This window comes from Aliidiomarina sedimenti (genome assembly GCF_003986955.1).
Taxonomy (GTDB): Bacteria; Pseudomonadota; Gammaproteobacteria; order Enterobacterales; family Alteromonadaceae; genus Aliidiomarina; species Aliidiomarina sedimenti.
In genome coordinates this window covers 285935-329874 of sequence record NZ_PIPN01000004.1, presented here as the reverse complement: position 1 = coordinate 329874, position 43940 = coordinate 285935, and the positions used below count along the sequence as shown (strand labels likewise).

The window sequence follows — 43940 nt, the reverse complement described above, 5'->3', positions numbered from 1 at the left end:
TTCCTGCTCATCTCGAGCCGGGAGCGCCATTTTAAGGATTTAAAACATCCCGTCAAGGCTTTTTTCAAACTTGCTTTGCTGGCAACTCGTTGCTGGCTAACCGTTTGAAGTGGGGCGCATTATAGAGGTCCCTGGTATGAGTGCAAGGGTTTTCTTGCAGATTTGTTGCGACTGCTCAAATCATCATCAGCTAAGCTGGTAAGAGATACTTTGCCGCGAGCCTAATTAGCCGTTACTATTAGTTTTACACGTCCTTTGAACACAGACTTTAGTTCCTTATAGGCTAGTGTAGGTATCAAAGGAACGTGCAACATGTTTGTAGTTGTACTTAATCAGTACTATTCGGTTTCATTTTCTATAGTTAGTTTATTTTTAAAGTAAGGATGTCTAAATGACACGTGCTACCCCAGCCTCGCAGATCTTAGTTGCAGCTATCATTGCCATTGTTGCCGGTTTACTAAGCGGCCTGATGACGAGCTTCGACAACACCACCACTATTTCATTAGTAGGTTTATTTTCCTTCCTTAGTGGCTTACTAACCCCGTGGATTGCTGCCGCTATCAGCGCGCCCAAGTCAAAACGGGCAGCAAAACCAAAAGCCAGCAAGCGGGAAACAGTAAAACCAGCTGTCAGTGGACATAACCCTGATGGTTCAGACCAAATGACCCTGTACGTTGGCAACCTGCCGTTTAAAACCAGTGAAGAAAGCGTTGAAGAAACCTTTGCTCGCTATGGTGAAGTATTTGCTGTGCGCCTGGTTAAAGACCGCCGTACCGGCAAACGCAAAGGATACGGCTTCGTTGAAATGGAACCGGTTGGTGCAGAACTCGCACTATCAAAACTGAATGATTCAGAATATGAAGGCCGCACCTTAAAAGTCCGCTTCGCTAACACTGAACGCAAAGAGTAAACTGACAGAGCCCGCTGAATAGAGCGGGCTCTTCTTTATATAGATCGCCTTTCACGTTAAAATTCGCATCTTTATTTATACCGCCCTCAGGCGAAGGATGTCGAATCTCATGCCACTGCCGCACGACTACCAGCAACAGCTCGACTATAAAGTTAATCAACTTAGTCAGCGATTAGCACCATTCAATGCTCCCGACCTGCAAGTGTTTGCCTCTGCGCCTGAACATTACCGGATGCGGGCCGAATTTCGGGTATGGCACGAGGGTGATGAACTCTATTTCATCATGTTTGATAAACAGACCAAAGAAAAGTACCGGGTTGACCAACTACCGGCGGCGAATCAGCTTATCAATTCGCTGATGCCTGCGATCCTCGACTTTGTTCGAGATCGCCCCACCCTGCGCAGTAAGCTATTTCAGGTCGATTTTCTGACCTCGACCACTAACGAAGCGGTGATTTCGTTACTCTACCACCGTCAACTGGATGAACAGTGGCAAGCCGACGCCGCGTCTTTACGTGAACACCTGCAGCAGTATGGCAAAGTCAGTTTGATTGGGCGGGCGCGCAAACAGAAGCTGGTGTTAGGTAATGAGGCGGTTCATGAGTCGCTTCAGGTGGCGGGAACAACCTACCTGTTTGAACAGGTCGAAAATAGTTTCACTCAGCCAAATGCCGGCATTAATGAGGCAATGCTCAGTTGGGCTCACGAGAAGAGCCAGGCGCTAAGTGGGGATCTGTTGGAACTCTACTGTGGCAATGGTAACTTTAGCATTCCCTTAGCCGGGCAGTTCAAGCGGGTGCTAGCGACTGAGATTAGTAAAACCTCGGTCTATTCGGCGCAAACCAATATTGCGTTGAATAAAACTGATAACGTCACTGTGGTTCGACTGGCTGCCGAAGAAGTGACTCAGGCGATCAATGGTGAGCGAGTGTTCCGCCGTTTAGAAGGTATTGAGCTGACTGAGTTTGACTGTAAGACGGTGCTGGTCGACCCACCACGGGCTGGACTGGACGCTGCCACCTTAGCAATGGTCGCTCGCTATCCGAATATCATCTACATTTCCTGCAATCCGGAAACGCTGGCGGATAACCTGACCTACCTCAGCGACACCCATGATATCGAGCACGCGGCGTTATTTGATCAGTTCCCTTTCACTGAACATACAGAAGCAGGGGTAGTGCTAAGACAACGGTAAAAGGCTAGGCAGTATGCTGAGTTGAACCTGAAACCGGGTTCAATTCGGACTCTGCAGCATTATCGGATGAGCTCGCTTCAGCTTCAGCCGCTACATCACAATTTTCCACTCGCCGCACACGGCACAGATGCAGGTTCATAACATGTGCACTTATCAACAGGCCCGCGCCGACTAACACCACCGGGATTTCCCAGCCGTGACCAGCCGCATGGCCAATATTGTGCTTGTTAAAATAAAGAACGACACCGGCCAGCAACGCGAGCAACGGCAATGGACTACGATGATGCTTAGTGCCGATGGCTATCGCCACGCCTCCGATCAAGGCACTTAATGACAACACGGCCCGCTCCAGGGTATCGGCGCCCAGAACTGACAAGCCCAACAAGGATAAAGTAGGCAGCAACACGGGCACCAGCAGACAATGCAGCGCGCATACAATTGCTAACCAAATACCTGTTTTATCAAGGGGCTTATGTCTCATTTAAACTCTCGGCAAGACGTGATGGTGTAATAGTATAACATTCTGCCCGGCAAATTCAATGACCATCAGGCTCGCTCTATGGGGAAAGCTAACACATCGCTGATCTGACTTGCGCCTAACTTAAGCATCAGTAGTCGATCCAGGCCCAGTGCAACACCCGCACAGTCAGGAAGTCCGGCTTGCAGCGCCGCCACTAAACGTTCGTCCTCAAGCGCACGAGGCTTGCCCTGCTTCATCCGTATAGAATTATCAGCGGCAAACCGCTGGGCCTGCTGCATGGCATCGGTAAGCTCATAAAACCCATTTGCTAACTCGACCCCATCTATGTACAGCTCGAAACGTCGCGCCACACGCGGGTCATCAGGGTGAATTCGGGCCAGGGCAGACTGAGAGGCCGGAAAATTATAAATAAAAGTAGGCTCGGTTTGGCCCAGAGTCGGCTCAATATAGTGAGTCATTGCCAGGTAAAGCAAGGTATCCGGGTCAGCTTCGTCCTTTACCCAGTCACCTAAATCACGTTTAACCAACCAGCAACGCAGGCTCTCAATGCCTTGAGCGGTAAGCGGATCACAGCCTGTAACCGTTAAAAAAGCATCCTGATAGGTAACTCGTTTACTCGCCTTGCAACCGAGTAGCGAACACATCAGCTGGTCGATTTCGTCCATTAACTGATACTCATCGAAACCAAGGCGGTACCATTCCAGCATGGTAAATTCAGGATTGTGCTGCGGCCCTACTTCATCGTTCCTGATAACCTTGGCTATCTGGTAAATACTTCCGCTGCCGGCTGCCAGCAAGCGCTTCATCGCGTACTCCGGGGACGTCTGTAAAAAATACTCTGATTGCGACAGGCCGTCCCCGCACAACTTAACCGTGACATTGGATAAGTGAGGGTCAGTGACGCCGCGTGCCGCTACGATAGGCGTATCGACCTCAAGTACATCGCGCTCGGCGAAGAACGAGCGGATATTTGCCAGCAGCTCGGCTCGTGCGCGCAACGCCTGGAGGCTTGCACTGGGTTGCCAGTTCATTGATTACTACCTCAAAGGTCTCACAGAACTAAAAAAGCGGTGTCGTTCAGCAACGACACCGCTTTTTGTTATTCGTTAGCGTGAATTACTTTTGCACACGGGAAACGTATTCACCATTGCGGGTATCTACTTTGACCACTTCACCCGTCTGCACAAACAATGGAACCCGCACTACCGCGCCAGTAACAAGTGTTGCTGGTTTACCGCCAGTCCCCTGAGTATCGCCTTTCAGACCCGGGTCCGTTTCAGTGATCTCAAGTTCAACAAAGTTAGGCGGAGTGACATTAATGGGTTTGCCGTCCCATAAGGTTAAGGTGCAGACGTCCTGTTCAACCAGCCACTTGGTGGCATCACTTACAGCCGCTTCGTCCGCGGCTATCTGTTCAAAGGTTTCGTTGTTCATAAAGTGCCAGAACTCGCCATCTGAATACAAATAGGCCAGTTCAATTTCCTGAACATCCGCCGCTTCTACGCTTTCGCCCGACTTGAATGTCTTCTCAACCACTTTGCCGCTGATTAGTTTACGGATTTTAACCCGGTTAAATGCCTGGCCTTTGCCTGGCTTAACCATTTCATTTTCCAGGATGCTACAAGGCTCGCCATCCTGCATAATCTTCAGGCCGCCTTTGAATTCATTGGTACTGTAACTTGCCATGGGTATCCTCTTTACTGGGAAGTCTGCAAATTTTGCCCCAATAATAAACCAAATAGAGCCGCATTTCAGGTAAAATAATCGCTCTCATCCAAACGACGACAACCCACAGTGGAACGATGCAACCAACTGCGCAGCAAGTAACACCCATTGAACTGGAGTCCAGCTGGCAACACCAGTTAGCCGATGCCTACACGGATCCGCAAACACTCGGCCAGGCACTGCAACTTGACGCTAACTGGGTTAAGCAACACGCACCTGCACGGCAATTGTTTAGCATGCGGGTACCTAAGCATTTCGTTTCATTAATGCAACGCGGCGATCCCAACGACCCACTGCTACGCCAGGTATGGCCACGCGAGGACGAATTTACTGTGGTCGACGGGTATAACGCCGACCCGTTAGGCGAAGAGAGTGCAACGGCAGCAAGTGGAATTCTGCATAAATACCAATCCAGGCTGCTGCTTATTTTGCGCGGCGGCTGCGCGGTCAATTGTCGCTATTGCTTTCGCAGGCATTTCCCCTATGCTGAACACAAAATAGGACGGCGCGAGCTCGAACGAGTCCATGCGTATATCCTTCAACATCCGGACGTGAACGAAGTTATTCTTAGTGGTGGCGATCCGCTGATGGCAAATGATGAACAGCTAAGTCATGTGTTGGATATGCTTGAGCGTTTGCCGCAACTAACCCGGGTGCGTATTCACAGCCGCTTACCCGTTGTCATTCCGCAACGCTTAACGCAAACCCTTGGCTTGCGTCTGCAGCGCAGTCGCTTGCAGGTGATTCTGGTTATTCATGCCAATCACGGCAACGAAATAAGCCCTGCACTTAGCCAGCGGCTTGCGACCTGGCGCCAGCAGGGCATTCATTTACTTAATCAGAGTGTGTTGCTAAAGGGAGTTAACGACAGTGCCGGGATATTAGCAGAGCTTAGTGAGAAGCTTTTTGCCAGTCAGGTTATGCCCTATTACCTGCACCAGCTTGATAAGGTGGCAGGGGCAGCGCACTTCGCAGTCAGTGATGCCAATGCCAGCCTGATTATGCACGACCTGTTGCGCACATTACCCGGGTTTTTGGTGCCCAGGTTAGTGCGCGAAATAGCGGGTGAGGCCAGTAAGACCCCACTGCATTTTTAAGCCGTGGTATTGATGTTATTACCAACAGCAGCACTTGGTGCCGCATTACTTACTGTGGCAGTTACTGCAGCAGAGTCTAACAGCTGAAGGCTTGCTTGACCGACTGCTTTTTGCTGGTTGTTTGCCATTTGAACGCCTTTTAATTCAAGCGCTTGCTGGCTATTCATTGATACTTCCATGAAGCCTCCTAGGTACACGACCTATTTGGTTAAAGACAACGAGGCGTAATTACAACGCCTCGTTAGTGCTATCGACCTGATTTTCAGATTCTTAATGTAAAGACTGCCAGATCTTAATTATCCATGTCAAAAGTATCACGGAACCAGTCATTCAGCATCTCGCGTTCATGGGTAAGTAAACTCTGGCTGCCACGTTGAGTTCGTGAAGCACTGGACCCTGCGCTACGGCCTCTCAGGCGCTCTTCGCCAGAAGCCAGACTATTTCCATCAGCGTCCAGCAACTCATAGCTGAAACTAACCATCGGCGGATGCCCTCGTTGCACTATGCGCAAGCGCTCCGTTCCCGACATATCGACGTGCCCCGCTAAATCAACATTGGTAATGGTCACTTTCAACGTCTGATCTGAGGGTAATTGTTCAGCATTTTGCTGGAATATTTGCTCAAAGCCCTCAGCAATACGCTGGCGGAAACGCGTGCGGTTTTCATCGCCGGATTCAATATCAGTAAATTTATCCGCATCGCCCCAGGTGAAATCTAACTCAGCACTGGCCGCAACTGATGGTATCAGCATCGCTCCGGCCGCCATTAACGTTAACAATTTTACACGCATATTCTCTTCCTCCACAGTCGTTCCCTGTTGGATACGACCACTTATTGACCATCTAGTTCTTTTAGCGCCGCTACCAGTATTAGTCAAGTGGATGGCCCGGCCACGAAAAAGGCGCTGTAGCCTTTTACAGCTACAGCGCCTTTCAGTTAACGCTGATGGGTCAGGCCCTGCTGTGTTTCAGCAGCGCCCAGTTACATCATTGTCTTACATCATGCCGCCCATGCCCATGTCGCCGCCTGGCATTCCAGGTGCGTCATCTTTAGGGATTTCAGCAACCATCGCTTCAGTGGTAATCATTAGCGATGCGATAGACGCTGCGAATTGCAGGGCTGAACGAGTCACCTTGGTTGGATCCAGGATACCCATTTCCAGCATATCGCCGTAAGTGTCGTTGCCAGCGTTGTAACCGAAGTTACCTTCGCCTTCACGCACGTTGTTGGTGACGACTGACGCTTCAGCACCGGCGTTTTCTGCGATTTGACGCATTGGCGCTTCCATTGCACGCAAGGCTACTTTAATCCCTACGTTCTGGTCTTCGTTGTCACCACGCAGATCCGCAAGTTTGCTTGCTGCGCGCACCAGGGCAACACCACCACCAGGGACTACCCCTTCTTCAACGGCAGCACGAGTTGCATGCAACGCATCTTCAACGCGTGCTTTTTTCTCTTTCATTTCAACTTCGGTTGCTGCGCCGACTTTGATAACCGCAACACCGCCAGCCAGTTTAGCCAGACGTTCCTGCAGTTTTTCACGGTCGTAGTCTGAAGAGGTTTCTTCGATTTGCGCACGGATCTGACCGACACGCGCTTCGATGGCCTGTTCATCACCAGCACCGTCAACAATGGTGGTGTTGTCTTTATTGATAACAACACGTTTCGCGCTACCTAAGTCTTCCAGCGTTGCTTTTTCAAGCTCCATGCCGACTTCTTCAGAAATAACAGTCGCACCAGTCAGTACAGCGATATCCTGCAGCATGGCTTTACGACGGTCACCGAAACCAGGCGCTTTAACAGCAGCAACTTTAACGATGCCACGCATGTTATTTACCACCAGTGTTGCCAACGCTTCGCCTTCAACGTCTTCAGCGATTAGCAACAACGGCTTACCTGATTTAGCCACACCTTCCAGAGTTGGTAACAACTCGCGGATGTTGCTGATTTTCTTGTCAACCAGCAGCAGGTAAGGGCTTTCCAGCTCAACAAGACCCGCTTCCTGGTTGTTCATGAAGTACGGAGACAGGTAACCACGGTCAAACTGCATACCTTCAACCACGTCCAGTTCGTCTTGCAGGCCCTGACCTTCTTCAACGGTGATAACACCTTCCTGACCAACTTTGTCCATTGCCTTGGCAATGATCTCACCAATGGTGCTGTCAGCGTTGGCTGAAATAGTACCTACCTGAGCGATCGCTTTACTGTCGGTGCACGGCTGAGAGATTTTTTTCAGCTCTTCCACTGCACTGATCACCGCTTTGTCGATACCACGCTTCAGATCCATCGGGTTCATGCCTGCAGCAACTGATTTCAGCCCTTCTGCGACAATGGCCTGAGCCAGAACGGTTGCTGTAGTGGTACCGTCACCAGCTTCGTCATTGGCTTTCGAGGCGACTTCTTTAACCATTTGCGCGCCCATGTTCTCGAACTTGTCTTCCAGTTCGATTTCTTTAGCGACGCTCACACCATCTTTAGTGATGCTTGGTGAACCGAATGATTTTTCCAGAACGACGTTACGTCCTTTCGGACCCAGAGTTACTTTTACCGCGTCTGCCAGAACGTTAACGCCCTTCAGCATTTTTTGACGGGCCTGGTTACCAAATTTAACTTCTTTTGCTGCCATGATGCTTATTCCTTATAAATCAGGTTAATCAGGATTACTCGACGATAGCCAGAATATCTGACTCGCTCATGATCAAGACTTCTTCACCGTCCAGCTTCTCGGTTTTAACGCCGTAGCTTTCGCTGAACAGCACTTTGTCACCAACCTTCACATCCAGCGGTTTTATTTCGCCATTCTCAAGGATGCGACCTTTACCGACGGCAATGATTTCGCCACGAGTTGATTTTTCAGCTGCTGAGCCAGTTAAAACGATGCCGCCAGGTGACTTACTTTCAGCGTCAGAACGCTTAACGATCACACGGTCATGCAAAGGACGAAGTTTCATCGTGATACTCCCTTAGTAGGTAGAGATAACAAAAGGCCAAAACGGCCGGTGTTAAAAACTTTTGTGAATGCAAAATGGGGGCGACAGAAAAGAACCCAATACCCCACCGTTAAAAAAAGCTAATTTTTTTTCTGGTCGTTATCATCAGAGGGCTCTGCTAACTGCGATTCAGAACCCGCTTTATGCTGATACTCACCGTCAATGGTGGTCCCTTTTTCCTGCTGGCTATCGCGACCAGCCGGGCCTTTACGCTGGAAATGACTGAACTGAGCGCCAGCTCCGCGGATCACCATCCGTTTAAGCATGGCTTTGGCAATCACACTGCGAGTCGGAGGCAACAAAAACAGCAGGCCGATTACATCGGTCACAAACCCCGGGGTAATCAGCAGCACCCCGGCAAGGAAAATGAGTAAACCGCCAGCCATTTCTTCACCAGGCATTTGCCCTCTGGCCATTTTGCTTTGCATGCGCATCCAGTTCTGAATGCCCTGCTGCTTGACCAGTAAGGCACCAATGACGGCTGTCAGTATAATGACGACCAGCGTATTGAGGCCGCCAATAAGGTCGCCGACCTGCAGCAATACGGCAATTTCGACGATGGGTACGGCAATAAACAACAATAAAAGTATCTGCAACATAAACTATCCTGGCTTGGTGTTCGTTTATAGATGAGGCATGATAGTGCGATTTTCAAGCGCTGCAGCGGTAAAGTTTGGGAGCCCGTATGAGTAAGCCACAACTGGTGTTATGCACCACCCCTGATCAGCAATCTGCAAGCTCACTTGCAGCGGCACTGGTTGAACAACGACTAGCAGCCTGTGTAAATATAGTGCCTGGGTTACAGTCTGTGTACGAATGGCAAGGGAAAATTGAGCATAGTGAAGAATTCCTGATGCTGATTAAGACCACTAGCCAGGCCTATCCGGCGCTGGAGTCGGCTTTGAGCAAGCTTCACCCTTATGACACACCCGAAATTATTGCCTTCGATATAAATGCGGGGCTTCCTGATTACTTACAATGGATTAGCAAGGCGGTTGGCTAAGATGTATTCAATTTTACGTACCCTGTTTAAACAGGCTGGAATAGCTCTGCTCGCGCTCGTGACACTCAGCATGTCGGTCGCGCACGCACAGACCTTCGATATTAACCAGTACGCCAGCAACGACAGCGACTTTTTACCCGTAGACCAGGCGTTCGCCTTTGACTTCGAGCAGCAAGGTGACGAACTCACTCTGTATTTTGAGATCGCCGACGGCTACTACCTTTACCAGCACCGTTTTAGTTACCAGCCCGAAGGGCTGATATATGGCGTCCAGCCACTGCCGGCCGCCGATGAACATCACGATGAATTTTTTGGCGAAACCTTTATTTACCGGGACCGTCTTGCGATCACGCTTGAGCTTGCCCCTGTTCGTGAAGACACTTCACTGACTGTAACCTACCAGGGCTGCGCCGATGCGGGCCTTTGTTATGCACCGACCAGCAAAGAGATCCCTTTACAGCCAACTTCGGGCGCGGGTAATGACTCCAGCGCCACATCCTTGAGCGACTTTTCTGAACCCGCCAGTGGCCCATTTAGTGACCTGCTTTCATCCGATAACCTGGTCTGGGTCATGGCGGTGTTTGTCCTGCTCGGGCTTGGTCTTGCGTTCACGCCCTGTGTCTTTCCGATGTATCCGATCATTGTCGGTATTATCGGCGGGCAAAAAGGCAAATTGTCGACCCGACGCGGCTTTATGTTGTCATTTGTCTATGTCCAGGGGATGGCGCTGACCTACACCACGCTCGGCGTGATCGTCGCTCTCGCCGGGATGCAATATCAAGCCATGCTGCAACATCCTGCGGTGCTGCTAACCCTGGCTGTACTATTTGTTGTTCTGGCCGCTGGCATGTTCGGCGCTTTTAATATGCAGTTGCCTGCCAGCTGGCAGGCCAAGCTAAACAGTATTAGTCAGCAACAAAAGGGCGGCGCGTACGGCGGTGTTTTCGCCATGGGCGCGTTATCCGGCCTGGTCGCATCGCCATGCACCACGGCGCCATTGTCAGGCGTGCTGCTGTTTATTGCTCAGTCCGGCGACGTCGTAAACGGTGCGCTGATACTGTACGCCCTTAGTATCGGCATGGGGCTGCCATTAATTCTCATTGGTACTTCTGGTGGCAAGCTGTTGCCGAAAGCCGGCGCCTGGATGAATAGTGTAAAAATCGTTTTCGGGCTATTGCTACTTGCAGTCGCGCTGTTCCTGATTGAACGTCTGTTACCCATGGTGTTGGCTGGTGTCATCTGGCTTATTTTTATCGCCGCCAGTTTACTTATCATCGCGCGCAGCTTTTGGCCGCAACTGAAAACCCGCGGCCGGCTGGTGCTCAGCGCTATTCTTATCGTAGTCGCAGCCGCCGGCGCCGTCTGGCAAAAACCATTCATTCAGTCTGCATTTATTGAACACCTCGAGTTTGAACCCGTGACCTCACTGGAGGAACTCCAAAGCCGTGTCACAGCAGCAGAAGGCCAATGGGTGATGCTTGATCTGTATGCCGACTGGTGTGTCGCCTGCAAAGAGTTTGAGGTGTATACCTTTACCGATCCTGGGGTACAGGCCCAACTGGAGGACGTTGTGGTATTGCAGGCTGATGTCACGGCCACCAACGCAACCAATACCGAACTACTGAGTGAGTATCAGGTGGTGGGTCTGCCGACAATTTTATTCTTTGACCCGGCTGGAAATGAAATTCAGAACGCTCGGGTGACGGGCTTTATGAACGCCAGTGAGTTCCAGGAACACCTGGAAAGCCTAATGAATAAGGAAAATTGACGCGAACTGCTGTGATAAGACCAGTATTTTACTGCTATTTCAATTTTTGCCTTTATAATGGGAAAAATCACTTAATTGCCAGTTCGCTATGTTAGCAGTTGGCTATATCGCAGCAGATAACGTCAAGATGGCTCATAAACTACGTGTTTTGGTTCTTCACGGACCTAATTTGAATTTACTGGGAAGTCGCGAACCCGAGATTTACGGTTCGCAGACCCTGGCTGATATTAACGCCGCGTTAATGCTCGAAGCCGAGCAGGCCGGTGTTGAGTTGAGCTGTCTGCAAAGTAATGCCGAGCACGAGTTAATAGAAGCAGTGCAACAGGCACGCGGCCATTATCAATTTATCGTGGTCAACCCGGCTGCGTATACGCATACCAGCGTCGCACTGCGCGATGCTTTCCAGGCAGTGCAGATTCCGTTTATCGAAGTGCATCTGTCTAACGTTCACGCCCGTGAACCTTTTCGCCAGCATTCTTACCTTTCGGACATAGCCGAAGGCGTTATCTGCGGGCTTGGTTCAATGGGTTACGAATTCGCGTTGCAGTGTGCTATTAAGCACCTGCGATCCTCTACTTAACATTTACTAAAAGAGCAAAGACATTGGTTATGGATATTCGCAAAATTAAAAAGCTAATCGAACTGGTGGAAGAATCAGGCATTGCCGAACTGGAAATTACGGAAGGCGAAGAGTCAGTACGTATTAACCGTCACAGCCCGGCACCTGCGGCGCAAATGCATTACGCTGCTGCCCCGGCTCCAGCTCCGGCTCCAGCAGCGCCACAGGCAAGTGGAGCGGCTAGCGAAGCGCCAGCTGCCCCGGCCGAAGAAACTGGACATCTGGTTCGCTCGCCGATGGTGGGTACTTTTTATGAGTCTCCGGCTCCCGGCTCTAAAGCCTTTGTTCAGGTTGGCCAGCAAGTGAATGTCGGCGACACCCTGTGCATCGTTGAAGCAATGAAAATGATGAACCAGATCGAAGCAGACGTCAGCGGTACTGTGAAGAAGATCCTGGTAGATAACGAAGCACCGGTGGAGTTTGACCAGCCACTATTCATTATTGAATAAACCACGCTTAGGCCCTGTTATGTTAGATAAAGTAGTCATTGCCAACCGTGGTGAAATCGCGTTGCGGATTTTACGTGCCTGTAAAGAACTAGGCATTAAGACCGTTGCTGTTCACTCCACGGTGGATAAAAATTTAAAGCATGTGTTGTTAGCGGATGAGTCGATTTGTATTGGACCGGCTTCTGCCACTGACAGCTACCTGAATATTCCCCGTATCATTAGTGCCGCTGAGGTAACCGACGCAGCAGCTATCCATCCCGGGTATGGCTTCCTGGCTGAGAATGCAGATTTTGCCGAGCAGGTAGAAAACTCAGGCTTCATTTTCGTCGGCCCAACACCCGATGTCATCCGCATGATGGGTGACAAGGTTTCTGCCATCGAATCAATGAAAGCCGCTGGCGTACCTTGTGTACCTGGCTCTGGTGGTTCACTGGACGATGATGACGAGAAGAACCTGAAAATCGCCAAACGGATTGGCTACCCTGTGATTGTTAAAGCGGCAGGCGGCGGCGGTGGGCGCGGTATGCGAGTGGTTCGCGAAGAGAAAGAACTACTCGCTTCCATTGTTGCGACTCAGAACGAAGCCCGTGCAGCCTTTGGCAACCCGGTGGTTTACATGGAAAAATTCCTTGAGAACCCGCGCCACATTGAAGTTCAGGTGTTGGCAGATGGCCAGGGGAATGCGGTTCACCTCGGTGAACGGGATTGCTCCATGCAACGTCGTCACCAGAAAGTAGTCGAAGAAGCCCCGGCTCCTGGCATTACCCAGGAAATGCGCAAAAGTATCGGCGAACGCTGTGCCCGCGCATGCCTTGAGATCGGTTACCGCGGTGCAGGTACCTTCGAATTCCTGTACGAAAACGGCGAGTTTTATTTCATCGAAATGAACACCCGTATCCAGGTTGAGCACCCTGTGACCGAAATGGTCACCGGCGTTGACCTGGTCAAAGAGCAACTTCGTATTGCCGCCGGCCGACCCTTGTCATTTACTCAGGAAGACGTGGTTATTCGCGGCCATGCGGTAGAATGCCGGATCAATGCGGAAGACCCGGAACGCTTTGTGCCATCGCCGGGTACTATTACGCGTTTTCATCCTCCGGGTGGCATGGGTGTGCGTTGGGATTCGCATATTTATACCGATTATCGGGTACCGCCGAACTATGACTCCATGATTGGTAAACTGATTACCTATGGTGACAACCGTGATGTGGCAATTGCACGCATGCGCAACGCACTGAGCGAACTCATTATTGACGGTATTAAAACCAATACGCCATTGCAAAAAGACATCATGGCGGATGAAAACTTCCAGCATGGTGGGACCAACATTCATTACCTTGAGAAAAAACTGGGGCTTTCCTAAACATGCCCTGGATTCAACTCACTGTAAGTAGTGATGAAGCACACGCCCGCCAACTGGGCGATGTGCTGATGGCGAACGGCGCTCAAGCCGTTACCTATCGTGATGGTAAAGATGCGCCTATTTTTGAGCCCGGCCCCGGGGAAGTACAGCTGTGGGACCATACTCTGGTCACTGGCCTGTTTGATGCTGAATTCAATACCAGCGCATTGGTTAAACGGCTGGAGCAGGTTAAATACCTAGGCAAAGGCTTTCAGTACAAGACCGATCAGCTCGAAGATAAAGACTGGGAACGGGAATGGATGGACAACTTCAAGCCGATCCAGTTTGCCAGCAATCTCTGGGTCGTGCCGTCCTGGCATCAGGCACCTGATCCCAATGCCGCTAATATTTTGCTCGACCCTGGCATGGCTTTTGGCACTGGCACTCACCCTACCACAGCGCTTTGTCTGGAATGGCTCGCGCGGCAGGATTTACAGGGTAAAACCGTCGTCGATGTCGGCTGCGGCTCTGGCATTCTTGGTATCGCCGCTCTGAAGCTTGGTGCTGCTCGTTGTGTGGGTATCGATATCGACCGCCAGGCTCTTATTGCAACCAAAGAGAACGCGCAACGAAATGATGTGGCGGAACGCTTCGAGGTCTACTTACCCAGTGAACAGCCCAGTTTAGCGGCTGATATTGTCGTCGCCAACGTACTTGCTGGCCCGCTGCAGGAACTGGCATCAGTAATTCTCGGTTACGTCGGTAAGGCTGGCTTGCTCTGCATGTCCGGCGTGTTAAGCCGCCAGGCTGATGACGTAATGAACGCCTACCGTCCAACAGTCCAGTTCGCTGAGGTAGAGCAACGCGACGACTGGATCATGCTAAACGGTCAAAGAGTCAGCGGCTAAAACTTACACAAAGTTAACATTCCTTTTGCTCCAGCGCAGGCGCAACAAGGCTTTGACCAACATTAAAGTCAAGGGCGAAAAGTGAAAAAAAAGCCATTTTTGTTCACTTTGTCGCCTTTCCTTTCCGTCTTAAATTCCCTAAAATTCTCTCCCCTTTCGCTGCACAGTTTTTGAACGATGCGGATTGGACCTTACGCTTTAGACAACAATGTTATTTTGGCGCCGATGGCGGGCGTGACCGATGTCCCTTTTCGCAACCTGTGTGTTCGCCTTGGGGCTGGGCTTGCTGTATCCGAAATGCTTTCGAGCAACCCTCGGGTATGGGAAACCGAAAAGTCGCGTGAACGAATGCTACACCACCAGGATGTCGGTATCCGGGCTGTGCAGATAGCCGGCTGTGATCCGGAATTAATGGCGTTGGCAGCACAACATAATGTCAGGCATGGGGCCCAGATCATTGACATCAACATGGGCTGCCCAGCGAAAAAGGTAAATAAAAAGCTAGCCGGGTCTGCATTATTACAGGACCCTGCGCTGGTGACCGAAATTTTACATGCAGTGGTTGCTGCAGTGGATGTACCGGTTACTTTGAAGATTCGAACAGGCTGGGCACGAGATCAGCGCAATGGTGTGTATATAGCCCGCATTGCAGAACAGGCGGGGATTCAGTCACTGGCGGTACATGGGCGAACACGAGAAGACATGTACAAAGGTCAGGCTGAATACGACACCATTGCTGAGATCAAGGCCGCTATTTCGATTCCGGTGGTCGCTAATGGCGATATCACCAGCCCAGAGCAAGCAAAGTATGTGCTCGATTACACCCAGGCCGATGCCATTATGGTCGGTCGTGGAGCCCAGGGACGTCCCTGGATCTTTCGTGAAATCGAACATTACCTGCGAACGGGTGAGCAACATGCTCCACCCGCTCTGGAGGAAGTAACCAGTATTATGCGCGAGCATTTGGCCCAGCTGCATAGTTTTTACGGTGACCTGAAGGGTTTGCGTATAGCCCGGAAACACATCGGTTGGTACTTGCAGGCAATCGACGATCCATTGGAATTCAGACGTTATTTTAATTCCCTGGAAAGTGCAGCCGGGCAGACCGACGCTTTGGAACACTACTTTGTAAACTTACAAGAGAGAAAAGAGCGCTACTATGTTTGATCAGAACGTAAATCGTGATGCAGTAAACACGCCCCTGATGACGGCAAGCCAGAACGCGAACCCTAAACCGTTACGCAACAGCGTAAAGCAGGCGCTGAATAACTTTTTAACTCAACTGGAAGGCCAGGACCCACAGGAACTCTATGAGTTAGTCCTGTCAGAGGTCGAAGCGCCTCTGCTGGAAGAAGTAATGACTTACACCCGTGGTAACCAGACCCGTGCTGCCACCATGCTGGGCATTAACCGCGGTACGCTGCGCAAGAAATTGAAAAAATACGGCATGAATTAAGTGTCTTTTAAGCCCCGCCCTCGTGTGGGGCTTTTTATTGCTTTATAATTGGCAACCATCTGTAGACCCCTCTTCTGATATTTAATGGAATCTAGGTTATGAACCAGCATCGTCCTGTCCGCCGCGCATTGTTAAGCGTTTCTGATAAAACCGGTATTGTTGAGTTTGCAACAGCGCTCAGCCAACTCAATGTTGAATTGCTCTCCACTGGGGGTACCGCAAAACTTCTGCGCGACGCTGGTTTAACGGTGACCGAGGTATCAGACCATACCGGGCATCCTGAAATCATGGACGGCCGGGTCAAAACCCTGCATCCAAAGGTGCACGGCGGCATTCTGGGACGCCGCGGCCAGGACGAAGCCGTGATGCAGGAACATGCTATCGAGCCTATTGATATGGTGGTGGTTAACCTGTATCCGTTTAAAGAAACCGTTGCTAAGCCAGGATGTTCGCTGGCTGATGCGATTGAAAATATCGATATTGGCGGACCTACCATGGTTCGTGCTGCCGCTAAGAACCATAACGATGTCGCCATTATTGTGAATGCAGCAGACTATGACCGGGTGCTGACGGAGATGCGCGAACAGGACAGCAGTCTGACTCAGCAAACCCGTTTTGAGCTTGCCGTAGCGGCGTTTGAACATACCGCTGAGTACGATGGCATGATCGCGAATTACCTTGGCCAGCGCACCGGTGAAAACAGTCACCAGGAGCCCGCCCGGTTTGCCGACACACTGAATATCCAGATGCGTAAAAAGCAGGATCTTCGCTACGGCGAAAACAGTCATCAACAGGCTGCATTTTACGTTGAGTCCGGAAATACCAATCCATCGGTAGCGACCTCAACTCAGTTACAGGGCAAAGCGCTGTCGTTTAATAACATTGCCGACACAGACGCGGCTCTGGAATGCGTAAAATCATTCGAACAACCAGCCTGTGTTATCGTTAAACATGCGAATCCCTGTGGTGTCGCGGTAGCCGACTCCGCGTTTGATGCCTATGAGCGTGCCTTCAAAACCGACCCGACCTCTGCCTTTGGCGGTATTATTGCCTTTAACCGTGAACTCGACGAGGCCACCGCCAACGCCATCATTACCCGTCAGTTCGTCGAGGTGATTGTTGCACCCGCAGCGAGCCGCAAGGCCCAAACTATTATTGGTGCGAAAAAGAATGTTCGCTTGCTGGTCACCGGTCATTGGCAAAACGGTACTCAACAGCTCGACTACAAACGTGTTTCAGGTGGTTTGTTAGTGCAGGATAGCGATAATGCCGTTATCGCTGCCAGCGATCTGCGGGTGGTGACTAAACAACAACCCAGCGCTGAGCAGATTGAAGACCTGTTGTTTTGCTGGAAAGTCGCTAAATTTGTGAAGTCCAATGCGATTGTGTATGCCAAAGATGGCATGACCATAGGTGTCGGCGCGGGCCAGATGAGCCGCGTCTACAGTGCAAAAATTGCGGGTATTAAGGCGGCTGACGAAAACCTTGAGGTGAAAGGTTCGGTGATGGCCTCTGACGCCTTCTTCCCGTTCCGTGATGGCATTGATGCAGCAGCAGAAGCAGGTATTAGCGCCATTATTCAGCCTGGCGGCTCGATTCGCGACGATGAGATTATTGCCGCCGCAGATGAACACGGGATTGCGATGGTATTTACCGGGGTTCGTCACTTCCGTCACTAAATCAACAGTTTGGCAAATAGCTGCTACGCTTAAGAGTGTTTATCTTTAAGCTATGTTGAGGATCGGATTATGAAAATTACATTACTCACAGCATCTGTTCTGGCCTGTATCTATACAGGCCCGGTTTACGCCTGGCAACAGGACCAGCCACCGGTCGACCCTGAAGTGGTCGAGGAAAACGAACCCGAGGATCTTGATCTGGTTCGCGATGTCGCGGGCGAAAACGGCGAATCACAGCGGAATCAAGACGATGCGTGGTCTGATGTGGAGTCTATGACCCTGCAGCAAGCCATTGCCGCCCCCCACCGGAGCGCCGCGAATCGTCAGCGGGATGAATATAGAAACCCCCGTGAAACGCTGGAGTTTTTTGCTATTGAGCCTGATATGACGGTGGTCGAGATTTGGCCGGGGGCTGGTTGGTATACCGAAATACTGGCGCCTTACCTAGCCGCAAACGGGACGTTTTACGCCGCGCATTTCCCTGCAGACACAGACTCTGATTATTTTAACAATGCGCGGAATAACTTCCTCGAGCGGATGCAGTCCAGCGACGTCTATAGCAAGGTGCAGGTCACTGAGTTTAGTCCAGGTAGCGCCCATGATATAGCGCCGGAAGGAAGCGCCGATATGGTGCTGACGTTCCGCAATTTACATAACTGGTATATGAATGGCGGTGACGAGAGTGTCAGCGAGGCATTTGATGCCTTTTATCGCGCCCTTCGTCCGGGTGGTGTGCTAGGTGTTGTTGACCACCGCTTACCTGAAGACAGAGACAGCGAACAAGCTCGCTCCAGCGGCTACGTTAAGCAGAGCTGGGCCATTGAAATGGCCGAGCAGGCGGGATTTGAACTGGAAGACAGCAGCGAAGTGAATGCCAACGCTCGTGATACAGCCGATTACGAGGAGGGTGTCTGGACCTTACCACCCAGCCTGCGTACCGGAGATGAGGGCGGCGAGTTCAGTCAAATCGGTGAAAGCGACCGTTTTACTCTTAAATTCCGAAAACCAGAAGAATGAGATAGATAAATGAAAGTATTGATCATTGGCGGCGGTGGCCGCGAACATGCGCTAGCCTGGAAAGTGGCCCAATCTTCACGTGTTAGTCAGGTGTATGTTGCGCCCGGTAACGCAGGTACAGCTCTCGAGCCAATGGTTGAAAACCTGGCCATCGCTGCTGAAGACATCGATGGCCTGCATGCATTTGCTCAGCGTAGCAGCATTGACCTGACCATCGTCGGCCCCGAAGCGCCGCTGGTCAACGGTATCGTGGATACCTTTCAGTCTCAGGGACTGGCTATTTTTGGACCGAGCAAGGGCGCAGCCCAACTCGAAGGTTCCAAGAAATTCTGTAAAGACTTCCTCGCCCGTCACCATATTCCGACAGCCGCCTACGGCTCGTTCACTGCCATCGAAGACGCCAAACGCTATGTTCGTGAGCAGTCGCTGCCTATCGTGATCAAGGCGGATGGTCTGGCGGCGGGAAAAGGGGTCATTATCGCCGAGTCCCTTGAACAGGCTGATGCAGCGATTGATGACATGCTGGCCGACAATAAATTCGGTGATGCCGGCTCACAGGTGGTCATTGAAGAATTTCTGGTGGGTGAAGAAGCCAGCTTTATTGCCATGGTGGACGGCGATACCATCTTGCCTTTTGCTTCGAGCCAGGACCACAAAGCCCGTGATGATGGGGACCAGGGTCCGAACACTGGTGGAATGGGCGCCTATTCACCAGCACCCGTCCTGACCGACGAAATTGATCAGTGGGTGATGCAGCACATTATGCATCCGACCGTCGAAGGGATGCGCGCCGAGGGCAATACTTACGTCGGTTTTCTTTATGCCGGGTTAATGATTGCACCAGACGGCAGCGCTAAGGTACTTGAGTATAATTGCCGTTTCGGTGACCCCGAGACACAGCCTATTATGATGCGACTTGAATCTGATTTGGTTGAGCTTTGCCTTGATGCGTTGGCAGGCCGCCTGGGACAGACTCCGATTGAGTTCAACAGTAAGGCCGCTGTTGGTGTAGTCATGGCCGCCGGTGGTTATCCGGAAGAATACCGCAAAGGCGACATTATTCACGGTTTAGTGGATGCGCAGAATAATAGCGAAGGGAAAGTTTTTCACGCTGGGACCGCGGTCAACGACGACCACATCGTTACCAATGGCGGTCGCGTGCTGTGTTGCACCGCATTAGGTGAAACCGTCACAGAGGCCCAGGCACGTGCGTACGCTATCGCCGACGGGATTACCTGGGACGATGTCTATTTACGTCGTGACATCGCCCACAGGGCCATTCGTCGCGAGCAATCTAAGTAAGCGCTGACCAAACAAAAAGCCGGCACAGGGTGCCGGCTTTTTTAATCTTCTACCACCAGGTCGTCATCTTCGGTGGTTGCAGTGTAATCAGTATCTGAGTCTTCATACACTTTACTCCGACCATACATACTGCCTACTTTTGGCCGGTTGATTCTGGCCTGATACTTAGCCCAGGCTTTCTCAACTGGCGTTACCGCCGCCTGCTCGCCACGAGCGACTGCCAATAAGTTCTTATCCTCATCAGTCATCGCTGGCAACTCACCAGCGAGCATCGCAGTGATAAGGCAGCCATAGTGCAGCAACGCGTCGCTTTCACGAATGGAGAAGTCTCCAGAACGCGCAAACCCATAAGGGTAGTGACGAAAGTCGTTGAAGGGTTTTCTTAACAGTGTTTCACGGGTTAAAGCAGCCATAATATCCTCGCCCAGCTACCTCAGGGGTATCACAGTGACAACCCTGAGAACCTCCTCAAGACGGCAGCATTTAGTTAAACGCGCCGTCACCAGAAATTTATAATGACGATATAGAGGCGGGACAAATCTTTGTCAATCTTTTTTTTCTGTTTCTGTAGAGGATTTACTAAATGAGAGGAAATGCTTAACTTCCAGTTTGCTCATGCAAGTGTCTAACTGACCCAGCAATCGGGCGTTATCCGGCATCAGTTGCAATGCACGGCAGAACGCATAGGCCGCCAAATCAACTTTGCCCGACTTGAAGAGGCGCTTACCCAGTGCGTCGTGCAAGCGAATCTGGGATTTTTCTTCGCTGACAGTGAAATTCAACAAAGCTGAAAATAATAATAAGTTCGAGCTGGCTCTGCCGCTTGCTCCCTGCTGCTCAATTAAATGAATACATTGCTCGAGCTGCTCCAGGACCAGACTACCGTCGTTCAGCCAGCCATTCAAAATACGCATCATCAACGAAAACGGGGACTGATCATTGCCCGCTTCGCCACTGGTGATACGCGTGCTGCGCGGGTCGGATAATTCCCCTCGCTGCATGCGCTCGATAAATTCCGGCAACAGCGTTTCATTCAGCTCCATATCACGGCTGATACTGAGGTTGTACAGCTGACTCAATGCCGCCTGAATGTACGGTTCCACTTCCGCTACTGAGCTTGCAGCCGGCTCCAGCACCAGCTTGAGTACCAGCGATTTAATGATCGCCAGAGAAAAAACATACTGCTGGTGTGAACGCAGCTTGGCCCTGCGCTGTTTGTTTTGCAGAAAACTCAACGCGCGTTCCCACTCTCCGTGCTGCACTGCCAGCATCGAGCGGAATTCACATTCGAACAACGAGAGCTCGCCTTCCTTCAGGGTATCAACGATTTCCCCTTTGTTCTCAGCGTTAGTCCCAATCAGTACCTGATTCATTAATGCCAGACAGGCGCTGTAATAAGGGTCGCGCGCAACCATGCCATTAAACACTAACTGAGACGCCTTGACCTGGCCCAGAGATACCAATGCTTGCATGCGTACTAGCCTTGCCCAGTCATAGCTCTGAACCAGCTGATAGCGACGCAATACTTTTGAAAAGCGGCGCAACTGCAATAAAATTTTGCACTCTAAGAGCCATGCTTGTTGCTGAAACTGATGTGGGGTGCCGTCTTTTATCAGTTGCAAACTATTGAACGCAGGGGCCCACTTTTTCTTATCCAGCAGGTAAAAAACGGATGAGAATGCGCGCTGATTCGCCTCCACCCGTTGGATGATCTCTTCAACGTGAGCAGCACTAATTGGCTTGCTGTAGAAATACGTCTGAGTAAAGCGGAGGGGAGCCTGACGTTTTGCATGATCCAGCGTGTTGGAAATAAACACCACATGCGTTTTCGCCGAAATGCGGTCACTCCATTCCAGATAATGCAGCAGTTCTGTCCCCGTCACGGAGGGACCCAGATCATAACCGAGAATTAACAGATCGGCGTCGACGCGCGAAGACTGCTCAAGCAAGGCGTTGCCACTGCTATAGGTTTTTACCGCATAATTCGGGCTCAACGCGCGCACAAAGTCACGCAACACGCCAAGAGTTTCAATGTTATCTTCGACAATGATTATCTTCATACTGGCGAGTACGGTTCCACACTATAGCTATGGGTGACGTCGACTGACGCTCCCAGCATAATAGAAACAGAACAATATTTCTCGGCCGACAGCTTAACGGCCCGTTCGACATGGCTGTCACTAACATCGCTGCCGCTGGTGTCATGGCCACGAACAATAAAATGCAAATGGATGGAGGTAAAAACCGCAGGCACCGCATCAGCACGTTCAGCACTCACCTCGACCACACAGTCGGTAATCGGCTGTCGCGCTTTCTGCAGAATACTTACCACATCGACAGACGAGCAACTCGCCACCGACATTAAGACCATTTCCATCGGGCTCGGCGCATGCGCGCCCTGGTTCCCATCCATGATGACGCTGTGACCACTGTCAGATGTGCCTAAAAACGTTAAGTCCCCGCACCATTTTACCTGAGCCTGCATGTATCACACTCCTTGAAAGGTTAAGAGTGCACATTATCATAAATTATGACCCGATAAAGCTAGCAAAATGTTAGTCCTGCGGAAAAACATCAATGGTAATTAAATCCGAATACTCGCCAGCCAGCTGCTCTTTACCTACATAGGGCACATCTATTCTGATCGGTACCCTCCAGGTGCCTCGCTGACGAAGGCGCTGGATCGATGTGGTCGACGGGTTTTTCAGATCAACAAAGCGGTGATTAAGGCGGAAACGATAGGGAATGCTCTGGCTCGGTTCGCGGATATGTCGCATAACACCCTGGTTTTCACTGGTAACAAACACCTGGATATCAGAGTTACTGTCCACCACCAGATTGAAGTCTTTGAACGCACCGCTGCGCAGTGAGCCAAAATCAACGCGATAGTAAGAGCCCGTTCCGCCCCCCGGGGCGTCGATCTGGACCGATACCCGGGGTTCAATAACGAACTCGAAGACGTCGTTTTTCTGTGCCGACATCAGCCAGGGCGTCTGGGTGTTCATAAACTGGCTCACCAGCACCCCCCTATAAACGCCCGGCGTCGCATAGTCGGCATCCAGAACCCGTAACCAGAACATCAGCTGAGGCCGTTCTTCGTGCAACGGCAACACCCAGCCATTGCCTTCGCTACCTAACATGAGGGCATTACGGCGCTGATCATAGGGCTCAACCCGCAATCGACTCATACCATGCTGAATATACCAGGAGGTGCCTGTACCGGGCCCGATATGTAACTGATCAGCGCAGTCAATCAATGATTGATCAAGCTGCAACTCCACCGGGATCCAGGCACTGCCGCCATGCAGCGCGCTAAATTCAGCTGCTTTACCTTGTATCTGAGCGGTCCAGTGTCCGTCGCACTGAATCGCCGCTCTATGGTCGTCACCCGCCTCCTGAGCCAGCGCTACCGATACGCAGAACACGCTTAGTAAACCTGCTATGAGTGAACGCATAATTATCCCCCACTCGTTATGTCATTAAAATCCAAATCAGCGTGCCTGCGGATGCAAGGTTCCGATCCGCACAAAGCTGTCCCCATCTTCTTCAATCCGCAATCGATAGCGAACGTCCGGTTGATGCAATAATGTAATTTCATAGTCACCCGGGCGTAATCCCTCAGCAATAAAGCGCCCGCTGCGATTGGTGAAAACGCCTACTCGCAGGCCCTCGCCCTCAATACTGCCTCCTTCCAGATAAAGAGGTTCGCCTTCTTCATCAACCAGCACTCCCAGCACCGAATAGAAGGCATCGGATCCGATAACAACGCTGGTTCCGGTCACCGCCCCGGCTTCCGCCAAATACTGACCGCCGCCCCAGTCATAGCCGATTGGCGCATTCGGCACATCGACAAAAACCGTGGTGCCACGGTAACGTGCTCGTGAGGTCAGCAATGCACCACCACCCCATTTACTAATAGCCTCAGGCCCGGAGCGCCCTTCGTTGACCAATATCTCGGAATCTCGTAATGACTGGTGTCTGGAGACCACCGTAAATGGGCCTACACCAGCCCGCCCCCAACCAAACCGCGACCCGGCCCATCCAAACGCCGTATTCATCTGGCCACCCGCATATCCGGCCTCGGTTCCCTGCGCTCGGCGATACTGACCAAATGTACCAAAGCGTGCTCTGTTACTAAGGTAATCCAGGCGACCAAAGGTGGTGCTACTGCTATCCGACTCCAGCTGACTCAACATATAGGAGGTATCGCCGACTGAGTGACTGGATGCTCGCCCGACAGATAGCTGCGTCTGTTCGTTGTAGCTGTCATAGCGAGCGCTATAGCGCATGTTATTGCGCGGACGGAAAATATTAATATCAATGGTAACGAATGCCTGGTATTCATCTTCGTCACCTATATCACCAAAAAAGCTACTGCGACGAACTCCGGCACCAAGCCGGGCCCAGCGCCAACGGTAGGTGCCACGTACTTCCTCTTCCCTTAACTCAACACCCGGGCGGGTGCGGTCATCCTGATAGGAGAAACGCAATTCAAACTGGCGTCCAATGTACGCGCTATAACTCCCCAGCCACCGCTCTCCATGTAGTTCGCTGTCAAGCAGCCATGGCCGATTATCAAACCGGTCGAAGCGATCCCACGCCACACGTAAATTAGGTGAGCCAGAAAGAGACCCCCACACCCGCTGCTGCCATTCGACACTCAGCGCCTCACCTTCGACATCAAATACGTCACTCATTGAGTAACGGGCAGCGAAATTACCAATCGGCGTAGCAAAGGCGGTACTGGCCCCATACAATTCGCCAAAATCATTACTCTGCCCATGAGCGCCCAGCGTTAGCCAGCTAAATAAACCGTGCTCTACAAAAGCCGAAGCCAGCGTATCGTCGCTATAGGTGGTACCGGACAAAGGCGTGAACTCCGACCGATAGCCATAGGAAAAGCCGAAATTGGTCAATCCGGGGCGCAATAGTTCTGCATTGAAAAACTGGCTGAACGTCTGTATTTCGTAGTCACCCGACGCATAGTACAGATACACTTCGATATCATTTGCGCCATGCGCGAGTGGCAACTCGGTTAAGTTATAGCGACCAGGTGCAAGACGCAGCCGTTGTAGTAGCCGCCCATTCACATAGACTTCAAGTTCTGCCCGTTCACGAACCAGGATCTGCTGCGAGGTACCAGGTGAAATACTTCGGTTTGGCTGCAGTTCATAATACGATGACGCCACCGAAATACCGCCCAGACTGGCGCCTCCAAGATGACCCACCACAGGCGAATACACGTCTCCGGCCGACAACCGCATAGGTACATTGGGGATATCGTGAAACGCAGTGACCTGGCCACGATAAATATTGGTTTCGTTGGGCACGCTCTCATGTGTTGCGGTCGCCGACCAGGTTAAATTTACACCCCGTATTCCGCCAACGTTCAACTGACCAAGCCAGTCGACATTTATCTGGTCATTGCTTTCTTCAAATTCATGCTCAGCAGCAACATTCAGGTTATTCAGCCATGCAAACCGACTTACTGGTGCGGGCAGACCAGCAGCCCCTGAACTTTGGGCAAAGCTAATCTGATCAGACCCAAACGCTGACTCCTGTAATCGCGCTACCAGCTCCATCGTACGAGGCCGATACGCAATTTCGATACCCAAAGCATTTAGCTGCTGCATATCAATCATGCCTGCCGCGGTTAAGGTGGTCTGCAATTCAGTTGAAATCGCAGAGCCTAAAGCCAGCGCCAAACTGGCACCTTCCACCTCAACCAGTGTGTTGCCTTCGACTTCGACGATAACAAACCCTACTTCACGCTCGTCGTAGAATAACGGCAACTCAAATGTAAATGCTTCAACCGAACTCGCCAATAGCAGTAAGAGAAGCAGCCATCCTTTGCGCAACATGGCTTAACTACTTATAAACTGGGCCGACACCGCACGTGATTCGATGCCAAGCTGAAGCCCCTCAACCGGAATCCGACTTTCTCCGCCGGGTAAAATATGACGCACAAAAACAGCTGGAGAAAACTCACGCCAGGTTAATGTTCGCGACTCTCCGTTCTCAAATTCAACCTGCAATTGACCGCGCGAGAGGTCCTGCATACCATTCCCATGATTGGTCAGGACAATCACCCCATAAGGATTATCCCGATCAAAGAAATCAGCTTCAAAGCGCGTCTCATTGTGCAAATCCGTGTAGTCAATTTCAGAGTAAATCTCCGCGACTGTACCTCGGGGCACCACAAAAACCGGCGCATGAATGTGCATCACAAACTGCACCCCTGAGCCTTCGACGGGTGCCAGATCGACAGGTAATTGATAAAAAATGATGCGGTAGCCTGCTGCCTGATCGAGCACCTTATTGCCCAGGTAACGCACCCGAAAAACCTGAAAATCGCCTGGTTCGATATAAGCTTGAGGAGGCATAATAATAAAATCTTCGTCTGCATCTTCAAGCTCATCGTAATAGCCATCCTTGAGGACACGCCGCGCTGCCGATATTTCAAACGTCAACGGCCGTTCGGTGGTGTTCTGCAACCGAAAGACACCGCTAGAGTTACGCCCCATTTCTTCCAGTGTCAGACTTATCGGATGAAGTTCGTATGCATGTACCGACACTAAGGAGCTACACAGCCACACAATTAAGGCCATTGTTCCTATTATTTTTTTCATAATATGCCTCTTCCAGTAATAGAAGAAGCGGCCTAACGGCCGCTTCTGATAGAGCAAACACTTGGCTACAGACTATGGAGAAACAGTGATTTCCATAACTGCGGTGTAGTCACCCGCCAATTCTGCACCTGATGTAATACCGCGGTATTCAAGGTCAGTGTTAGCAAAGGCTGGAGCTGCGCCTGCTGGTTGTGAAATTGTGTGTGGACCACCGTTTGGTGGGATAGTCACAGGACCAGAAGGGATTGAACCCAGGTTGCGGGCTTCATAAGAAATAAAGTCAACGCCGTTGGTGTGCACGAAACCATTGCTTTGCGCTTCGTAAGTTACATCTGCACTACCTGCGCCGTTGTTGCATGAAACACCGATCTGGCCAACAACGTGCCATTGGTTATCGAAATCAAAACCTGCTTGTGGAGTTACTTGCAGTTCGCAGTACTCATCAATAGTACCTTGCACATTCAGGATATCGCTGGTGTTAGCCATTGCACCAGTAGTTGCCAGGGCCGCTGCTAACGAGAGTAAGGTTGCTAATTTTTTCATTGCTGTATTCCTTGTCTTCAATTGTTGAGGTTCTTGTCATGTTCAGGGACTGGCCCCGAACTGCCCCTAAGTATTCGTGGAGTTGCCTCTGTTAGAATCAGCCGTGCAGCCTAATTTAACGGCATTTATGGTAGTAATTCGGCGGGGTTCACACCTTAGCTGGCTAAGGCCGTGTCTTCGCGCCGCTGCATCCGGCGATTGACCAAATTAAGAATTTCATGCCGGGAACGAATTCCCAGTTTTCGATAAAGATTGGTGACATGGCATTTCACGGTATGAGTACTAATGAACAATTTTTTCGCGATATAACAGTTTTTTTGCCCATGAATTAGTTCCAGGCAAACCTGCTGCTCACGTTTGCTAAGTTCATAGGCAGCCGCCAGCTCATAAACGACCTGTTCCGGCGTGGTGTTAGTACGCTGATAATCACGCACCGCTTGCTCGACAATTCGGCGTGGAAACCAAGTCTGTCCTTTACTAATCGCTTCGAGAGCTTTGAGCACGCATTCGGGTCGTTCGCCAAGACGAATAACCCCATTGAAACCTGCCTTGAGGAAATGCAATAGCGCGGTATCTGATAAATCAGTGGTGTTAGTCAGAACCACACTGCACTGATCCATGTTTGGGTGAGGGTTGTATGGCAGGTACTTGGGCATTCCCAACGCCTGGGTATCAATAAAAATAATGCTGCCAGGCTCAAGGCGTAAACGGGAAAACTCCCGCAACGAGATACTATGGTGGCGAACGCGGTCGGTTTTAACTAAAGCAAGTAACGCGGTCCACTGGTTGAGCCAGGTCCGATCATTGGTAATCGTTATAAAGGTCATGGTAATCGCTAGCTTGTTATGTGTTGACCCGATCTATTTAAGCACCGCTGCACCACGGAGCAAGGTCGCTAGCCTAAGATTAATACCTTGCAGCGGAGATTCAGCAATGGGGCCTAGCCCGAGAGGACTAGTGAGAGGAAACAGAGACCACTATAACGTCTGAATAATGACCTGATATGAGTCCCATATTACGAGGTGATACGCGGAAAAAGTAGGGCCGCCCGCCAGTTCGTTGAGCAATAGTCCAGGGGCCTTCACTGGCCATACCGCCGCCACGTACACCAGAGAGACTCTTTTCATAGTCAATCACAGCGCCAAATTCGTTGCGAAGACCACGGTTAAGTGACTCGTACGTTACGTTCACGGTTTCCTGTTGAAAATTGCATAGTACGGTCACCTGGGCAACTACCTGGGGAGCTGTTGAATTATAACGAAGTGCTTCAAAGGGACGAGCCATCGGATGGTCGGTATTAAAGTCAACGCTACAGGTAGGTTCAATACGGCCGATCACGACAAGGCGGTCGCTTGTAGTTCGCTTCATCTGCTGGCCGTAAACTGCGCTACTGCTTGCGGCGCAAAAAGTGAGAAGCGCAATAGATACTGCCGTTACTGAAAGACGCATGGGTTCTCTCCCCGAGAAAGTGGCTGCCTAAGTATCGCTCAGTTTAGCGACCTTGGGGAGTCGTGTTTTCGGGGGAGATAAACAAAAAAGCCGTCCCAACGGACGGCTTTTTTCGAATTTGGAGCGAGTAACGAGGTTCGAACTCGTGACCTCGACCTTGGCAAGGTCGCGCTCTACCAGCTGAGCTATACTCGCATATCAGGTGCAGCGTCGAGGGCCAACCCCTTGACTGCGAGGCGCATTTTACTGAACCTGAGGCGCTTTGCAAGCCCCTTCCTTCAATTTTTTTCTAAATTCAGCATAGTTGCTCGATAATGCACCAATTCTGCGATGGATTCACGAATATCAGCCAACGCCGTGTGTGCATTCTGCTTCTTGAAACTAGTCAGCACCTCAGGCTTCCAGCGTCGGGCCAACTCTTTTAAGGTGCTCACATCCAGATTACGATAATGAAAGTACGCTTCTAATTGTGGCATCTGCCGGGCCAGAAAACGGCGGTCCTGGCAGATACTATTACCACACATCGGCGACACCCCTTGCGCTATGTGTTCCTGCAAAAAGGCAATGGTTTGCTGCTCGGCCTCGGCCATGCCAACACCTTCTTCTTTGATCCGCTTAACCAGGCCAGACTGGGTGTGAGTTCGGGTGTTCCACTCATCCATCGACGCCAACGTCTGGTCGCTTTGCTTAATCGCAAAAACAGGTCCCTCTGCCAGCACATTCAAATCTTTATCGGTCACTATGGTAGCAATTTCAATAATGACATCGCGTTCAGGCACCAAGCCTGTCATCTCCAAATCAATCCATATCAGGCGTTGGCCAGGTTCGCTCATTCGTAACTCCAGGGTAAGCCCTGCAAAGCAGGGGCGAGAACAGTTCAATTGTTGTATCATAGCAAGCAAGAAACAGCACAACCAAGCAAGGATTCCAGTGGGTCGCAACAACAAACTCAGTAAAGGCCAGCAACGCCGCGTCCGCTCGAACATGCAGAAGCGGTTGGCAAAACGTGAGACAAAGCAAAGCGTCGAGTGGGCAAACGATCAGCTCGGGTCAATGCAAAACGCAATTGTCATTAGTCGTTTTGGCCAGCATGCCGATATCGAAACCGACCAAGGTGAGATTTTGCGCTGCAATATACGACGTACAGCAGGTAGCCTGGTGACGGGTGATATCGTTGCATTTCGTCCCGCAGCAGAAAGCGAACAAGGTTTGCAGGGTGTTATCGAGGCGGTTGAAGAGCGTCGTAGCCTGTTAACCCGACCCGATGTCTACGACGGAATTAAACCGGTGGCCGCCAATATTGACCAAATATTCGTTGTCACATCACCGCTTCCGGCATTTTCAGCTCAAATTATTGACCGCTATCTGGTGGCCTGTGAAGACATTGCCATTCGCCCGGTGATAGTGATGAATAAAGCGGATCTGATCGACGAGGTCAACGAGGAATATATTCAGAACCGGCTCGCATTGTACCGCGACATTGGTTACCAGGTCGCCGTGGTCAGCGCAAAAGAACAGCATGGGCTGGACCAGCTGACGGACTTAATGGCGAATAATGTCTCCGTCTTTGTCGGTCAGTCAGGCGTCGGTAAGTCGTCGTTAGTCAACGCTATTTTACCGCAGGCCTCTATTGTTACCGGCGATGTCTCGCATAATTCAGGGTTAGGCCAGCACACGACCACCGTTGCCCGGCTCCATCGGCTGCCAAATCATGCCGCACTTATTGACTCGCCTGGGATTCGTGAATTCGGGCTTTGGCATATCGAACCTGAACGCGTAACCTGGGGCTTTCGTGAATTTCGTCCGTATATTGGTGGCTGTAAATTCCGCGACTGCAAACATCGCACTGATCCTGGCTGCGCACTTCAGGCGGCCGTTGCCGAGCAAAAGCTGGACGCCGAGCGATTACAAAATTACCATCGAATTATTGATTCTTTAGAACAGGCCTGATGCCCCTATGAGCAAACTCGACCAATTCAAAGTCAAAGCCCAGTATGTACTACCCAAGCACGCAGTTTCCCGTTTGATGGGAAAATTTGCCAGCGCTCGTGCTGGTATTTTTACCCAGCTTTTTATGCGCTGGTTTATTAAACATTACCAGGTCGATATGTCTGAAGCCGTACATGAAGAACCGTCAGACTACAGCACGTTCAATGAATTTTTTACCCGACCGCTGAAACCCGAGGCCCGGCCCCTGCAGGCTGACGACTTTGAGCTCGCGCACCCTGTTGATGGCAAAGTGTCGCAGCTCGGTAAGATCGACGGCGACTCTATTATTCAGGCCAAAAACCATGACTACAGTCTGGTTAAATTGCTCGGCGGCGACGCAGCAGACGCCGCCCCGTATAAAAACGGGCAGTTTGCGACGATTTATCTGGCTCCGCGTGATTATCACCGCATCCATATGCCGCTCGACGGAACCTTGCGTAAAATGACCTATGTGCCGGGTGACTTATTCTCAGTCAACCCGTTAACAGCGGCCAATGTGCCGGGCTTATTTGCACGCAACGAACGAGTGGTGTGTTTCTTCGATTCCGCTCAGGGTCCGTTCACGCTGACCCTGATAGGCGCAACCATTGTGGCCAGTATTGAGACGGTATGGGCTGGCACCGTGACACCGCCAACCGGCCCCCGCATTCATAGCTGGGAGTATCCAGCGCAGGGGTTTAACGCCGTTACGTTGAAAAAAGGCGAAGAAATGGGTCGTTTTAAGCTTGGCTCAACCGTTGTCCTGACCTTCCCTGACGAGATGATGTTTTTTGAAGAGAATCTGCAGGCGGATGACGTTACGCGAATGGGCGAGGTCATGGGGCAGCTGATCCGCTGATGTTGATTATCGCGCACCGAGGTGCCAGCGCTGAGGCGCCGGAAAATACCCTGGTTGCTATGCACAGGGCACTGGAATGCAGAGCTGACGGCATCGAAATAGACATCTATGCGGTCGACGGTGAAATATTCGTATTTCATGACAGGTACCTGGAGCGCCTTACCGCGCACCCCGGGCGCCTGCAGGATTTAACCGCCGCCCAGATCCGTAAACTAAAAGTATTTGGTCAACATCCGGTACCAACGCTTGCGGAGGTACTCGAGTCGATTGGCGGGCGCTGTTTACTTAATATTGAGTTAAAAGGTGAAGTGCCACTAGATTTACTTGCCCCGTTGCTGGAGCGGGCCCGCGGGGAATTTGGCTTTACGGCTGAACAACTGATCCTGTCTTCATTCAACCATCACTGGTTGAAAGCGCTACATGGGCGATGCCCCTGGGTTCGCCTCGGTGCCCTTAATGCCAGCTGTATGCTCGACTACGCCGCCTTCGCCACCGAGCTTGGGGCCTATTCACTGCATACCTGTGTCGACTTCGTAGATCAGGCTCTGGTTGACGACGCCCACCAACGCGGCCTGCCGGTGTACGTGTACACCGTCGACGAGTCACATGATATTCAGGAACTCAAAAAAATGGGGGTGGATGGTATATTTACCAATCACCCCCAATTTGCCCGCAACGTGCTCGATGGCCTTCCTACCCACGAGCACGAGCTAATGTGGCATCGCTAACGCTCAGCGTTCGCTTCTTCCAGTGCTAAGTCTTCTGCTCGGCGGTCCGGATATTGCTCTTCATAGCCTGCAATCCGATTCGCCAGCAATCTAGGTGACCCGGTGTTCTTGGCCATGGCCTGATACAGCGCAGGCACGATAAACAGTGTCATAAAGGCAGAGAAAGCCACCCCTGCGAAAATAACGGTCCCTATCACCGCACGGCTTTCGGAGCCCGGCCCTACTGCAAGCAATAACGGCAACGAACTCATAATCGTGGTAAACGCAGTCATCACGATAGGACGCAGACGTAAAGTCGAAGCACGGACCAGCGCATCTTCAAAACGCATACCGGCGTCACGCAACTGGTTGGCGAACTCTACAATCAAAATACCGTTCTTCGCGGCCAGGCCTATCAGCATGATAATACCAATCTGACTGTATATATTGATGGTCATATCACCGAGCCAGAGTCCGGCTAAAGCGCCGAAGATGGCTAACGGAACGGTCAGAATAATAACAATCGGATGAACAAAGCTTTCAAACTGTGCCGCCAGCACCAGGAAGGTGATGGTCAACGCAAGTAAGAAAATCCAGTAAATGGTATTACCGCCTTCTTTATACAGTCGCGATTCGCCACGGAAGTCATACGCGGCCTCTTCCGGCAAGTCTTCAGCAACCACCTGCTCAAGAAACGCCAGTGCCTCACCCAGGTTGTATCCATCAGCAAGGTTTGCTTCAACGGTAATAGCCCGCATCCGGTTGTAACGGTTTAGCTGTGGTGCGGTTGCCCCTTCCGTCACGGTGATCAGGTTCGACATCGGAATCAGTTCGTTTGACGTCGTCGAGCGTACATAGATGTTATTGATCGCTGAAGGTGTCTGGTAGTCTTCCCGCTCACCTTCAATAATCACATCATATTCTTCACCCCGATCAGAGTACGTAGTAACACGCCGCTCACCCATAATGGCTTCCAGTGTGCGTCCAATGTCGCCTACCGATACACCGAGGTCAGCCGCGCGGTCGTGGTTAATATGAACCGACAATTGCGGGACCGTTTCGCGGTAATTACTGTCTACCTGCAACAGGCCCGGGTTCTCTTCTGCCCGCGCCACCACAATATCGCGCCACTCTGCTAACTGATTAAAATCATGTCCTTGCAGGACGAAACGAACGGGTCGGCCGCCACCGCCGCCTCCACCTAAGGAGCTGCGCATGTTGGCGACGGCTATCACATCGGGAATTTCATTTAAGCCTTCACGGATTTCGCCCATCAGTTCGGCTGTGCCCCAGTCTCGCTCACCATGCGGCACCGCGTTTACAATCGCGACCCCGGCACTGGTACCCCAACCAGGCGCCCGCACAATCAGACGGTCAACCATTCCCCGATCCACATAGGGTAACAGCACCTCTTCTACCCGTTCCATGTTGACCCGGTTCGACTCAAAGCTCGCCCCTTCTGCCCCACGAACGATAACGAAGAAGCTGCCGCGGTCTTCCTGCGGTGCATATTCCTGACCCAGCTGGCCAAACAGCACGTAACACCCTGCTATAGCTAAGGCGACCACCAGGAAAGCCATGCTGGGGAGCCCTATGGTACGGCGTAGCCCTTTTTCATAACCTGATTCGAGCTTAGCAAAGCCACTGTCGAACAAACGGCGGAACCAGCCCTTGCGTTTGTTCCCCTTTTTCAAAATTTTCGACGACAGCATGGGTGACAGCGAGAGGGCGGTAATACTGGAGAAACCGACTGCCGCTGCTAGCGCTACCGCGAATTCTGAGAACAGCAGGCCGAGGTTACCGTCGAGGAACATTAAGGGCAAAAACACCGAAATAAGAACCATCGTGGTCGCTACAACCGCAAAACCAACCTCACGTGCTCCCCGATAGGCGGCAAGCAAAGGCGGATCGCCCATTTCCACGCGACGGTAAATATTTTCCAGCACAACAATGGAGTCATCCACTACCAGTCCGATAGCCAGGACCAACGCTAATAAGGTCAGCAGGTTAATGGAGAAGCCCATTGCGCTCAGTACAATGTAGGACGATAGCAATGCCACCGGTACCGTAACCGCAGGGATCATGGTGACCCTAAGGTTACCGAGGAACAGGTAAATGACGATGACGACCATAGCCATCGCTATAAAGAGGGTGTTGTAAACTTCCGAGATCGAGTCTTCAATAAAGGTCGAGCTGTCGTAACTTTTTACCAGCTCCATACTTGCCGGAAGCGTCTGTTTAATACGTTCTACTTCGCGGTCAGCATTCCGCACAACCTCAAGGGTATTGGCTTCAGACTGGCGTTCAATGCCAATACCAAGCATGTTAACCCCGTTCGAGCGGTACACAGACTGGTCATTGGCCGCCTCCAGCGACACCCGTGCGATCTCTCCTAACCGAACAAGATAGCCCCGGTCGCCACCACCACGGATGGTTAGCTGCTCGAAATCCGACGCGGAAAGGTAGGCTCTGCTTACCCGAACATCAAATTCACGATCAACAGATTCTAGTGAGCCTGCAGGGAGTTCGACGTTCTCGGCGCGTAAGCGGTTTTCTATATCGGTGACTGTCACATCCCTGGCCGCCATCGCATCGCGGTCAAGCCACAGCTTCATCGCATAGCGACGCTCACCACCGAAATTAACACTGGATACACCGTCAACAATAGCCAGTCGCTCCAACATAAAACGACGGGCATAGTCGGTTAGCTGTTCGCTGGTCATGAGTTCGGAGCGCAGGTTATACCAAACTACGGTATCTTCATCGGCCCCCGCTTTGGATATTTGGGGCGGGTCGATTTGCTCCGGTAGCCGCCGCATAATACGCTGCACGCGCTCACGGATGTCGTTCGCCGCCGAGTCAATGTCGCGACCGGATTCGAATTCGATAGTGACACGCGAGCTGCCATTGCGGCTGCGTGAATCAATAAAGCGAATACCATCTATACCACTGATACCGCGCTCGATACGCTGGGTAACTTCACGCTCCATGATCTCAGCGTTAGCACCCGGGTAACTGGTACTAATTGAAACAACCGGTGGCTCGATATTCGGGTATTCACGAAGTGGCAACGAGAGAAACGCCACCACGCCGAAAATCACCAGCAGAAGGTTGAGTACGGTTGCAAAGACCGGACGTTTTACCGATACATCAGATAAAAACATGGCTTACTGCTCCCGTGGTGACACAGGTAAGCCGTCGCGCAGACGAACCACACCCTCTTTTACGATAATGTCGCCTTCACCTAAGCCGCTCAGTACCTCGACCCAGCCAGGCTGACGGCGACCAATCTCGATGTTGGTGCGCACGGCTACATTGTCTTCATTCACTTTAAACACAATAAATTCATTGCGAATGGGGATAACGGAGGCTTCAGGAATCATCAGAGTGGTTGCTACTTCACGTTCCAGACGGACACGCATTAACATTCCAGGGCGCAGCTCACGGTTTTCGTTGGGGATTGAAGCACGCACCTTAATTGAGCGGGTAATTGGATCAACCCGAGACGCCAGGCTGACAATGCGACCTTCAAATTCTCGGCCCTGGTAAGCTGTTGATAAGCCGACAATACGTTGCCCGGCAGCCAGGCTAGGCAGGTAAATTTCCGGCACACTGAAGTCAACATACAATGGCGAAATATCATCCAGGGTAGTGATAACATCGCCGGGCCGCACAAGAGACCCTTTGCTGACCTGACGGATACCCAGACGGCCTTTGAAAGGGGCTTCGATGGTCATTTCTTCTAAACGTACCCGAGCCACTTCCAGTTCCGCGCTGGTTTGTTCAACGCGCACTTCCTGTTCGTCGATCATGCTCCGTGATGCAGCGTTTTCAGCTGCCAGTTCACGCAGTCGATTCAGCTGGCGGCGGGCATCCGCTAAACGGAACTCCAGTTCCTGAACCCGTGCACGTTCTTCACGGTCATTGAGCGCGACCAAGACCTGGCCTTCTTCAACGTCGTCACCATCACTAAAGTACAGTTCGCGAACATTCTGCGTCACCCGCGCCATGATATCGACTGACTGACTGGCTTGTCCGGTTCCGAGACCTTCAATAATATCGCGGAATTCGACCATGCCCACCTCATGGACAACCACAGGCTGAGTCAGGTCCGGACGGGCATCTACTGGCTCGTCCTCGCCGAAAAAGTACAAATAGCCAACGAAAACGGCTAACAACACTACAACCAACGAAAGTGGCGTGACTATATAACGCTTTGCCATACTGCCCTCTAGCTTAAATTCTGAAGATCCTGATATGCGACCGCCATTGTAACGCATTGGTCTTTCAGTACTGCACTCCTCAACGCTTATAAAATGAAACTGGTCGCAAAATCAGCTTCAGTCTTCGCTGTGGTAGCCTGTACTCATTTCCTGAACGGCTTTAATGAACGCACCGGCATGTTCAGGGTTGACCCCCGGATGGATACCGTGACCAAGGTTAAAGACATGTCCGCTGCCGCTGCCATAGCTGTCTAATATAATCTGCACTTCCTGCCGAATACGCTCCGGCGATGCATACAACACTGAGGGGTCCATATTGCCCTGCAGGGCAACCTTATCGCCTACCCGCGCACGCGCGTCACCAAGATCAGTTGTCCAGTCGACACCGAGCGCATCGCAGCCTGTGGCTGCCATTGCTTCAAGCCATTGACCGCCATTTTTGGTGAATAAAGTGACCGGCACTTTACGGCCATCCGCTTCGCGAGTAAGGCCGTTCACGATCTGTTTCATGTAAGTCAGTGAGAATTCACGATAGTCACGTGGTGACAACACACCGCCCCAGGTATCAAAAATCATCACCGACTGCGCGCCCGCTGCAATCTGAGCATTAAGGTAACTGGTGACCGATTGCGCCAGCTTATGCAGCAGCAGGTGCATGGCTTCCGGTTCAGCAAACGCCATTTCTTTAATCAGGGCAAAGTTTTTGGTACTGCCACCCTCAACCATATAGGTGGCCAGGGTCCAGGGACTACCAGAAAAGCCGATGAGCGGCACCTCTCCCTTTAATTCGCGGCGGATGGTACGTACAGCATCCATCACGTAACGCAGTTCCTGTTCAGGATCCGGTACCGGAAGCTTCTGAATGTCTGAAAATGAGCGTAAAGGACGTTCAAAACGCGGACCTTCACCTTGCTCGAAATAAAGACCCAGGCCCATTGCATCGGGAATGGTAAGAATGTCTGAAAATAGAATGGCGGCATCAAGCGGAAAGCGTCGCAACGGTTGTAAGGTGACTTCACAAGCCAGCTCAGGGTTACGGCACAGGGTCATAAAGTCACCAGCTTGCTTGCGAATTTCGCGATACTCTGGCAGATAACGGCCAGCCTGTCGCATCATCCAAATAGGAGTCCGATCCACGGGTTGCTTTGCTAAAGCGCGTAAATACCGATCATTTTTCAATGTATTGCTCATGCCGCTTCCTGTCCTGTAAGTTGATACTCAGCAAAATTCTAGCGCGATTCTACCAAGCCTTGCAGTCGACTGCGAACTTCTTCAATCAACTGCGCCGCAATGGTGCCCGCCGGTGGGGTTTGTGGTAACTGGTCAAGCTCGAACCAGTCGCCTTCGATAATCTCAACGTCGTCCACTTGCAACTCGCCTCCCGCATACTGAGCAACAAAGCCCGCCATCAACGAGTGCGGGAACGGCCAGGGCTGGCTGGTCACATACTCTACGTTATCGACCAGAATCCGGGTTTCTTCATAGACTTCACGCTGCACTGTCTGCTCCAGCGTTTCGCCGCTCTCAACAAAGCCTGCTAACACAGAATACAGCCCCTCCGGGTGGCGTATCCCCCGGGCCAGCAAGATTTCGTTCTTACCCCGGTCCTGGCGGAAAACCGCGACGATAATACAGGGTGAAATGCGCGGGTAGGTACGGTAGTCACAGCTTGCACAATAGACCGCAAGTTCGTCTTCGACCTCCTGCAACGGGTCGCCACAATGGCTGCAGAAGTTATGCGTGCGAATGAAATAAGCGACCTGACAGGCTCGACCGGCGATAGCGAACAAGGCGCTGTCGAAGTGACTGAGCAGGCGCCGTAATGGTAAGAATTCGAAGCCATCGAAAGTCACATCCTGCCCGGGGACCACCAGAAATACCTCGCGTCCCTGGTAGCTTCCAATACTCGCGAGATACTGAGCAGACTGCCATAGTTGCTCCCGAACAGGCTTAGACAGTACTGGAAGCGGGTTAGCCCCTTCCCTCTGAAGAACCAAATTTTCGTTAACTATCATAATGATAGATTCTTCGTCCGGCATGTGACCGGGCCTTGGGATAATCATGTATGCTCCTGCGTAAATCCGTGTAAAGACAGCCAAAAAGAATTGACCCCCAGCGGTCTTGCAACGTAAATTGATCTAATTGGTTGTCCGCTGGATAGTTCGAACAACCCAAATGATTAAAGACCGGAGGTCACCATGTTACGCCGCAATGAATCCGCTCGCCAGCGCTGGGGAGGTCATCATCAATCTCTTGACCATTGGCTCGAGGAACGTCAGGAAATGCTTGTTCAATACTGCCGGATGGCAGGGCTTCCGCCTTATAAAAGTGCAGATGGTCTGCCGTCAACAACCGATATTAAAGCATTTTGCGAAGTATTGGTTGACTACGTATCCACTGGCCACTTTGAAATATACGAGCACTTAATGACTCAGGCGGATGTGCAAAGCGAGACAGCCCGTGCCACGGCCGTGCAGGTGTACCCGTTGATTACAGTGACCACAGAGCGCGTGCTTAACTTCAATGACAAGTACGCAGAAGTGAACGAAAACGATCCATTGCGTGAGTTCGACAATGATCTGTCTGCGCTAGGTGAAGCCCTTGAGGTTCGCATGGAGCTCGAAGACCGCTTGCTGCATGCCTTAGAAGAACAGGCCGTATTTGCCTGAGCTGAAGGGTAATTTTCTTAATAAGATTGCAATGCTAAAACAAAGGCCAGCGTACTGACGCTGGCCTTTGTTGTTTCGGCATTTATTGCTCGTCTTGATCTACAATGCTGACCAACTCAACCTCGAAAATCAGGGTCGAATTTGGTGGGATGGCACCACCGACATCGCGGTCACCATACGCCAGTTCAGCTGGGATCACGAAACGATAATGGGCGCCTTCACGCATCAGTTGAACACCTTCGGTCCAGCCCGGGATCACCCGATTGAGAGGAAATACAGCCGGCTCGCCGCGTTCGTATGAGCTATCAAATACATCGCCGTTAACCAAAGTGCCTTCATAATGCACTTCAACCACATCTTCAGCGGCTGGACGCTCGCCTTCACCTTCACGAACGACTTCGTACTGCAAACCAGACTCAGTCACTTCAACACCCTCGCGTTGAGCGTTTTCTTCGAGGTATTCCTGACCTTCACGCAGTGCTCGTCCGCCAACAACTTCCTGACGTTGACGCATCACCTGCTGCTGTAGCTCGATCACGATTTCTTCGGCGGTCTCCTGGTCCATCCGGCCTTCGCCACGAACGCTTTCATTAAACGCTGTAATAACCAGGTCCTTGTCCAGCTCGATTTCGGCTTCTTGTTGCTGACTCAGGTTTTCTTCAACGTAAAGGCCAATAGAGGCGCCCAATGCATAGGCTTGACGCTGCTCTTCAGTTTCCAGTTCAACCGTCGCTTGCTGGCTTTCGCCGCATGCGCTCAGCGCTAGGGTTAACGCCGAAACGGCGAAGACTTTATGCAAGGTTTTCATATAATTAAATTCCACTTCTCTTTATATATTGGTTTATTAGGGAGTGATTTAAATCACTGGTATAGTGAGCTTAGTGTACACAGATTACAAGAGGCTGACCAATGACAACGCGGGCTCAACGAAGTTTTATTGTAGTAGGTCTTTTACTAAGTGGCTGGTTATTAAGTGCCTGCTCACCGTCTGCAGAAAAGCTCCAGCGTGACGAGCGTTCGCCGTCGCGGACTCAGGCTGCCGCCATTTCCCCTGATGGTCAGTTGTCGTTCGTTGCCACCGCTGAACATGGTCTTATGCTCTTTGACCTGAGCACCGATGAACGCAAACATAACTGGCAACAGGACGAAGACGGTATCAGTCAAATCCGGGCAGTGGCTCTGGCCGCAGATAAAAGCGTTGCCGTCGCCGCCAGCCGCGAAACCATTGCACTATGGGATACCAGTAGCGGTGAAGTCCGCGGTTACTGGCGTTTAGAAGAAGCAGGTATCCGTGACGTTGCGGTCTCCAGTCAGGGCCGGCACCTGATTATTGGCCGCAGCGACGGGGTGGTGGTAGTGTTTGAACCGGAAACGGGCAGACGCCTGGAGTTCCTCGGTCATAGCGAACGCATCAACAGTGTCGACATCAGTGCGAATGGCCGCTATGTGATAAGTGGTGCCGACGACCATATGAGTTTGCTATGGGACACCGGTAGCGGACAGGTGTTGCAGAGATTTCCCGGAGACGGCCGCATAGCGCTGGTCCGCTTCAACCCGGATGGCAGCACAGCTTTCACCGCCAGTGCGCAAACCGCACACATCTGGCATCTGACAAGCGCGGAAAAGATCAGCGAATTACGTCATCGTAGCCGGCACAAATCATTTCTTAGCGCAGACTTCTCGGCGGACGGGCGATACCTGGTCACCGGCTCGCCCTCGCGCCATGTCGAAGTCTGGCGCGTGGACGATGGAGAGCGCCTTTCCAGTAGCCAGGTTAAAGGTCGTGAGGACGATTACCCGCCGCGGGCGGCAGTGATTGCGGTGGCGTTTATCGATGGCAGCGACGAGGTGGTGAGTGAAAATAGTGCTGGGTTTGGCGAACGCTGGCGCCTTCAGGGTATACTAGAGAACCAGGCGCGCTAATGTAGCCTTTAACCTATAAACAGCCGCCGTTATCAGTCATTACAGTCAGGTGTGCTAATTTGAAAGAACTCGAGCTTGAGAAGCGAATGATGGATTTGGAAAGCCAGCTGGCTTTTCAGGAAGAAACTATCGAACAACTGAACCAGCTGGTTGCAGAACAAAACCACGAGCTAGCTACGTTTAAACGCCATTTGCAATTGCTGGCAGGTCGTCTGAGTCAAATCAAGGACCAGCAAAGTGAAGACACCAACCCGGTGGATGAACGTCCACCCCATTACTAATCTTAGTAACTAAAAATTGAGTGTGTTATGTCAGCGAAGCATCCCATTATTGCCGTCACCGGTTCATCCGGTGCTGGTACCTCGACCACAGGTCAGGCCGTTCGTCATATTTTCAGAAATCTAGGGATCAACGCATCCTTTATTGAAGGGGACAGCTTTCATCGGTTTTCACGACCAGAAATGGATCTGGCTATCCGCAGAGCGCAGGAGCAGGGCCGTCACATTAGTTACTTTGGCCCAGAAGCAAATGACTTTGAACGCCTGGAAAAACTTTTTGCGGACTATTCCCAATGTGGTACCGGCGAACTTCGCCGCTACCTGCACAGTTTTGACGATGCCGTGCCTTATCACCAAATGCCAGGCACATTTACCCCCTGGGAGCCTTTGCCAGCGGAGACTGATCTGTTGTTCTACGAGGGGCTTCATGGTGGCGTTCAGGGCGAAAACTACGACGTCGCCAGGCACGTGGATTTACTCATAGGCATGGTCCCTATCGTCAACCTGGAATGGATTCAGAAGCTGTTACGCGACACGTCCGAGCGTGGCCATTCGAGAGAAGCGGTGACCACCAGCATTGTACGCAGCATGGATGACTACATTCACCATATAGTGCCGCAGTTTTCGCGTACTCATATCAATTTTCAGCGCGTGCCTACCGTCGATACCTCGAACCCGTTTAGTGCTAAAGACATTCCGTCTCTGGATGAGAGTTTTGTCGTGATTCGCTTTCGTGGCATGCGTAACGTCGACTTCCCTTACTATTTGCAGATGATCGACGGCGCCTTTATGTCGCGAATCAATACCATGGTGGTGCCGGGTGGCAAGATGGGACTGGCAATGGAACTGATTCTAACGCCGCTTATTGCAGAGCTTATCGAGCGACGTCAGAAAGGGAGTGGCGATTACTAAGGGTGGAGCAGGCTAGCCGCCTGCTTCGCTAATGCGGGCATCGAGCAGGTTTTTTACCAGGCCGGTAAACTCCTCGATAAATGTTTGCTGCGACGGGGTCGGCTGCTGATTTAATACCGACGCCAGCACTTCCTCCAGATCGTACAAAATGGCATCTGCCTCGCGCACAATATCAAAGCGTAGCTCCTGGCTTACATCATGTTGCTGGCTGACGCGCATGATCTTGTCAGACAAGGAGTCTTCCAGCTGTTCACGCACGGTGAAGCTGGCGCGCTCTGCACCATCAGAAGGATGTTCAAACATTTCCAGATGCTCAGTCAGGTATTGAATGAGCTCTATATAACCATCACTTTCAACAATCATAATTAGGCTTCGGTTCCTGCCACCAGGTAGCCAATTGCTACCTGGCGTTTTAGAACATTAAGGATGCGCGTTTACTTAAAAAGTCAGACCCGGGGCCAGTTTTTCCGGAAGCTGAACTTTCTCTGCTTCCACTGAGGCGACCGGGTATGCACAGTAATCTGCCGCATAGTAGGCACTGGCGCGGTGATTACCACTGTCGCCAATACCGCCGAATGGAGCCGCACTGCTGGCGCCAGTAATAGGCTTATTCCAGTTTACAATCCCAGCACGGATCCGAAGTAAGAAGTCATCGTACACGCCTTTGTCATCCGCAAGCAAGCCCGCCGATAAACCAAAGCTGGTGTTGTTAGCTTCCGCAATGGCTTTATCTAACTCATTGTAACGATAGACTTTTAACAACGGACCAAAATGCTCTTCGTCGACCAGTGGCTGAGCCTCGGTGACGTCGATAATACCCGGTGTGACAAACCCTTTCTCCGCATCGAGCTGGGTCATTTCAACCAGCACCTTAGCCCCGCTCGCAGCGATATCCTGCTGCGCCTTGACCATACCAGCGGCCGCTTTTGCCGAAATCATCGCGCCCATGAAGGGTGCAGGGTCGGCCTCGTAATCTCCAACCCGAATAGCCTTGGTCACTTCCACCAGGCGCTCGAGGATGGCATCACCATTGGCGGAGTTTTCAATAAACAGACGACGCGCGCAGGTGCAACGCTGTCCGCTGGTGATAAACGCTGACTGAACAATATCATGCACCGCGGCCTCAACGTCGGCCACATCTTTGACGATAAGCGGATTGTTGCCGCCCATCTCAAGAGCCAGAATTTTACCTGGCTGACCACTGAACTGTTCATGCAACAGTTTACCGGTGGTCGACGATCCGGTGAAGAACAAGCCGTCGATTTGCGCATTCTGAGAAAGCGCTTTGCCAGTCTCAACCAGGCCTTGAACCAGGTTCAGCACCCCATCAGGCAGTCCGGCACGCTGCCATAGCTGGACCGTCTTTTCAGCCACCATTGGCGTCATTTCACTGGGTTTGAAAATAATCGTATTACCGGCAATCAGCGCCGGCACGATATGGCCGTTCGGCAAATGGCCAGGGAAATTATACGGGCCATAGACCGCGACGACTCCGTGCGGACGGTGGCGGATAAATGCTTTTGCACCCGGCATTGGGTTTTCTACCGTACCCGTCCGCTCATGGTAAGCGCGCTCAGAAATGCTCACCTTGCCAATCATCGCGCCGACTTCAGTCAGGGTTTCCCAATAAGGCTTGCCGGTCTCACGAGCAATGGTCATCGCTAGATCGGCTTTGTTTTCTTCCAGTAACTCAGCGAAACGCTTAGCAATAGCCAGACGTTCTTCAAAGGTGCGCTTCGCCCACGCCGGGAAAGCAGCTCGTGCTGCGGCCACGGCTTCATCAACCTGTGCCGGATTCGCACAACGGTTTTCCCAGATCACTTCATTGCGGGCCGGGTC

Annotated in this window: 46 protein-coding genes and 1 tRNA gene (1 of these 47 cut by a window edge); 21 read left to right on the top strand and 26 right to left on the bottom strand. The window is 51.5% G+C overall.

Translation table 11 applies throughout. The features are described from left to right. Window positions 1–391 precede the first annotated feature (391 nt). The gene (locus CWE12_RS10630; RefSeq protein ID WP_241984190.1) at window positions 392–910 is read left to right on the top strand and encodes an RNA recognition motif domain-containing protein; all 519 of its coding nucleotides are present in this window, start codon (window positions 392–394) and stop codon (window positions 908–910) included. A 109-nt stretch (window positions 911–1019) separates the two neighbouring features. Beyond that, window positions 1020–2105, top strand: a complete 1086-nt coding sequence (gene trmA / locus CWE12_RS10625) for a tRNA (uridine(54)-C5)-methyltransferase TrmA (protein ID WP_241984189.1) — start codon at window positions 1020–1022, stop codon at window positions 2103–2105. Window positions 2106–2109: 4 nt separating this feature from the next. Here the strand turns inward: trmA and CWE12_RS10620 are convergent, their stop codons facing one another. The 3 genes from CWE12_RS10620 to efp all read right to left on the bottom strand — a co-directional run bounded on the left by CWE12_RS10620 (window position 2110) and on the right by efp (window position 4272). Continuing rightward, on the bottom strand, window positions 2110–2586 hold the full coding sequence (locus CWE12_RS10620; RefSeq protein ID WP_126789690.1) for a MerC domain-containing protein: 477 nt from the start codon (window positions 2584–2586) through the stop codon (window positions 2110–2112). Window positions 2587–2651: 65 nt separating this feature from the next. After that, window positions 2652–3617 carry an elongation factor P--(R)-beta-lysine ligase gene (gene epmA, locus CWE12_RS10615; protein ID WP_126789689.1) on the bottom strand — a complete coding sequence of 322 codons (966 nt, stop codon included), beginning with the start codon at window positions 3615–3617 and terminating at the stop codon, window positions 2652–2654. Between the two features lie 85 nt (window positions 3618–3702). Further along, a complete protein-coding gene (gene efp / locus CWE12_RS10610) occupies window positions 3703–4272 on the bottom strand; it encodes an elongation factor P (RefSeq protein ID WP_126789688.1) in 570 nt (189 codons plus the stop codon). Between the two features lie 116 nt (window positions 4273–4388). Here efp and epmB point away from each other — a divergent pair, with 116 nt between their 5' ends. Next, window positions 4389–5408, top strand: a complete 1020-nt coding sequence (epmB, locus tag CWE12_RS10605) for an EF-P beta-lysylation protein EpmB (protein ID WP_126789687.1) — start codon at window positions 4389–4391, stop codon at window positions 5406–5408. Here epmB and CWE12_RS10600 read toward each other — a convergent pair. The 5 genes from CWE12_RS10600 to CWE12_RS10580 all read right to left on the bottom strand — a co-directional run bounded on the left by CWE12_RS10600 (window position 5405) and on the right by CWE12_RS10580 (window position 8997). Beyond that, window positions 5405–5587: a hypothetical protein gene (locus CWE12_RS10600; protein ID WP_126789686.1), complete on the bottom strand. Its 183-nt coding sequence runs from the start codon at window positions 5585–5587 to the stop codon at window positions 5405–5407. The two genes, epmB and CWE12_RS10600, sit on opposite strands and share 4 nt — an antisense overlap. 113 nt (window positions 5588–5700) lie before the next feature. Then, the gene (locus CWE12_RS10595) at window positions 5701–6198 is read right to left on the bottom strand and encodes a DUF3016 domain-containing protein (protein WP_126789685.1); all 498 of its coding nucleotides are present in this window, start codon (window positions 6196–6198) and stop codon (window positions 5701–5703) included. Window positions 6199–6402: 204 nt separating this feature from the next. Further along, the gene (groL, locus tag CWE12_RS10590; RefSeq protein WP_126789684.1) at window positions 6403–8034 is read right to left on the bottom strand and encodes a chaperonin GroEL; all 1632 of its coding nucleotides are present in this window, start codon (window positions 8032–8034) and stop codon (window positions 6403–6405) included. Between the two features lie 34 nt (window positions 8035–8068). Further along, complete coding sequence (locus CWE12_RS10585) at window positions 8069–8359, bottom strand: co-chaperone GroES (RefSeq protein ID WP_126789683.1); 291 nt, start codon at window positions 8357–8359, stop codon at window positions 8069–8071. 119 nt (window positions 8360–8478) lie between these two features. Then, window positions 8479–8997 carry an FxsA family protein gene (locus CWE12_RS10580; RefSeq protein ID WP_126789682.1) on the bottom strand — a complete coding sequence of 173 codons (519 nt, stop codon included), beginning with the start codon at window positions 8995–8997 and terminating at the stop codon, window positions 8479–8481. 86 nt (window positions 8998–9083) lie between these two features. Between CWE12_RS10580 and cutA the strand changes: the two genes are divergently transcribed. The 11 genes from cutA to purD all read left to right on the top strand — a co-directional run bounded on the left by cutA (window position 9084) and on the right by purD (window position 19941). Beyond that, on the top strand, window positions 9084–9401 hold the full coding sequence (cutA, locus tag CWE12_RS10575) for a divalent-cation tolerance protein CutA (RefSeq protein ID WP_126789681.1): 318 nt from the start codon (window positions 9084–9086) through the stop codon (window positions 9399–9401). A gap of 1 nt (window position 9402) precedes the next feature. Continuing rightward, a complete protein-coding gene (locus tag CWE12_RS10570) occupies window positions 9403–11169 on the top strand; it encodes a protein-disulfide reductase DsbD (protein WP_126789680.1) in 1767 nt (588 codons plus the stop codon). A 127-nt stretch (window positions 11170–11296) separates the two neighbouring features. Then, on the top strand, window positions 11297–11749 hold the full coding sequence (gene aroQ / locus CWE12_RS10565; protein ID WP_126789679.1) for a type II 3-dehydroquinate dehydratase: 453 nt from the start codon (window positions 11297–11299) through the stop codon (window positions 11747–11749). A 29-nt stretch (window positions 11750–11778) separates the two neighbouring features. Further along, entirely contained in the window at window positions 11779–12237 is a 459-nt protein-coding gene (accB, locus tag CWE12_RS10560; protein WP_126789678.1) for an acetyl-CoA carboxylase biotin carboxyl carrier protein, read from the top strand. A 19-nt stretch (window positions 12238–12256) separates the two neighbouring features. Further along, entirely contained in the window at window positions 12257–13600 is a 1344-nt protein-coding gene (accC, locus tag CWE12_RS10555) for an acetyl-CoA carboxylase biotin carboxylase subunit (protein WP_126789677.1), read from the top strand. A gap of 2 nt (window positions 13601–13602) precedes the next feature. Further along, window positions 13603–14487 (top strand): 50S ribosomal protein L11 methyltransferase, encoded by an 885-nt coding sequence (gene prmA / locus CWE12_RS10550; RefSeq protein ID WP_126789676.1) that lies wholly within the window; start codon window positions 13603–13605, stop codon window positions 14485–14487. A gap of 177 nt (window positions 14488–14664) precedes the next feature. Continuing rightward, window positions 14665–15654 carry a tRNA dihydrouridine synthase DusB gene (gene dusB / locus CWE12_RS10545; protein WP_126789675.1) on the top strand — a complete coding sequence of 330 codons (990 nt, stop codon included), beginning with the start codon at window positions 14665–14667 and terminating at the stop codon, window positions 15652–15654. After that, entirely contained in the window at window positions 15647–15943 is a 297-nt protein-coding gene (gene fis / locus CWE12_RS10540; RefSeq protein ID WP_111569125.1) for a DNA-binding transcriptional regulator Fis, read from the top strand. Before dusB ends, fis begins: the two co-directional genes overlap by 8 nt. Before the next feature lie 98 nt (window positions 15944–16041). Then, a complete protein-coding gene (purH, locus tag CWE12_RS10535; protein WP_126789674.1) occupies window positions 16042–17622 on the top strand; it encodes a bifunctional phosphoribosylaminoimidazolecarboxamide formyltransferase/IMP cyclohydrolase in 1581 nt (526 codons plus the stop codon). Window positions 17623–17691: 69 nt separating this feature from the next. Continuing rightward, complete coding sequence (locus tag CWE12_RS10530) at window positions 17692–18639, top strand: class I SAM-dependent methyltransferase (RefSeq protein WP_241984188.1); 948 nt, start codon at window positions 17692–17694, stop codon at window positions 18637–18639. Between the two features lie 9 nt (window positions 18640–18648). Continuing rightward, the gene (purD, locus tag CWE12_RS10525; protein WP_126789673.1) at window positions 18649–19941 is read left to right on the top strand and encodes a phosphoribosylamine--glycine ligase; all 1293 of its coding nucleotides are present in this window, start codon (window positions 18649–18651) and stop codon (window positions 19939–19941) included. Between the two features lie 41 nt (window positions 19942–19982). Here purD and CWE12_RS10520 read toward each other — a convergent pair whose 3' ends face one another. The 11 genes from CWE12_RS10520 to orn form a co-directional block, all read right to left on the bottom strand. Further along, entirely contained in the window at window positions 19983–20354 is a 372-nt protein-coding gene (locus CWE12_RS10520; protein WP_126789672.1) for a MaoP family protein, read from the bottom strand. Window positions 20355–20486: 132 nt separating this feature from the next. Beyond that, the gene (locus tag CWE12_RS10515) at window positions 20487–22001 is read right to left on the bottom strand and encodes a response regulator (protein WP_126789671.1); all 1515 of its coding nucleotides are present in this window, start codon (window positions 21999–22001) and stop codon (window positions 20487–20489) included. Then, window positions 21998–22426 (bottom strand): OsmC family protein, encoded by a 429-nt coding sequence (locus CWE12_RS10510; protein ID WP_126789670.1) that lies wholly within the window; start codon window positions 22424–22426, stop codon window positions 21998–22000. Before CWE12_RS10510 ends, CWE12_RS10515 begins: the two co-directional genes overlap by 4 nt. A gap of 70 nt (window positions 22427–22496) precedes the next feature. Beyond that, on the bottom strand, window positions 22497–23396 hold the full coding sequence (locus CWE12_RS10505) for a hypothetical protein (RefSeq protein ID WP_126789669.1): 900 nt from the start codon (window positions 23394–23396) through the stop codon (window positions 22497–22499). 36 nt (window positions 23397–23432) lie between these two features. Beyond that, complete coding sequence (locus CWE12_RS10500; RefSeq protein ID WP_126789668.1) at window positions 23433–25802, bottom strand: fimbria/pilus outer membrane usher protein; 2370 nt, start codon at window positions 25800–25802, stop codon at window positions 23433–23435. A 3-nt stretch (window positions 25803–25805) separates the two neighbouring features. Next, entirely contained in the window at window positions 25806–26570 is a 765-nt protein-coding gene (locus CWE12_RS10495; RefSeq protein ID WP_126789667.1) for a fimbrial biogenesis chaperone, read from the bottom strand. Window positions 26571–26642: 72 nt separating this feature from the next. Next, window positions 26643–27113 carry a hypothetical protein gene (locus CWE12_RS10490; RefSeq protein ID WP_126789666.1) on the bottom strand — a complete coding sequence of 157 codons (471 nt, stop codon included), beginning with the start codon at window positions 27111–27113 and terminating at the stop codon, window positions 26643–26645. 155 nt (window positions 27114–27268) lie between these two features. Further along, entirely contained in the window at window positions 27269–27940 is a 672-nt protein-coding gene (locus tag CWE12_RS10485) for a response regulator transcription factor (protein ID WP_126789665.1), read from the bottom strand. 127 nt (window positions 27941–28067) lie between these two features. After that, a complete protein-coding gene (locus tag CWE12_RS10480) occupies window positions 28068–28481 on the bottom strand; it encodes a hypothetical protein (RefSeq protein ID WP_126789664.1) in 414 nt (137 codons plus the stop codon). 200 nt (window positions 28482–28681) lie between these two features. Then, window positions 28682–28757: transfer RNA gene (locus CWE12_RS10475), tRNA-Gly, on the bottom strand. A gap of 83 nt (window positions 28758–28840) precedes the next feature. Continuing rightward, complete coding sequence (orn, locus tag CWE12_RS10470) at window positions 28841–29395, bottom strand: oligoribonuclease (protein ID WP_126789663.1); 555 nt, start codon at window positions 29393–29395, stop codon at window positions 28841–28843. Window positions 29396–29492: 97 nt separating this feature from the next. Here orn and rsgA point away from each other — a divergent pair, with 97 nt between their 5' ends. The 3 genes from rsgA to CWE12_RS10455 are packed head-to-tail and all read left to right on the top strand — an operon-like array spanning window position 29493 to window position 32117. Continuing rightward, window positions 29493–30512 carry a small ribosomal subunit biogenesis GTPase RsgA gene (rsgA, locus tag CWE12_RS10465; RefSeq protein WP_126789662.1) on the top strand — a complete coding sequence of 340 codons (1020 nt, stop codon included), beginning with the start codon at window positions 29493–29495 and terminating at the stop codon, window positions 30510–30512. Between the two features lie 7 nt (window positions 30513–30519). Continuing rightward, a complete protein-coding gene (gene asd / locus CWE12_RS10460) occupies window positions 30520–31389 on the top strand; it encodes an archaetidylserine decarboxylase (RefSeq protein WP_126789661.1) in 870 nt (289 codons plus the stop codon). Beyond that, on the top strand, window positions 31389–32117 hold the full coding sequence (locus tag CWE12_RS10455; RefSeq protein ID WP_126789660.1) for a glycerophosphodiester phosphodiesterase: 729 nt from the start codon (window positions 31389–31391) through the stop codon (window positions 32115–32117). Before asd ends, CWE12_RS10455 begins: the two co-directional genes overlap by 1 nt. Here the strand turns inward: CWE12_RS10455 and CWE12_RS10450 are convergent. The 4 genes from CWE12_RS10450 to nudC form a co-directional block, all read right to left on the bottom strand. Further along, complete coding sequence (locus CWE12_RS10450; RefSeq protein ID WP_126789659.1) at window positions 32114–35260, bottom strand: efflux RND transporter permease subunit; 3147 nt, start codon at window positions 35258–35260, stop codon at window positions 32114–32116. The genes CWE12_RS10455 and CWE12_RS10450 overlap by 4 nt on opposite strands. Before the next feature lie 3 nt (window positions 35261–35263). After that, the gene (locus CWE12_RS10445; RefSeq protein ID WP_126789658.1) at window positions 35264–36319 is read right to left on the bottom strand and encodes an efflux RND transporter periplasmic adaptor subunit; all 1056 of its coding nucleotides are present in this window, start codon (window positions 36317–36319) and stop codon (window positions 35264–35266) included. 117 nt (window positions 36320–36436) lie between these two features. After that, window positions 36437–37510 (bottom strand): uroporphyrinogen decarboxylase, encoded by a 1074-nt coding sequence (gene hemE, locus CWE12_RS10440; RefSeq protein ID WP_126789657.1) that lies wholly within the window; start codon window positions 37508–37510, stop codon window positions 36437–36439. Window positions 37511–37548: 38 nt separating this feature from the next. Then, on the bottom strand, window positions 37549–38382 hold the full coding sequence (nudC, locus tag CWE12_RS10435) for an NAD(+) diphosphatase (protein WP_126789656.1): 834 nt from the start codon (window positions 38380–38382) through the stop codon (window positions 37549–37551). 135 nt (window positions 38383–38517) lie between these two features. On the opposite strand from nudC, the gene rsd reads away from it, so the two are divergent. Continuing rightward, window positions 38518–38988: a sigma D regulator gene (gene rsd, locus CWE12_RS10430; RefSeq protein ID WP_126789655.1), complete on the top strand. Its 471-nt coding sequence runs from the start codon at window positions 38518–38520 to the stop codon at window positions 38986–38988. A gap of 82 nt (window positions 38989–39070) precedes the next feature. On the opposite strand, the gene CWE12_RS10425 is transcribed toward rsd, so the two are convergent. Further along, entirely contained in the window at window positions 39071–39796 is a 726-nt protein-coding gene (locus CWE12_RS10425; RefSeq protein WP_126789654.1) for an FKBP-type peptidyl-prolyl cis-trans isomerase, read from the bottom strand. 101 nt (window positions 39797–39897) lie between these two features. Here CWE12_RS10425 and CWE12_RS10420 point away from each other — a divergent pair, with 101 nt between their 5' ends. The 3 genes from CWE12_RS10420 to CWE12_RS10410 are packed head-to-tail and all read left to right on the top strand — an operon-like array spanning window position 39898 to window position 42101. Next, entirely contained in the window at window positions 39898–40911 is a 1014-nt protein-coding gene (locus CWE12_RS10420) for a WD40 repeat domain-containing protein (protein ID WP_126789653.1), read from the top strand. Window positions 40912–40970: 59 nt separating this feature from the next. Further along, the gene (locus CWE12_RS10415) at window positions 40971–41192 is read left to right on the top strand and encodes a SlyX family protein (protein ID WP_126789652.1); all 222 of its coding nucleotides are present in this window, start codon (window positions 40971–40973) and stop codon (window positions 41190–41192) included. A gap of 27 nt (window positions 41193–41219) precedes the next feature. Then, a complete protein-coding gene (locus CWE12_RS10410) occupies window positions 41220–42101 on the top strand; it encodes a phosphoribulokinase (protein ID WP_126789651.1) in 882 nt (293 codons plus the stop codon). A 12-nt stretch (window positions 42102–42113) separates the two neighbouring features. Here the strand turns inward: CWE12_RS10410 and CWE12_RS10405 are convergent, their stop codons facing one another. Beyond that, the gene (locus tag CWE12_RS10405) at window positions 42114–42464 is read right to left on the bottom strand and encodes a DUF3802 family protein (protein ID WP_126789650.1); all 351 of its coding nucleotides are present in this window, start codon (window positions 42462–42464) and stop codon (window positions 42114–42116) included. Between the two features lie 75 nt (window positions 42465–42539). Further along, window positions 42540–43940, bottom strand: the 3' portion of a protein-coding gene (gene astD / locus CWE12_RS10400) for a succinylglutamate-semialdehyde dehydrogenase (protein ID WP_126789649.1). 81 nt of this gene lie beyond the right edge of the window; 1401 of the gene's 1482 nt are visible here — the last part of the coding sequence; its start codon lies off the right edge, out of view; its stop codon occupies window positions 42540–42542.

What these genes read in the sequence shown, in the direction of transcription:
- CWE12_RS10495 (WP_126789667.1), bottom strand. Translation starts at nt 26,570, where the DNA reads ATGAAAAAAATAATAGGAACAATGGCCTTAATTGTGTGGCTGTGTAGC.
- accC (WP_126789677.1), top strand. Translation starts at nt 12,257, where the DNA reads ATGTTAGATAAAGTAGTCATTGCCAACCGTGGTGAAATCGCGTTGCGG.
- CWE12_RS10620 (WP_126789690.1), bottom strand. Translation starts at nt 2,586, where the DNA reads ATGAGACATAAGCCCCTTGATAAAACAGGTATTTGGTTAGCAATTGTA.
- CWE12_RS10515 (WP_126789671.1), bottom strand. Translation starts at nt 22,001, where the DNA reads ATGAAGATAATCATTGTCGAAGATAACATTGAAACTCTTGGCGTGTTG.
- hemE (WP_126789657.1), bottom strand. Translation starts at nt 37,510, where the DNA reads ATGAGCAATACATTGAAAAATGATCGGTATTTACGCGCTTTAGCAAAG.
- CWE12_RS10405 (WP_126789650.1), bottom strand. Translation starts at nt 42,464, where the DNA reads ATGATTGTTGAAAGTGATGGTTATATAGAGCTCATTCAATACCTGACT.
- CWE12_RS10530 (WP_241984188.1), top strand. Translation starts at nt 17,692, where the DNA reads ATGAAAATTACATTACTCACAGCATCTGTTCTGGCCTGTATCTATACA.
- CWE12_RS10570 (WP_126789680.1), top strand. Translation starts at nt 9,403, where the DNA reads ATGTATTCAATTTTACGTACCCTGTTTAAACAGGCTGGAATAGCTCTG.
- dusB (WP_126789675.1), top strand. Translation starts at nt 14,665, where the DNA reads ATGCGGATTGGACCTTACGCTTTAGACAACAATGTTATTTTGGCGCCG.
- CWE12_RS10505 (WP_126789669.1), bottom strand. Translation starts at nt 23,396, where the DNA reads ATGCGTTCACTCATAGCAGGTTTACTAAGCGTGTTCTGCGTATCGGTA.
- CWE12_RS10490 (WP_126789666.1), bottom strand. Translation starts at nt 27,113, where the DNA reads ATGAAAAAATTAGCAACCTTACTCTCGTTAGCAGCGGCCCTGGCAACT.
- CWE12_RS10585 (WP_126789683.1), bottom strand. Translation starts at nt 8,359, where the DNA reads ATGAAACTTCGTCCTTTGCATGACCGTGTGATCGTTAAGCGTTCTGAC.
- CWE12_RS10500 (WP_126789668.1), bottom strand. Translation starts at nt 25,802, where the DNA reads ATGTTGCGCAAAGGATGGCTGCTTCTCTTACTGCTATTGGCGAGTTCG.
- efp (WP_126789688.1), bottom strand. Translation starts at nt 4,272, where the DNA reads ATGGCAAGTTACAGTACCAATGAATTCAAAGGCGGCCTGAAGATTATG.
- purH (WP_126789674.1), top strand. Translation starts at nt 16,042, where the DNA reads ATGAACCAGCATCGTCCTGTCCGCCGCGCATTGTTAAGCGTTTCTGAT.
- fis (WP_111569125.1), top strand. Translation starts at nt 15,647, where the DNA reads ATGTTTGATCAGAACGTAAATCGTGATGCAGTAAACACGCCCCTGATG.
- CWE12_RS10485 (WP_126789665.1), bottom strand. Translation starts at nt 27,940, where the DNA reads ATGACCTTTATAACGATTACCAATGATCGGACCTGGCTCAACCAGTGG.
- CWE12_RS10510 (WP_126789670.1), bottom strand. Translation starts at nt 22,426, where the DNA reads ATGCAGGCTCAGGTAAAATGGTGCGGGGACTTAACGTTTTTAGGCACA.
- CWE12_RS10520 (WP_126789672.1), bottom strand. Translation starts at nt 20,354, where the DNA reads ATGGCTGCTTTAACCCGTGAAACACTGTTAAGAAAACCCTTCAACGAC.
- CWE12_RS10630 (WP_241984190.1), top strand. Translation starts at nt 392, where the DNA reads ATGACACGTGCTACCCCAGCCTCGCAGATCTTAGTTGCAGCTATCATT.
- CWE12_RS10445 (WP_126789658.1), bottom strand. Translation starts at nt 36,319, where the DNA reads ATGGCAAAGCGTTATATAGTCACGCCACTTTCGTTGGTTGTAGTGTTG.
- CWE12_RS10600 (WP_126789686.1), bottom strand. Translation starts at nt 5,587, where the DNA reads ATGGAAGTATCAATGAATAGCCAGCAAGCGCTTGAATTAAAAGGCGTT.
- orn (WP_126789663.1), bottom strand. Translation starts at nt 29,395, where the DNA reads ATGAGCGAACCTGGCCAACGCCTGATATGGATTGATTTGGAGATGACA.
- prmA (WP_126789676.1), top strand. Translation starts at nt 13,603, where the DNA reads ATGCCCTGGATTCAACTCACTGTAAGTAGTGATGAAGCACACGCCCGC.
- groL (WP_126789684.1), bottom strand. Translation starts at nt 8,034, where the DNA reads ATGGCAGCAAAAGAAGTTAAATTTGGTAACCAGGCCCGTCAAAAAATG.
- CWE12_RS10595 (WP_126789685.1), bottom strand. Translation starts at nt 6,198, where the DNA reads ATGCGTGTAAAATTGTTAACGTTAATGGCGGCCGGAGCGATGCTGATA.
- nudC (WP_126789656.1), bottom strand. Translation starts at nt 38,382, where the DNA reads ATGATTATCCCAAGGCCCGGTCACATGCCGGACGAAGAATCTATCATT.
- CWE12_RS10580 (WP_126789682.1), bottom strand. Translation starts at nt 8,997, where the DNA reads ATGTTGCAGATACTTTTATTGTTGTTTATTGCCGTACCCATCGTCGAA.
- asd (WP_126789661.1), top strand. Translation starts at nt 30,520, where the DNA reads ATGAGCAAACTCGACCAATTCAAAGTCAAAGCCCAGTATGTACTACCC.
- epmA (WP_126789689.1), bottom strand. Translation starts at nt 3,617, where the DNA reads ATGAACTGGCAACCCAGTGCAAGCCTCCAGGCGTTGCGCGCACGAGCC.
- accB (WP_126789678.1), top strand. Translation starts at nt 11,779, where the DNA reads ATGGATATTCGCAAAATTAAAAAGCTAATCGAACTGGTGGAAGAATCA.
- rsd (WP_126789655.1), top strand. Translation starts at nt 38,518, where the DNA reads ATGTTACGCCGCAATGAATCCGCTCGCCAGCGCTGGGGAGGTCATCAT.
- CWE12_RS10480 (WP_126789664.1), bottom strand. Translation starts at nt 28,481, where the DNA reads ATGAAGCGAACTACAAGCGACCGCCTTGTCGTGATCGGCCGTATTGAA.
- CWE12_RS10455 (WP_126789660.1), top strand. Translation starts at nt 31,389, where the DNA reads ATGTTGATTATCGCGCACCGAGGTGCCAGCGCTGAGGCGCCGGAAAAT.
- CWE12_RS10410 (WP_126789651.1), top strand. Translation starts at nt 41,220, where the DNA reads ATGTCAGCGAAGCATCCCATTATTGCCGTCACCGGTTCATCCGGTGCT.
- epmB (WP_126789687.1), top strand. Translation starts at nt 4,389, where the DNA reads ATGCAACCAACTGCGCAGCAAGTAACACCCATTGAACTGGAGTCCAGC.
- aroQ (WP_126789679.1), top strand. Translation starts at nt 11,297, where the DNA reads ATGGCTCATAAACTACGTGTTTTGGTTCTTCACGGACCTAATTTGAAT.
- CWE12_RS10420 (WP_126789653.1), top strand. Translation starts at nt 39,898, where the DNA reads ATGACAACGCGGGCTCAACGAAGTTTTATTGTAGTAGGTCTTTTACTA.
- CWE12_RS10450 (WP_126789659.1), bottom strand. Translation starts at nt 35,260, where the DNA reads ATGTTTTTATCTGATGTATCGGTAAAACGTCCGGTCTTTGCAACCGTA.
- CWE12_RS10425 (WP_126789654.1), bottom strand. Translation starts at nt 39,796, where the DNA reads ATGAAAACCTTGCATAAAGTCTTCGCCGTTTCGGCGTTAACCCTAGCG.
- trmA (WP_241984189.1), top strand. Translation starts at nt 1,020, where the DNA reads ATGCCACTGCCGCACGACTACCAGCAACAGCTCGACTATAAAGTTAAT.
- cutA (WP_126789681.1), top strand. Translation starts at nt 9,084, where the DNA reads ATGAGTAAGCCACAACTGGTGTTATGCACCACCCCTGATCAGCAATCT.
- purD (WP_126789673.1), top strand. Translation starts at nt 18,649, where the DNA reads ATGAAAGTATTGATCATTGGCGGCGGTGGCCGCGAACATGCGCTAGCC.